The sequence below is a fragment of the bacterium genome (assembly GCA_021108215.1).
Lineage (GTDB): Bacteria > Oederibacteriota > JAAXVQ01 > JAAXVQ01 > JAUVAV01 > JAIORK01.
This window is the reverse complement of the sequence record JAIORK010000039.1, coordinates 1-57671: the sequence shown is the minus strand read 5'-3', so window position 1 is coordinate 57671 and position 57671 is coordinate 1. Positions and strand designations below refer to the sequence as shown.

36 protein-coding genes (1 of these 36 running past the window's edge) are annotated in these 57671 nt (G+C 44.3%); 32 read left to right on the top strand and 4 right to left on the bottom strand.

From position 1 onward, the window contains the following. Positions 1–73: the final stretch of a tRNA (adenosine(37)-N6)-dimethylallyltransferase MiaA gene (gene miaA / locus K8S19_09420; protein MCD4813894.1), read on the top strand. Its footprint begins 857 nt before the window's first position; 73 of the gene's 930 nt are visible here — the last part of the coding sequence; its start codon lies off the left edge, out of view; it ends in the stop codon at positions 71–73. Positions 74–360: 287 nt separating this feature from the next. Next, on the top strand, positions 361–1935 hold the full coding sequence (locus K8S19_09415) for a hypothetical protein (protein ID MCD4813893.1): 1575 nt from the start codon (positions 361–363) through the stop codon (positions 1933–1935). Positions 1936–1938: 3 nt separating this feature from the next. Here K8S19_09415 and K8S19_09410 read toward each other — a convergent pair whose 3' ends face one another. Both K8S19_09410 and K8S19_09405 read right to left on the bottom strand, forming a co-directional pair. After that, complete coding sequence (locus K8S19_09410; protein ID MCD4813892.1) at positions 1939–2679, bottom strand: rRNA pseudouridine synthase; 741 nt, start codon at positions 2677–2679, stop codon at positions 1939–1941. A 30-nt stretch (positions 2680–2709) separates the two neighbouring features. Continuing rightward, a complete protein-coding gene (locus tag K8S19_09405) occupies positions 2710–4551 on the bottom strand; it encodes an EAL domain-containing protein (protein MCD4813891.1) in 1842 nt (613 codons plus the stop codon). 163 nt (positions 4552–4714) lie between these two features. On the opposite strand from K8S19_09405, the gene K8S19_09400 reads away from it, so the two are divergent. Continuing rightward, positions 4715–5092: a CrcB family protein gene (locus K8S19_09400; protein MCD4813890.1), complete on the top strand. Its 378-nt coding sequence runs from the start codon at positions 4715–4717 to the stop codon at positions 5090–5092. A 15-nt stretch (positions 5093–5107) separates the two neighbouring features. After that, a complete protein-coding gene (locus tag K8S19_09395) occupies positions 5108–5443 on the top strand; it encodes a DUF190 domain-containing protein (GenBank protein ID MCD4813889.1) in 336 nt (111 codons plus the stop codon). A 194-nt stretch (positions 5444–5637) separates the two neighbouring features. On the opposite strand, the gene K8S19_09390 is transcribed toward K8S19_09395, so the two are convergent. Further along, positions 5638–10200 carry a response regulator gene (locus tag K8S19_09390; protein ID MCD4813888.1) on the bottom strand — a complete coding sequence of 1521 codons (4563 nt, stop codon included), beginning with the start codon at positions 10198–10200 and terminating at the stop codon, positions 5638–5640. Between the two features lie 235 nt (positions 10201–10435). Between K8S19_09390 and K8S19_09385 the strand changes: the two genes are divergently transcribed. From K8S19_09385 to K8S19_09360, 6 genes are all read left to right on the top strand, one after another. Beyond that, entirely contained in the window at positions 10436–10981 is a 546-nt protein-coding gene (locus K8S19_09385; GenBank protein MCD4813887.1) for a DUF2378 family protein, read from the top strand. 3 nt (positions 10982–10984) lie between these two features. Continuing rightward, positions 10985–11746 (top strand): HesA/MoeB/ThiF family protein, encoded by a 762-nt coding sequence (locus tag K8S19_09380; GenBank protein MCD4813886.1) that lies wholly within the window; start codon positions 10985–10987, stop codon positions 11744–11746. Positions 11747–11917: 171 nt separating this feature from the next. After that, on the top strand, positions 11918–12559 hold the full coding sequence (locus K8S19_09375) for a DUF488 domain-containing protein (GenBank protein ID MCD4813885.1): 642 nt from the start codon (positions 11918–11920) through the stop codon (positions 12557–12559). A gap of 14 nt (positions 12560–12573) precedes the next feature. Next, entirely contained in the window at positions 12574–13950 is a 1377-nt protein-coding gene (gene mgtE, locus K8S19_09370; GenBank protein ID MCD4813884.1) for a magnesium transporter, read from the top strand. A 36-nt stretch (positions 13951–13986) separates the two neighbouring features. Beyond that, on the top strand, positions 13987–14568 hold the full coding sequence (locus K8S19_09365) for a cation diffusion facilitator family transporter (GenBank protein MCD4813883.1): 582 nt from the start codon (positions 13987–13989) through the stop codon (positions 14566–14568). Continuing rightward, the gene (locus tag K8S19_09360; protein ID MCD4813882.1) at positions 14523–14873 is read left to right on the top strand and encodes a hypothetical protein; all 351 of its coding nucleotides are present in this window, start codon (positions 14523–14525) and stop codon (positions 14871–14873) included. The genes K8S19_09365 and K8S19_09360 overlap by 46 nt, the downstream gene beginning before the upstream one ends. A 6-nt stretch (positions 14874–14879) precedes the next feature. On the opposite strand, the gene K8S19_09355 is transcribed toward K8S19_09360, so the two are convergent. Further along, positions 14880–16685 carry a phosphatase PAP2 family protein gene (locus tag K8S19_09355; protein ID MCD4813881.1) on the bottom strand — a complete coding sequence of 602 codons (1806 nt, stop codon included), beginning with the start codon at positions 16683–16685 and terminating at the stop codon, positions 14880–14882. Positions 16686–17053: 368 nt separating this feature from the next. Between K8S19_09355 and K8S19_09350 the strand changes: the two genes are divergently transcribed. The 22 genes from K8S19_09350 to K8S19_09245 all read left to right on the top strand — a co-directional run bounded on the left by K8S19_09350 (position 17054) and on the right by K8S19_09245 (position 57551). Then, positions 17054–18073: a DUF1573 domain-containing protein gene (locus K8S19_09350; protein ID MCD4813880.1), complete on the top strand. Its 1020-nt coding sequence runs from the start codon at positions 17054–17056 to the stop codon at positions 18071–18073. Next, positions 18070–18579: a rhodanese-like domain-containing protein gene (locus K8S19_09345; protein MCD4813879.1), complete on the top strand. Its 510-nt coding sequence runs from the start codon at positions 18070–18072 to the stop codon at positions 18577–18579. Before K8S19_09350 ends, K8S19_09345 begins: the two co-directional genes overlap by 4 nt. Beyond that, positions 18569–18994 carry a DoxX family membrane protein gene (locus K8S19_09340; protein ID MCD4813878.1) on the top strand — a complete coding sequence of 142 codons (426 nt, stop codon included), beginning with the start codon at positions 18569–18571 and terminating at the stop codon, positions 18992–18994. The genes K8S19_09345 and K8S19_09340 overlap by 11 nt, the downstream gene beginning before the upstream one ends. Positions 18995–19186: 192 nt before the next feature. Beyond that, positions 19187–19837 carry an RNA polymerase sigma factor gene (locus K8S19_09335; GenBank protein ID MCD4813877.1) on the top strand — a complete coding sequence of 217 codons (651 nt, stop codon included), beginning with the start codon at positions 19187–19189 and terminating at the stop codon, positions 19835–19837. Positions 19838–20056: 219 nt separating this feature from the next. Beyond that, positions 20057–20560, top strand: a complete 504-nt coding sequence (locus K8S19_09330) for a hypothetical protein (GenBank protein MCD4813876.1) — start codon at positions 20057–20059, stop codon at positions 20558–20560. Between the two features lie 41 nt (positions 20561–20601). After that, positions 20602–20943, top strand: a complete 342-nt coding sequence (locus K8S19_09325; protein ID MCD4813875.1) for a hypothetical protein — start codon at positions 20602–20604, stop codon at positions 20941–20943. Positions 20944–21035: 92 nt separating this feature from the next. Then, positions 21036–21476: a hypothetical protein gene (locus K8S19_09320; GenBank protein MCD4813874.1), complete on the top strand. Its 441-nt coding sequence runs from the start codon at positions 21036–21038 to the stop codon at positions 21474–21476. 76 nt (positions 21477–21552) lie between these two features. Continuing rightward, a complete protein-coding gene (locus K8S19_09315) occupies positions 21553–32823 on the top strand; it encodes a hypothetical protein (protein MCD4813873.1) in 11271 nt (3756 codons plus the stop codon). Between the two features lie 84 nt (positions 32824–32907). Then, positions 32908–40158, top strand: a complete 7251-nt coding sequence (locus tag K8S19_09310) for a toxin (protein ID MCD4813872.1) — start codon at positions 32908–32910, stop codon at positions 40156–40158. Positions 40159–40632: 474 nt separating this feature from the next. Continuing rightward, a complete protein-coding gene (locus K8S19_09305; GenBank protein MCD4813871.1) occupies positions 40633–42060 on the top strand; it encodes a T9SS type A sorting domain-containing protein in 1428 nt (475 codons plus the stop codon). Positions 42061–42407: 347 nt separating this feature from the next. Next, entirely contained in the window at positions 42408–43367 is a 960-nt protein-coding gene (locus K8S19_09300) for a transposase (protein ID MCD4813870.1), read from the top strand. A gap of 167 nt (positions 43368–43534) precedes the next feature. Next, on the top strand, positions 43535–44695 hold the full coding sequence (locus K8S19_09295; GenBank protein MCD4813869.1) for an ATP-binding protein: 1161 nt from the start codon (positions 43535–43537) through the stop codon (positions 44693–44695). A gap of 125 nt (positions 44696–44820) precedes the next feature. After that, on the top strand, positions 44821–46188 hold the full coding sequence (locus K8S19_09290) for a hypothetical protein (GenBank protein MCD4813868.1): 1368 nt from the start codon (positions 44821–44823) through the stop codon (positions 46186–46188). A gap of 190 nt (positions 46189–46378) precedes the next feature. Continuing rightward, positions 46379–46921: a M15 family metallopeptidase gene (locus K8S19_09285; protein ID MCD4813867.1), complete on the top strand. Its 543-nt coding sequence runs from the start codon at positions 46379–46381 to the stop codon at positions 46919–46921. Between the two features lie 71 nt (positions 46922–46992). Beyond that, positions 46993–47772, top strand: coding sequence for a hypothetical protein (locus K8S19_09280; GenBank protein ID MCD4813866.1), 780 nt, complete (start codon positions 46993–46995; stop codon positions 47770–47772). Positions 47773–47828: 56 nt separating this feature from the next. After that, positions 47829–48614 (top strand): response regulator, encoded by a 786-nt coding sequence (locus tag K8S19_09275; protein ID MCD4813865.1) that lies wholly within the window; start codon positions 47829–47831, stop codon positions 48612–48614. Positions 48615–48707: 93 nt separating this feature from the next. Beyond that, positions 48708–50075: a hypothetical protein gene (locus tag K8S19_09270; protein MCD4813864.1), complete on the top strand. Its 1368-nt coding sequence runs from the start codon at positions 48708–48710 to the stop codon at positions 50073–50075. Between the two features lie 28 nt (positions 50076–50103). Then, on the top strand, positions 50104–50907 hold the full coding sequence (locus K8S19_09265; GenBank protein MCD4813863.1) for a hypothetical protein: 804 nt from the start codon (positions 50104–50106) through the stop codon (positions 50905–50907). A gap of 134 nt (positions 50908–51041) precedes the next feature. Beyond that, on the top strand, positions 51042–52559 hold the full coding sequence (locus tag K8S19_09260; protein ID MCD4813862.1) for a hypothetical protein: 1518 nt from the start codon (positions 51042–51044) through the stop codon (positions 52557–52559). Between the two features lie 122 nt (positions 52560–52681). Next, a complete protein-coding gene (locus K8S19_09255) occupies positions 52682–54862 on the top strand; it encodes a PhnD/SsuA/transferrin family substrate-binding protein (protein MCD4813861.1) in 2181 nt (726 codons plus the stop codon). Between the two features lie 15 nt (positions 54863–54877). Continuing rightward, positions 54878–56131: a HAMP domain-containing histidine kinase gene (locus K8S19_09250; GenBank protein ID MCD4813860.1), complete on the top strand. Its 1254-nt coding sequence runs from the start codon at positions 54878–54880 to the stop codon at positions 56129–56131. A gap of 22 nt (positions 56132–56153) precedes the next feature. Then, on the top strand, positions 56154–57551 hold the full coding sequence (locus K8S19_09245) for a sigma-54 dependent transcriptional regulator (protein MCD4813859.1): 1398 nt from the start codon (positions 56154–56156) through the stop codon (positions 57549–57551). The last annotated feature ends 120 nt before the right edge of the window (positions 57552–57671 follow it).

Sequence of the window (57671 nt, the reverse complement as noted above, 5' to 3'; positions counted from 1 at the left end):
TCATTGGATCCGTCAGGGTAATTGGAATGAGGTTTGTCAGCTTTTAAAGGATAATCAGCTGATGGTTGCGTAACCACCGTTGCGCGGGCAGGAATCGTTTTGCCGCTATTTTATATTTTGTTTATTGCCCCGGATCGCGTAAGATGGAACGTAACGGGCAACCAAAGGAAGTTCCCTGTTTCCATGATTTTTTTGGTTGGGGCAAGCCCGTGGCATTCCTTTTGACCTTGCGTCACACGCCGGTTTGGCAGGCGACATCCCGCGAAGCGTCAAAACGCATTTATTCCCGGATTACCCGGCGTATGCTTCGGAGCGGGATTAAAAGAACCCTCATAATTTCGGAAAGGTTAGAAAAGTATTATGCGAAAAGAACCGGAAAAACCAGACAAACAGGCTTTGCCGAATGGGAAAAAGCCGATAAAAAATATAGGCGCGGGTGATAAAAAAAGTGTGCCGCGCGTACCGGTTGGCAACAGCATATCAGCGCGGTCAAAATCCCCTGCGGAACGGAAGCCGGTGTCTGAAATCAAGGTCACCATACGAAAATCGCCGCCCAATGGAAAAAATGCTGCTGATGGCGTTGCCAAAAGAAAAATACAGGTTTCTCTGTTTCAGAACCAGACGGCGGATGAAAAAAAATCAATACCTGTACCGGAAAAACAAGTTGGGAAATCCAATGATTTTGAGAGTGCCATCGCAGGACAAAAACCGGGCACACCCATGGATGACCAACCGGGAAAAATTTCCAGTATGTTACAAAAAATTTCCGCCATGTCACACACACTGCATGAAGAAAATCAGCATTATGCCGGAGATCAAAGGAAAAAGGCTGTAGATGCTGCGGAGGCCGGTGTTTCCAAACAAAGGGACCCGGGGAGCGATGCAGCGAAACAGCCGGCCGGCGCATCCGGAGCTGCGGCGCCGGTTTTTGGAAAACAACCGGTTCCCGGGAGTGCGCAGAAAGAACCTGATGCCGTCATTCCGGAAAAAGTTGAACAAGCTTTTGGGGGGATGGGTTTGTCGGTGAAAAACACTGAAAAACAAAACTTGGCAGAATTACCCAAAATTCAAAAAAGCATAACACCGGCAGTGCCGGAAGCGGGACCTGAAACACCTACCGCGCCGTCTTCGCCGTCCCCCGGCCAAACCAATCCATTGCCCGAAAGACAGCAACCCCATCAGGATAGGCATCCCAACCATCGTCCGGAGGTAACGGTATCGCAATCGACGGTAAACAGAGAAGCCCGGCCTTTAAGTTCAAAAACGAGTCCCGCTGCATCCGCCCCGGTTCAGCCGATTCTGGCGGAAACGAAGCAGAAAATCACGCCAAGTGCAACTGTCGGGAGTCCGCCGACTGTGCCGCTTCAGAAAACCGGGAACCGTCGGGTCATGCCGGAAAAAAAGCGCCGGCATCCGGTGTGGCTGATTGGCAGTGTCGTTCTTTTGGGGATGCTCGTCGGTGCGGGTTTGGGCGGGTGGTTCACCTATCGCTGGTATGATGCAAATAATGCGTATAAAAAAGAGATTGTTGCATTGAAAGCGCAGTTGGCTCTGGCAAAGGATGAAGAACAAAAATTGATCCTGCAATTGGATGAGAGTTACATTCGATTGAACAATGTGCAAGCGGGACTCAATCAAATGAATAAACTTTTCGTGGATATAAATGTTGTGCCTGACAAACCACGGTATCAAAAGACCAAGCAGGGTCTGATTATTTTTTGGGTGGATGGGATGTTGTGGCGGCGGTATCATCTCTATCAGGCGCGCGGGAAAAACGGAAAATTTAAAAAAATAAATAAACGCTCTACAAAAAAAACGCATCTCTATATGCGTGATTTAAAGCCGGGTCTTTGGCGGTATGCGTTAACTGCTTTGGATCGTGAGGGTCAGGAAACTGAGATGAGCGATGTTTTGGATATTAAAGTAGCGCCCTGAGGGTCAAAAACGTTCGTGCGGGGCCAATTGCCGCCATTTGCCCACAGGCAACCCGCCTAACACAATCCTGCCAATTCTGACACGTTTGAGTCCGGTAACTTGTAGATCAATTTTTTCACACATCCGCCGTATTTGGCGTTTTCGTCCTTCATGAAGAATAAATTGCAGCAGATTCGCATGGCGCTGGGTAATGACCGCCGGTTTAAGTTTTTTGCCATCCAGGGAAAGTCCGTGACGCAGGCGGTTTAAGATTCCGGGTGTGATGATGCCGGTGACACGGACCAGGTACTCTTTTTCAATGGGTGAGTCGGCACCGATCAATTGCCGGGCGATTCTGCCGTCTTGGGTATAAACCAGCAGTCCTTGGGAGTCGATGTCCAGCCGGCCGGCCGGTGCGAGGTTTTTGATGGGGAAGGAGCTGGTATTGATATTTGTTAGCGGATGATGACAGCGGTCCGGCGTGATCAGGGAGAGCGCATGTTTGTAACCTTTTTCAGGTTGGCCGGAGACAAATTCAATCGGTTTATTCAAGAGGATCGTCATCAGCTGTTGGCTGTGTGCTTGGGCTGCCGGGGAAAGCGTTATGGTTTGGCAGGGTGAGATTTTGGTTCCCAATACAGTGATTTTAACATTGTCGACAAAGACCCAGCCCTTTTGAATAAAGGCATCCGCTTCGCGGCGTGAACACAAACCACGCGCAGCCATTAGTTTGGAGATTCTTTCGGTTTTTTCGGAGGAGGTCATAAAGCCAACCTTGGTATGCAAAAGTTGGGGCTAAAAAAGAGAGCCATACAAGGAGCGTCCTTCCAGCAACAGGGTGGTGAATTCCTGCGCGGGCAGGGGTTTGGAAAAAAAGTAGCCCTGGAAATCATGGCATCCCAAATCACGCAGGAAAGTAAGCTGGGGTTCTTCCTCGACACCTTCGGCGGTGATTTTCATATGAAGGTTTTTGGCAATGGAGGTAATGGTGGTGACGAGCGCGGCGTCATCGGCATTGGTCAGGCAGTCTTTGACAAAAGACCGATCGATTTTCAATGTATGGATGGGAAGTTGTTTTAAATAGGTCAATGATGAATAGCCGGTGCCGAAATCATCAATCGCAATGGTGATCCCTTTTTTACTGAGCCACTGTAAAATCATATTGGTGATGTTAAGATCATTCATAAAGATACTTTCTGTGATTTCCAGTTCGAGAAACTTCGGGTCAAGTTTGGTTTGCTTGCAGATTTCAAGCACCGCTTCGACCAATTCAGGTTCCTGGAATTGCCGGGCCGAAAGATTGACCGCGATGCGCAGCGAGGAAAAACCCTGTGCGTGCCATTGGGTGACTTGATTGCAAGCGGTTTTTAGAATCCATTTCCCCATGGGGACAATCAGTCCGGTTTTCTCAGCCAGAGGGATGAATTTGTCTGGGGGGATCAAGCCGCGTTGCGGGTGTTTCCATCGGACCAATGCTTCCATGCCGATAATCTTTCCGGTGGCGAAACTGACCTGCGGCTGATAATGTAAAATAAGTTCTTCATGTTCCAGGGCCCGGCGCAGTGCAGTTTCGAGGGTGAGCTCTCCTGTCGCGGTCGCATCAAGCTTGGCAGTATAAAATTTAAAAAGATTGCGGCCTGACCGTTTGGCTTCATTGAGGGCGGCATCGGCATTTTTCAGAAGCAGTTGATGGCCGGTGCCGTCTTCCGGGAAAAGGCTGATTCCCATACTGGCTTTGATAAATATTTCCTGATTTTCAAATTGGAATGATTTACTGAATAATGCAAGAATTCGATGAGCTTTGCGGGACGTTTCCTGATAGGAAAGGACCTCCGGGAATAACAGTAAAAATTCATCACCCCCCATTCGAGCAAGCGTGTCTTTGGGATCGAGGTTTTTCAACAAGCGTTTTCCCACGTCCTGGATGAGTTGATCGCCAACCGAATGTCCCAGTGTATTGTTGATAACTTTAAAACGATCAAGTCCCAATAAAATGACTGCAAGCTGATGCCTGTTTTTACAGGCAGCTGTCACAGCCAGTGTAAGGCGCTGGTTGAAAAGGCTGCGATTAGGCAGGTCGGTGAGCGCATCGTAATTAGTCATATAAGAGATTAATTTTTCTGAACGTTTTTGTCCGGAGTTATCTTTGAAGGTAATACTGAAGTAACGCGGTTTTCCCCGGCTGCCTGCCAGGGGTGTGATTGTTGCATGATTGCCAAAGGTACGACAGAGACCAGAGGAAAAAGACAGTGATTGAGGGGTTTCAAATCCCTGTTGGAATTGTTTAAGGAGTTGTTTGAAAAAAGTACCGGATTTGAGCCGGCGGTCCAGTAGGGTGATGCTTTTTCCTAAAAATGTTTGTGTTTTCGCGTGGCAGCTTTGGGAAAATTGATCATTGACAAATTTGATGGTGCCTTTTTTATCCGTAATGATAATTGCCATCCGGCTCAAGGTGAGAATTTCGGTTAAAAGACCGGCATAGGAATCCGGATGGGTGTTTTTTAAAAATGTTTTAAAAAAATTTATGAAATCCGGTTGATTTTGTTTGCTTTTTTTTAGGGGCATACGTTTGTCAACGGCTTTTAATTTTGAAGCTGTTTTTAACTTTGTTGCATTGTTTTTTGGAAGGTATGCCATAAACACTCCGGTAAAAGAAAACTATTGGGTATTTTTCGATGGAGTAATAATGTACTATAATACCAAAAAATAACATGAATGTAATGATTTATTTGAAAAAACAGGCGGCAAAGGCGACCGGGATGCTTAAAATATCAAGGTGCCTAAAAAAAGGAGCGGACGCATGATAATGAAACTTCTCTTGGTGGCATTGGCCGGTGGATTGGGAACACTTAGCCGATATGGGTTGTCGGGAATCGTACAGCGGAGCAGCAGCGGTAGTTTTCCCTGGGGAACTTTGGTGGTGAATATCACCGGATGTTTGATGTTTGGCGTGGTCTGGGCGATTGTGGAGAATCGGTTTCAGATATCCAGCGATATCCGGACCATCGTGTTGGTCGGTTTTATGGGGGCGTTTACAACTTTTTCAACATTTGTGTTTGAGACCCAGGCTTTACTTCAGGACTCAGAGTGGCTGCTGGCGGCAACCAATATGCTGGCCCAAAATATTTCCGGGGTTTTATTTCTTATAGCCGGCCTCATGATCGGGAAACTTGTTTGAAAAGGAGAACGGGGAATGATTAAACAGGAGATGACTTTATTGCGGATTTTTTTCGGTGAAAAGGAGAAGCACAAGGGGAAACCGCTTTTTGAAGCAATTGTGCAGGCGGCACGGAAACAGAAATTGGCCGGTGCGACGGTACTCAAGGGGGTGCTGGGGTTTGGTGCTCAAAGCCACATGCATTCCGCAAAAATATTGCGTATTTCCGAAGACCTTCCGATGATTGTGGAAATGGTGGACACATCCGGAAAAATTGAAGCGTTTTTACCTGAGCTGGATGGCATGATGCACGAAGGGATGGTAACACTAGAAGATGTTCGGGTGATCGCCTATCCTCAAGCAACGGTTTGATGGTACGGATTTTGCCGGATTTGCGGCATAGGAGTGAAATAATGCGTACAGGTATCAACCGATAGTAGGGAATGGTAGTAGGGAATGGTCGCGACCATTCCCTACTATCGCCTGCTCAATTGGTTGACCGGGTTTCATTGAGAAATGAGTTCCAATTTGACTTTTTCAGGATCGACTAAAAAGTTTTCAAAGAATTAGCTCGGTGGCGTCTCGGCATGTCTGTAAGTTGGCGGGACCAGGGTAAGGCGGACTGCTTCAAAGGCATTTTGCAGGGTGCTGAAAAGCGGGGCGGTATTTAGAAAAGTATTTTCCATGACCAGCCGTTCCAGACGGCTGGCCGGTTCGGCGATGGTATGCAAGCGCAAAGACAAAGCACTGCTTTTAATGGAATGGGCGGCATCACGGGATTTTTTACTGTCTTTAGCATCCAAAGCGATTTTTAAGTTTTTTATTTTATCCGGTGTGTTCTTAAGAAATATTTTTAAAATATCATAGTAATCTTCGCAGCTAATTCCCAAATCACAACTGATGGATTCGACCAGAGAAACATCCGTGGCAGCCTCCATGGTGTGCATGGAATAGGCATTGGAGAAAAGCTGCTTGGCCAGTGAGATTAAATTGGCGGTATTGACGTTTTGGGTGAGGACGACCGCGACCCCCATATTGCGCAGGGTTTGGATGGAGGTCGTGTTCATGCTTTGGGCATTGTAGGCAATGATGTGCGTGTTGGCATAACGCGTCTCCGATTTAATAAAGTTGATCATGGCGAAGGCATTAAATTGTTTCATGTATAAGTCAATCACCAGCAAATTGGGGAAAAAGCTTCCGAACAAGACACTTGCTTCAATACCATTGGTGGTTTTTCGGCTGGTTGCCATGGGGAATGCTTTGTGGAATGCCTCATGAAATTTATGGATAATCGAATCATCTTCACCTACGAACAGGATGCGGAGTATTTCCGGGATGTCGGTAAATGATTGTAAATTTGTGTAGCTGTTGAGCATATCAATAATGGTATCGCGTTTGACAGGTTTGCTGATATAGTCGTTCATGCCGGATATAATACATTTTTCCCGGTCCCCAATCATCGCATTTGCAGTCAAAGCGATGATTGGGATGGCCGCGCCTTTTTGCCGCAAAATATAGGCTGCTTCCAGACCACCCATTTTTGGCATTTGCATATCCATGAAAATGAGATCATAGTGATTGGTTTCAACCAACTGTAAAACCTGTTGACCGTTTGCGGCAACATCGACTTTATGCCCCATGTGTTCAAGCATTTTTTGCATAATTTCTTGATTGGATTTATTGTCCTCGGCCACAAGAATGGTGACACGGCTGTGTTTGTCCCGCTGGAGCAGTGACCTACCCATCGCAGCGTTATCCTGCTCAGGGTGGATGAGCGTAAAAATTAAGGACGCCAAAGTGGATTTTCTGACCGGCTTCACCAGAATGCCGTCATAATCAGCATACTGGGTTTTTTCATGATACGGATGGGTCGCCAGGGCAATAATATGGGCGGCGGGTTGGTCCGGGTGCGCGGATAGCTGCTTGCGGATAAGTGAAACATCCAAGTGCGGTAAATGAAGGTCCACCAGGATGATATGAAAATGTTCGCGCTGCAACCGGTCAATCCCCTGTTCAAATGATTGTACTGTGGCATAGGTCATTTGGAGTTTTTTAGCCAGTGTATTGAAAATGGAAAGGGAGGTGGCACTGTCATCGATGACCAGGAGTTTAAGTCCGGGAAGCACGGTCATGTCTGCCGCCGATGTCGCTGCCGAATCTGCCTTGTCGGGCCGGTCCAGCCAGACATCTAAATGGAAGGCTGATCCTTTGCCGGTTTTTGTGTTGACCGTAAGTTTGCCCTGCATGAGTTGGACGATTTTTTGACTGATGGCCAATCCCAATCCTGTTCCGCCATAGAGGCGTGACGTGGAACCATCCGCTTGTGTAAAAGGTTCGAAAATGGAGTTGAGTTTATCCTCGGTAATGCCAATGCCGGTGTCTTCAACCGTGAGGCGTATATTCACCAATTTGTTTTTTCGGCCGATAACCTGAACTTTCGTCAGGACTTCTCCCTGGTGGGTGAATTTGACGGCGTTGCCGAGTAGATTTATCAGGATTTGCCGAATCCGGTTGGGATCACCCAATAAGCCGTCGGGCAGGTCGTCGATGTGGCAGAGAATTTCAATGGGTTTTCGATTGGCTTTGCCCCGGACCATTTCACATGTCTCGAAAATAATACTTTCAAGATCAACCGGGATTTTTTCAAGTTCAATTTGACCGGCCTCGACTTTGGAAAGATCAAGGATATCATTGATGAGTGTCATGAGGGTCTCTGTGCTGGTAACAATGGTTTCGATTGAGCTGCGCTGTTCCAAAGAAAGCTCGCTGTCCAGGAGCATTTCAGCGAAGCCGAGAATACTGTTCATGGGGGTGCGTATTTCATGGCTGACATTTGCCAGAAATTGGCTTTTGGCTGCATCGGCAATGGCAGCCTGGCGGGCCAGATCGCTGACATTCACGAGGGTTTGCTCCAGCTCCAGATTGGTCTCTTCCGTCAGGTCCCGGGATAACCGCAATTCATCCTCGGCGGCCTTGCGTGCCGTAATATCGACACCCATACAAAAAACCTCGACAACCCGGCCTTCAAAGAAAATGGGGAACGTACTGCTGTAAATCCAGATGATGTTGCCGTTTTTTTTAGTGATTTGCCATTCTTCGGGAGGGAGGGAGTGACCTTTCCGGAAAATTTGTGCCAGTTTATTTTCGAATGCAGTACCGGCTTCGCCGGGTAAAAAAGAGTTTTTAAAATGTTTTCCTAAAATTTCTTGGGAAGTAAAACCATAGAATGATTCCGAAGCTTTGTTCCAATGGCAAAGAATACCCTCGCGGCTAAACCCCTGGACCGCGATTTCGGGGGTGTTTTGAATAACAGCTTCAAAGCGGAATTTTGCTTCCTGGAGGGCGGTCTCGGCTGTTTTTTGATCTGTAATGTCCCTGCAGCCGCCAATCCATTTTATAGGACATCCATTTTCATTCAAAACCGGAGCACCCCGGTCCGCCCAGATACGCCAGTGGCCGTCTTTGGTCCGGACACGGTATTCATCATTGATTTCCCCGGTTGCGATTCGATGTTCTTCAACAGAACGGCTGAGCTGTCGGACATCTTCCGGATGGATCAATTTGGCCCGACCGGCAATGGTTCGGGGGATTTCCATCGGGCTGTAGCCAAGCGTTTTATCAAATTCACCGAACCAGGTCAAGTGATCGGTGGCAATATCCCATTCGTAAATAAAATCAGATGTCACTTCGGCAGCGATTCGGAAACGTTCCTCGTTTTGCTTGAGTGCTTCTTGGGCTGCAATTCTTTCCGTGATATCCTGGATTTGAACGAAATAACCACTGGCGTGTTCAGGCGGTGTTGTACCGAAATAAGTAACCTGGATATCAAAATAATTGTTCCCGGCGGCGGGTTCATTGATCCGGCGTTTTTTTTTCCGGTGAAAGTGCGTGGTATATATCCAATGGGCGGATTTTTTTTGGATCAGCGTCCGTTTGATGTCTTGGGGTAATTCCGGGTTTTTTAAAAGATTGTGTTGAATAAATTTACGTTTGCCTTGGATGCCGAAAAAAGCATCGGCAGCTTGGTTTGCCCGAATGAAATGACCCTCGCTGTTATATACTGCAATTCCCAGCGGAGATTGTTCGTGCATAACACGATATTGCGCTTCGCTTTGAGCAAGCGCGCTTAGGGTTTGAAGCCGGAGCAGGGTATTCCCCAGCTGGACCGCAAAGGTGCATAAATTATCAATGAGTTGTGTGGAAAAATGATCGTGAACATGGGAAGCCAGTGCAAAGCATCCCAGGATGCTTTTTTGCTGCATAATCGGCAGGCGCATGAGAAATTTAAGTCTTTCTTTACTATAAGTGTTTTTTTTGGAGGGCGTCAGGGCATCACGGTAAAATTTTTGAAAGATGGGTATCCCCTGGGAAATCTGTTTGACTTCAGGTGAATTCGGCGCATGATAGCGTGAAGCTTTTACAAATGCCGGGGTAAGCCCGTGGTGGCCCTGGAGGGCCAATCCGCCTTTTGCGTCCGAAAGATAGAGCCCGCAAGCATCAATGCCGGGAAATTTGAGTGAGAATTTAATCCCTGATTGGACAGCTTCCGCAGCGTTATTACAAGCACTGAGCGAGACCGCAATATTTTTTTGCAAATCATCGAGATACTCGGTCATTTTTTGTTGGGTGATATTTTGGCAGGTCCCCGTAATGTGCAGCGGTTTTTTAGTCTGACCGCTTTTTACCACGCAGCCATGCAAGGCAATCCATTGCCAGCGTTTTTTTTGGTCCAGAATTCGGGTTTCCAGCTTAAATTGATCTGTTTTTCTTTTAAGATGATCAGAAATGATAAGCTGGGTGGTTTCCCGGTCGTCAGGGTGAAGAAGTTTTATTAGAGATAACAACGTGGTGGTTTGAGCGGATTTGTTCGGATGTCCAAGTAAAGAGAAAAAATCAGCACTCACTCTGATGTTGTTTTTTTTGTGCCATTCCCAAAAACCAATTGGAACAGAATCAAGCGTCATGCGCAATTGTGTTTCATTGTTGAAAATCAGCGGTGGTTGGTTTTTTTTGTTTTTTCCAGGGTCTGTCTGTTGGGAAACACGCTGGGGGCATTTCTGTACGGCAGATGCTTTTTTGGCCGGAGGGGCGGTTGTTTTCTTGGAGGGTGTCTTTTTTTTATTACCCATTTTGCTTCCTTCCGGGAGATCGGTATCAGGAATGGCGATGATTTTTAGAACTGTATGAATGCATATTATTCCAGCTTGGTTGGGAATGGGTCAAGAGAAATATTTTGGGTCATATTGATTTTTTAGAAAAATCGGAAAAGAAAAAAAGATTGTTCATTTAAAATAAAATAGGTATAAACTATGTATGCAGCCTATGGAATGAAAAAGCCGCCAGATCATCGGAAAGGAAACACCTGTGGACCATTACCGTGGTGTGGGAATTGTGTTTTTGAGAAATTTTATTAAAGCACATGGAAGCACCATTGAGGAAAAATTTATTCAGGGATTGAATGAGGAACAAAACAGTATTTTTTTAGATGCTTCCAATAATAACTGGGTCCCGGTCCCGGCCACGGAGAAATTGTTTGAGCAGGCGGCACGACTGCTTTACCCCGGAGATCAAAATGCTTACCGTCATTTGGGACGCGAAAGAGCAAAAGAGAATTTTTCCGGGATATATAAGTCCCTGCTCAAAATTACAACCATTGCCTTTATCATAAAACGGGCAGCCAAGGTCTGGGAGGCTTCCTATGAAAAAGGCCATGCCAGAGTGGAAAAGAATAAAGATGAAAACCGGGCAATTTTTATTGTCGAGGATTATCCTGAATTTTCTCCGGTGATGATGGAGGTTGGGTGTGGTTATATCGAGGGGGTTGTTGGGTTGAGCAGTGCGGAAAATATACAGGTTAACAAAGACGTGAGTGATCCTCAGGCCTGGAAGTGGCATATTACATGGGACTAAGTCATGCACACATTGTCGGATAAGCCGGCGCGGTATTTGCGTCAAATTGCACTTGATGAAATCGGGGAGGCAGGCCAGGCCCGTCTGGCGAAGCAATCGGTCTTGATTATCGGCGCCGGGGGGTTGGGTTCTGCAAGTATTTACTATTTGGCGGCAGCCGGCATCGGTACCCTGGGATTGGTTGACCCGGACCAGGTAGAGATGTCGAATCTTAACCGTCAGATTCTGCATGCGACCCGGGATATCGGCAGACGGAAAGTGGATTCAGCAGTTGAAAAGGTCCGGCGATTGAATCCGGAGATCACGCTGAAGACCTACCCGCAAAAAGCGGATGCCAAGACGTTGGTCACACTGATTGCGGACTATGATTTTATCATTGATGCCACGGATAATTTTACAGCCAGATATTTGATTTCAGATACCTGTGTGAAAGCCCGCAAGGCATTCAGTCATGCGGGTGTTTCGGGATTTTGTGGACAGACATTTACCTATGTCCCGGGAAAAGCCGCCGGGTGTTATCGCTGTCTTTTTTTTGATCGACCGTCCGAGGAGGTGTTGCCGGATAAGGCGGCCGGGGGTATCCTGGGTGCGGTTGCCGGGACCTTGGGAACCATTCAGGCAACCGAGGCGGTGAAATTTCTCACTACTGCCGGAGACCTGTTGGTGAATCGCTTATGGGTCTATGACGGGAAGCGGATGACGGTTCGTTTGATTGCTTTTAAAAAGCGTGATGCCTGTTCGGTTTGTTCCTCGGTGGATGTTTAAGCTTTTTTGGAGCGGTAGATTTTTCAAGACACATCCTGTATAATTCTAAGGATTTCACTGTAATGCGGTGCCAAAGTACGAGGCTGACAAACTAGATTGAATAAGCAGCCCGGAAAGACCGGTTGGCAGTTTGGACTGTCAACGTTTGCCAGGGACGGTTGGGAAATGAACGTGTCTACATCCAAAATGGGTTGGCGGCAGCGCATACCGGGTCATCGGAAACCATTTTTCAGAAAAGTAGAGGGGATTATGCCGGAACCGGGGAAACGAACCAAACAAACCATTTATACCCTGGGTCATTCAGACCTTACCTTTGAAACGTTCTTGGCGCGATTGCGTAAGTCGACGATTCAAATTCTTGCTGATATTCGCACAATTCCAAAATCAAAATATGTTCCTCAATTTGACCAAGCGGCCTTAAAGGAACGCTTGCCGTCCTTTGGCATTACCTATCACCATTTGAAGGAAGTGGGCGGGAAAGGCCGGAAACCTTTGCGGCGGTCTCCCAATAAAGGACTTCCCAAAGCCTGGCAGGCTTATGCTGATTACATGCAGTCCGAGGAATTTGAACGCGGACTGATGCAATTGTTGGCGCTGGTTTCCATTGGGACGGTGGTGCTACTTTGTTCGGAAAAGCAATGGGACAAATGTCATCGCAAACTATTGGCGGATGCTTTGCTGGTGCGGGGATATACAGTTGTCCATCTGGATGCCGAGGGGAATCGCGTACGCCATACCTTGACCCCGGGTATGGAAATTAAAAAAAATAAAATTACTTACCCGGCCATGGGAGAACAACTAACCTTGTTTTAAATAAGGGGCGGCGGATGCAACCACTGGAACTGGATCACAAAAAAATTACGCAGATAAAAAAAGAGCTGTCCCGACTGTTGGACAGGGGACAGGCGCGTGAGGCCAAGCGCATGGTGGCGGGGCTTCATCCGGTTGATGCCGCCCGTGTGACCGCATTGCTGGCAGACGGGGAACGGCTGGCTTTGTTTCAGACGCTTAACAGCGATATCGCCGCTGATATTGTGGAACGGATGAGCGAGAACGAGCAGGTGGATGTGGTGAGTTCGCTGAATCCGGAGGTGGCTTCGGATATTATTGAACAAATGGATTCAGATGATGCGGCGGATGTTTTGGGCGACCTGCCCAAAGAAAAAACCGATGCTATTTTAGCCGCCATGCCCCGGACACGCGCCACCAAGACCCGTCAATTGATCGCCTATGACGAAGACAGCGCCGGCGGCATCATGGCCACCGAATATGTGGCATTGAAAGACTCTCTCACCGTGAGCCAGGCAGTGAAGCTCTTGCGGGAAAAATATTCCCGCCATGGAGATGAGCGGGCAACCTACGTGTATACAGTCACTCTGAAAGGGGAATTGAGCGGGGTGCTGCAAATGCGTGACTTGGTCACCCGGCAGCCCAATCAGATTATCCAAGATATTAAAATTCATGATGTCGCGTGTCTGCATGTTGATTCAAGCAAATATGAGACAGCCCAGATGTTCCGGCGTAACCGCTATTTGGCACTGCCGGTGGTGGATGGGACACAACGCCTGGTGGGTGTGATTACTGCGGATGATGTGGTTGATTTGATACAAGAGATCACGACTGAAGAGATGATGAAAATGCAGGGGGTTTCCGCAGATGAGACGCGCTCCATGCCTGTGATGTCAATGGTGAAACGGAGAGTCTCCTGGCTTTCAATCAATATTTTTTTAAATATGATTGCAGCGTCCGTGATTGTTTTATATACGGATACCATTAAAGCGGTGATTGCATTGGCGGTGTTTCTTCCTATTATTTCAGATATGAGCGGGGTCTCCGGGATGCAGGCGGTTGCCGTCTCTATCCGGGATCTGGCATTGGGAAAGACCAGTCCGAAGGAACTATGGAAGGTCCTGTGGAAGGAATCAAGGATCGGTTTTTTAAACGGCCTTATCTTGGGAACTGAGATTGGTTTTGTGGCGTATTTGTGGAAAGGTATGCCGCTTTTGGGTGTGGTGGTGGCGGTTAGTTTATGGCTGAATACTATTTTATCCGTTTGTTTAGGAAGTATTTTACCGTTGATCCTGAAACGTTTCAATTTTGATCCTGCCATTGCTTCCGGTCCTTTATTAACCACGGTGACAGATTTGATGGGTTTCTTAATTGTACTTTCCACGGCAACCATCATGCTTCCTTATCTTACGTAGGGGATGCGTCGTTTTTAAAAAGGATGTGTATCACAGATGAATGATGAATTGAAAATCCACAAAATAACCCTGGCAGGATTGGTGGTGAACCTTGTCCTGGCCCTGGTGAAGGCCCTGGTGGGGATGGTATCCGGCTCGATTGCTTTGATCGCGGATGCCATTCATTCGCTCTCCGATCTTGCCACAGATGGCGTTGTATTCATCGGGGTTAAATTTGGCGCCAAACCTGCGGATGACACCCACCCTTATGGACATGGTAAAATTGAGACCATGGCGGCCCTGGTGATTGCCGGGATATTGGTAAGCGCCGGTGCTGCGATTGCCTGGAAAGCCGGGCAGGCATTTATTGCTGCTTCGAGTGTGACGATTTCCTGGGCGGTTTTGGCAACTGCGGGGTTGTCTGTGGGTCTCAAAGAATGGCTTTTTAGGAAGACGCTCAAAGTCGCCCGGCAGACGCATAGCTCGGCATTGAAGGCCAATGCCTGGCATCACCGTACCGATGCCTTGTCATCCTTGGTGGTATTCATCGGTGCGGTCGCGGTGATGTGCTGGGCTGGCCTTATGGGGACCAAGTGGCCGGTATTTTTGTGGGGTTCATGGTGGCGTATGCCGGTTTGAAAATTGCGCTTGAGTGTTTTAATGAATTGGGTGAAGGTGCTGTGGACAAGGGCACTGAGGAACATTTGCAGAAAATTATTGGAAAACAAGCCGGGGTCGCTGCCTGGCACCAATTAAGAGCGCGCTGGGTCGGCCGGGGGATTGTCATGGATGTGCATATTTTGGTGAATCCCAAGTTGACGGTGGTGGAGGGTCATGCCATTGCAGAGCAAGTTGAAAAAGCAATCTGTACGGGTATGCAACGAGCTGTAAATGTCACGGTACATGTTGAACCCAACCTGCCGGAGGAAAGGGTCCGTCTGTAAACTGTTTTACGGCGATGTTTCAGGCGACGGGGTGGTTTCCAAAGGGGAGCGCGGTTTAAAATAGTTTTCATTTGAGATGTCAACCAATTCCGTATTGATCCATGCCGGCGGTTCGGGTGTCGGGGTGGGTGCCAGCATGATTTCCGAAAAAGCCTCATGTTCATCAGCCCAGCGCGTCGGTTTGGCAGTCGGCGTAGGCAAAGCAACCAAGGGCGCACCCTCGCCTTGATGCAGCTCCATACCGATTAGACTGCTGGAGGTTGCCAAAAATATTTCAAAATGCGGTTTCGCCATACCCAGCGGGCCGAAAACCCGGTTGCCGTCTTGCTTCCAGGCGCCTTTGGCACTTAATCCTGAACGGCCGTCGCCTTCATTCCAGACAAGATTGAGACCGCACGCCGGGCTGATGGTGCCTGTAAAGGCCACATCACCGAAACGAGACCAGCACCGTATTTTTAGTTTTTGCTTCGGCGCGTTTTTTTGTTTTGCTTCAAGAAAAACCATTCCCCGGTCATTTCCAATTTCCCAAACAGAGGCACCCGGATCAGCGATTTCTTCCAGAATAATGCGGATATCGCCTTTTTTAGAGAGTGTTTGGATGGGACCGGAAATCCGGGAACCCTCCCGGGCAGCCAAAAGGATGCCGCCTTTATTTGAGAGAATTTTAATCTCGCCCAAGCGTGACTTTTGGATCGTTTCATTGATGCGGATATCCCCGTCAGCTTGATCGCTGAAAATAGAGAGCCTAAGATTCTGGCGTACGGAAATGGAGATCCTGCCGGTCCGTTCTGTGGTCAGACGGTTAAAATGCAGATCGAGCCGGGCATTCAAGGTTGTACCCGCACGGTCTGTCAGGATTGCGCCTTTGAGATCCAGATCAGGAAATCCGAATCCGCTTAATTCAGCCTTGATCTTGATGGGCGCCGGCTGTTGGATTTGAATAATACGGATTTCTTCTTTGCCTCCCGGCAAAAAGAGGCGGAGCGAGGTTAAGCCTTCCATGGGTGTTGCTGTGCCGGTCCAGGTTTTATAATAGGGTGTTGCCAGCATAAAAAACACGGTTAACAGCGAGAGTGAAACACCCAGGAGAGTCCAGGCCAGAGCTTTTCTTTTTCCGGGAGGGGTATTTGGATCAGGCGCAGCTAAAAGCGAGGGTGAGAGCGGGAGCAGGACGTGATGCAGCATGGCGGCGCTTAAATAGGTAAGACCGCCTGACCATAAAATATCAGAAGCAAAATGTGCGCCTTGCGTCATCCGTCCGATACCCATCATCATACCGTAACCCAGACCGACACCCAGCCAGGTCATACGGACCTTTTTTCTTTGGGCGATAAAGTAAAGCGAGACAAGAAGAAATCCAACCGATGCATGTCCGCAGGGAAAAGATTTACCCCTCCCGGGAACACCGGGCTGAGAGACGCGCTGGAAAGCTCGTGAACCGTTGAATTCAACCACGTCGCGCGGACGGGGGCGTCCCCAATATTCTTTGCCCAGTGCGTTGACCAGCAGACCCGGTCCCAGCAGTAAGGTGAGCACAATTAAAGCTGCGCTGCGCCGCCAATTTAAAAACCGGGGCCAAAGCCAGGCGCCGATCAGGACAACGAGCGCACCGCCGGAAAGCAGCAGCCCGGGAAACGTGCCGCCCTTGTATAAAAATGCCCAGGGCTGTTTGTCGCCCAGAAACCAACCGGATTGATAAAAAAGCTTCTGCAGTGTCAGATCAAGATCAGTTACGAGAAACGGAATTGTCAGCACCCCAAGGATAATCATGGGGACCCAAATTTCCGGATGGAGCAGTTTTTTTAAGCGCATAGGGTTTCCTTTTAAAAAGCGTGTGGGGATTTTAACGTAAATCCAGGCGGCGGGCAATGGGAAAGTTGTTTTGAGAAACTTGCGAAAAAATTCAGTAACACTGTTGTCTGAGTTATAAAACATACGGTGTTCTATTCGCCCTAGGTGCTGATTTTTAAAGGAAAAAACGCATCACGCATTTTTCGGTGGATCAGCAGAGGGCGATATCGTCAAATCCGGCTCTAGCGTATGAATACAGTATCAGTTTTTCTTTAAAAATTAGCACCTAGGACGCTCCGGTTAGCTGCAGCATTTTTTAATTTGGACAAGAATGTCTCAATAAATGTAAGATGGAGCTGTTGACTGACTGATTGCAAAAGGAAGTGACTATGCGAAAAATAAGCAGCAATCGGATTTACCGTATACTTTTGATCGGGTGGCTGACAGGGATGGTTTGTCCGGCAGCTTCTGCCGATGATGCGCTGCCGTTTTTTTTAAAACAGCCGCTTTTTGAGTTTGGAGATGTTCAAGCCGGTGCGGTCATAGATCATGTTTTTGAAATTGAAAATCAATCCCGCCGGACGATCGTTGTTACGAAAGTAAAACCTGCTTGTGGGTGTACCACAATGGGTCAATGGGATGAAACTATTGCGCCGGGGCAAACCGGGAAGGTGCCGGTCAAGCTGGATACTGCGTATATGCACGGCAAACTCAATAAATCCATTTACATCTATCTGGCAGCGTCTCCGTCCGCCCCCCTGGTTGCCCAAATGGTAGGGTCGGTTTTTCTGGCCATTGCTGTCCGACCGGCGCAACTGCGGTTTTTGCCGGTGCGGGATAGAAAAAGTTTACAGATACTGAAGGTGCGCTTGACATCCAATCTGGAAAAACCGCTGCACGTGGCATTGGCGCAAAAAGGGCAGGGAATATTCCGGACAAAATTGAAAACGGTTCGGAAGGGCAAGGAATTTGAACTGACGGTTAAAACCAGACCTGATTTAAAGTTTGGTTGGAATAAGGAAGCGCTCTATTTGACAACCAATATTTCGGAACAGCCGCGTATAGAGATTCCGGTGTATTGTTATGTGCACAAACCGCTGGAGTGCAGACCGGGTGTGCTGACCTTGCCGCCGGGTAAGTTGAGGCATGATATTCAAAAAAGGGTTGTGGTATTAAATAATATACCCGGGAAATTTAAAGATCCCAAAATAGTTTCTTCGCTGCCGGCGGTTGCCATTCGCTGGGAAGCCACTCAACGGGAAAAAGAATACCGGCTCTTTGTCCGGTTCCCGCAAGGGATGATTCTGGAAAACGCAGGCCAAGCAGTCATTACGATAGAATTTCAACAGCGGGACGGGAGCTTGTATACCATGGAACTGCCAATAGAACAAATTCAGGGACAACGATGATCAACAGCCTCAAACGTTTTTCAACCACAGTGCGATCGGAATTGTTTAAAATAATTGTGCTGGTTGGGTTGGCGGGTGTACTGGCGGTTACGGCCAATGCTTTACGGACGGACCGGTTGGCCTGGTTTGGATATCAAACAGTTGCACGTACAAATCCGGCAATACTGACGGTCGCGGATGTGGTGCATGCCTACTATGCGGACAATGCTTATCTGGTTGATGTTCGCGCTTCAGATGCTTTTTATAAAGCGCACCTTGCTGCGTCGATTCATTTACCATCCAATGATTTTCAAACAAATTTTGAAATGGTTTTTGAAAAATTACCTGCCGAAGGGATGCTTATTCTCTATGGCGATGATCATGATTTGGAGGCCCCGGAAAAAGTGAGGCAGTTGTTGCTGGCACGCGGATTCCGGGCTGAAGATGTTGCGGTTTTTGAAGCCGGTTGGGAAGCATTGTCAAAACAGAAGGAAATTTCTGTTATCTCAGGAGCGGATGATGAATAAGCGTGTCAGGTCTGTTCTGCACGTGCTCATATCATTGGGGCTTGGGGCGGTGTTTATTTATTCCGGCAGCTTAAAAATACTTGATCCAACCGGATTTGCCCAGGCCATTGCCAATTACAAAATCCTGCCGGACAGTTTTATTCATGTCACGGCCCTTTACCTGCCTTGGTTGGAAGTGCTGTGCGGGTTGAGCATCCTGATTCCGCGCTGGCAAAAAGCCGCCATCCTCCTCATCAGCAGCATGGCTTTGGTTTTCATGCTTGCCGTAACATCTGCCATGCTGCGCGGTCTGGATATTTCATGCGGGTGTTTTGGCCAGGGAAGCGCAGCAGTTGGCATCCACACCCTTTTGATTGATACTGTAGTATTATCCACTTGTTTTCTGCTGGTGCTCCTCCGGAAAAAATCCATCTAAAATAAATCAGACACACCATATTTTATCCATAGTGCGTACTATCGATTGATAGTTAATCCTATCGTTTTTTTCTTTTTTTAAAAACGGCCATCCTGGAAAAACCTTTGAAAACAATGATTCCCAAAAACACAAAATTTGGCATGAAAATGGCATATATACCTGGCAGGAAATAAATACTGCCGGGGGTGGATCATGCGTACATGGGAATCTTATTCAGATCAAGAGCTTATTGAGCACTATCAGCACGGGATCACAGAAGCAGGAGCGGAAATTTATACCCGCTATCATCCGCGAGTCGTAAAACTCTGCACCCGGTGTTTGAAATCACGTGATGACGGTGAGGATGCAGCTCAGGAAGTTTTTTTTAAAGCCATTATGCAAGAAAAGATACTTACCTACCGTGGGGAAGCGCAGTTATGGTCCTGGATCAGGAAAATCGCAGTGAATGAATGTATGGCGATATACCGTAAAAAGAAACGAACCCGTGAAATAAAATTTTTAAATGATGAACAATTTGACTGGTTGGATCAATGCATCCCCTGTGATCAACCGGATCCAGAGCAAGTTTTTTTCAAGTGTGAAAAAACCGATCAATTACTTGCCATGGTTGGGCAACTACCGGAAAAATATCATGCTGTCATCAAAACGTCCTGTCTGGAAGAACATTCTTATAAAGAGACCGCCAGGGTACTGGGTATTCCGGTCAGGATCGTCGGGGTACATTTACATCGCGCAAAAAAAATACTGGCAAAATTGTTTGAAGAAAACGTTAATCACTCCCGGCAGACATTGCAGGTGAACATGAAGCAACCCGGGAACTTGACATACCGGATTGCCTGGTAGCTTTGTGATATCTGTTGGCAGTTGAATCAACCTCGGGGGGGGATCAAGATGCTATTGGAATATGTCAACTATGCGGTTTCCATTGAGATTGTTTGTTGCCTGTTCTTTATGACCTTCATGGTGCTGATCGGGCGCTGATTGCCAATTGCCGTAAAACACAAAATCGGTCCGGTCGGCAAAACATTTGGGAAAGGGATTTTACAGAAGGGATGTGCTGGGATGGATATTCGAAAATTGGCAACAAAATTTTTGGCAAAAGAAATTCTGTTTCAGAAGGAATTTGAAAACCTATTCAATTTTATCCATGACCGGCTTCCGGCATGGATGCGTCCTTATTATGCAGATGCATTTCAAATCGTGGCGTTGCGTCTTATGTCGAAAACCGTACAGATGCCATTGCGTGATTCAATGGCCTACCTAATGACTGCGGTGAAAAATGAATGTGTTAACCAGAAACGGCTTGAAGAAAAACATGCCGGATTGCCGGAAAGAGATGTTCCGGATGTGTGGTGTGAAGAGGAAAAAACGGAGATGTCGGTAATAGATCGCCTGCATGAAAATCTTGCCGAACTTCAAGAAAAAGATTTGCAATTACTTGCCCAGGTGTACTGGTTAGCTGGTTCCCGTCGGAAAATATCAAACTATTTGGATATTTCATTGAATACTCTGCGGCAACGATTGTTCAGGGTCGTGGCCGGATTGAGGCTCAGTATGGCGCAGTAGCCGGGAATAATCGAATGCTTGGAAAAAAAGGGGGGGCAATCATGAAATTGTGCAAACAACTGTTCACCAAAACCACCGAAGGTAAGCTCCTGATATCTGAGATCAAGGAAATTATACGGCTGGGGAGAAAGGACAACGATGATTTAGTTGCCAAAATGTTTTTGAGATTGTTCGAAGTACTCGAAGCGCTCATCAAAAGTGAAATGACCGGCAGCGAAGGCTTGGGCAGTGTCCTGAGCATCCGGTTGGCATTGGAAAAACGGGTAAAAGAAACATGCGGCGAGGACGCAGTGCGAATCCGAAAACTGGCGGATAAGGTTGATCAGTTTGTTATTGATGGATTGTTACTGCCGGAAGTGTCGTTATCTTCTGAAAGTGTGTAACGCCCAGGGCAGTTGCGCGTCTTACCTATAGGAACCAATAATTTTTTCAAACGTCGTGACATGAGAACATCAAATCATTTAAGGAGACAGCCATGAATCTACCGGAAAAATTCACTGAAAATGAGATCACGCAATTGGAGGCGCTGGTGCAGTCCAATGTGGGGCTTGATTTTGCCGCGCTTCCGCTGACCGGCCGGGCTCTGCCGAAAACAATTGATAAAAATAGCTGTACCCTCAAACAGGGAAGACTGGTGGAACTACTCAAGGCGTACCAGCGCCTCGTGCGCGTGCTGCCCGAGCCAAACCGGGATCTGGCCATCCCCATGCTCAGGCTGGGCCTGCATTCCGCGCTCCAGATCGCGGCCATGAAAGAGAAAGAATTCTGCACACTGGTTGAGCCGATCACTTCGGAAGATCCTGCAATTGCGCCCCGGATTCATAAAAAAGCCCTGCTCAAGCGCAGCCGGATGGTGGTCCAGTACATGGATGTCATGCAGAACAACGAACCACACGTCAAAGCGGCACGGGTTTAAGAATAATGAATTGTAGGGGCGCGATTCATCTCGCCCTCAACTGAAGGTATTTACCCAATCTTAGGAGGACAATATCATGAAAAATGATCAGGGATCAGCCAGCTATGATGAAATGTTTGGAGATATTGAACGCCATGAGGTAGATGAGGCCAGATCCGTTCTTTCACCGGCCGCTTATTTTACGGACTTGATGCTGCTCAAAGAGAAGACCAACCAGAAAAGCGAAGAGGATATTGACAAACGGCGTCCCGACATTAGCGCCATCCCGCTGGATTGGGAAAACACCTTTGATGAAACACCCTACCTGGATATTGTCAATGAAGTCATGGCCAGTAGGCTGGAAAAAGAGCTCAAAGAGGATCCTGTTCTTAAAGATAAAGACGCTTTTGACGTTTTGAAGGATCCAAATACAGTTTATCCCATGGCATCAATTTTTGACAAAGACTACACTGTGCTTCACCACATCCTGAAGTTTCATAAGACTGATGTTGTGGAACTCTACAAGAAAATGATCAACGCTCCGGATCCGGGACGGGTAGCGCGTGATTATTTGGCCATCAACCAGGTGGTCCAGAATCTCCTTATTGACAAAAATAGCACCAAGTCATCCTTGCAAGCCAGATGGGGAATCGATTCAACCAAGGAACCGCCCGAAGATGAACCAGTGGAAGTGTTAAAAGACGTCAAAACCATGCTTAATAAAACGGGTTTGGATTTCAAGGGTCTCCAAAAACTGCTCTATCAAAACCTTAGCCAGGATGAACTCAAAGCCGGCAAAGCTGGGGACTTTTTCATTAATGATGTCATCATGCAGGGCAATCCCCGTGCTGAAAAGATGGAAATCATTTATGAGAATACGTGTAAAAAAATATGGGAAAAGATGAAAAATCAGACTGCGGATTATCCAGTAGCTGACATGCTGATCACGAGTCCTGATGAAGAATACGACGGGTTAAGCGAGGATGAAATCCAGTCCCTGGCAGATGAATTTGACGTGTGCAATGATGAAAAATATGATCCGATGGAATTGGATATTAGTCAGGTTGATACAACTCTGACACGCCGTGCATATCGTATCAAGTTTCACTCATATAGAAATATCTTAGACTGGGCTTTGAAAAACCCAGTGACTATTTTATCGGATGAGCAACGAGACGATTATGTGGCCATGCTGGAAAAAGTCTATCAGACCAAGAAAATTATGGAATTGATGGATGTGACCACGGATTCATCCGGATTTTCGGCAGAAGTTAGTAGTATTTGGAATTCTTTCAGAGATGATATGGAAACCTCATTGGTTCGGGACAATTTGGTGGAGGAACTTCGCAGAGGACTGACAATTGATGAAATTACAACATTGGCAGCGGAATACGGATTGTTGAACAATCCGGTATTGTCAATGACCACAGTAGCACCCGAAGGAACAGAGACGGATATCGAGAAATGGCATGCAAAGAATATAACGCTTTCAGAATTACGGCTTAGATTCAGATTGCGCCAACTAATACTGTCTTTAATACATGCAACAAATTACACAGGAATCACTTTGACCACCCAAACTGAACTTGATGATTATATGCAACCCATTGAAAATTTGTTTTTTTATTCGTCTGCTGACTATGCTATGGCATGTTATGACCTCTATCAAAAAAAGTATAACAGTATTTTAGTGGCAATGGGTGGGACTGCCGGAACGATGGGTCCATATGATGCGTTGCCAGTAATTGACTCGGAGTTTTATTATTTAAAGGAAGATAATGATGTTGTGAAATTGATGAATGATTATAGGCTTACTGAATATTTTGATAAACAAACACTCTCCAGTAACCATGGAGCGGCAGTTCAATACTGGACTTCTTTGAAGAACAAGCTTACGAAAATGGAATACAGTATTATGTTTCATTCCAGACGAGTAGTTATGGATTTTGCCATAGGGACTGGCTATGAGTTTTCAAGTGACCAGGAATATTCACGCTTTTCTGCCATGCTTGAAAGTATATATGGTTTTGAACCAAGTAATATTGAAATGCTTCCGTTGCAGACTAATCTTCTACTTGATCAAAAATATAAAAATATTTGGGTGGAGCTGGGTGTTCAAAGAAATTTTCCGAGTGTTGAATTGCCTGAGACTTCTGTGGATGAAAATGAATTGATATTGGATACGGCCGTAGAAGTAGAGGCATTTGCCAATGAATATGATCTTTGTAATCAGGATAAATACGGCGCACTGTATTTGACAAATACGGAAATAGGTGATCTGGTCGGCTCAACGAAAACCCAACTGCGTGTCAAGTTTGCCTATCGTGCTCAAATCTTAAATGATTCAATTAAAAAAAACATAACCATTTCATCAACTGCGGAATTGGTGGTGTTGGTTGGAAAAATGGAAACAGCATACGGTGAAAAGCATAACTCTGACAACACCTTAAAAAGCGCGTTTGCGAATATCTATTCTCCGATCTGGAATGTGGCGACCGCTGTCAATGATCCGCTGTCTGATCAGATACTCACAATAGATCCTGATGAAAATTATAAAGGCTTGACTGTTCATGATATTAAGCGTGTGGCGGATGAATATGCACTACAGGACTGGCTGCTCTATCCTCTGGATGCGTATGACATGATGAAGTACTACGCTATGGATTTAACGAAAACAGAAATGAGAATCAAATTAAGCTGCCAAAATATCATCACAAAATATGCTGATATAACCGGATATAAGATCTCAACAAAAGAGACGATGGACTATTATGCAGGGTCGTTAGAAAACTACTATTCAGTTACTTTCAAAGATCCCAATAGTTTTGAAACGCTGGAAAATATGTTCAATCAGGCATATAGGTTAGTGTTGGAAAACTTGGTATCGCCAGACCCGCTACCAGATCCGCTAGCAACCGCTGAAATGGCAGTGTTGGACATGGCGGAAGATTTCTGTGGATATGATGAAACTGCTATTAATGGATTATTGAGTGACTATACGCTAACAGAAGCGTCTCCAAACCATAGCAAAGCGTATTGGCTGGATCAACCGCTAACTCTGACAGAATTGCGCATAAAGCTTCATTCGCGAAAACTGATATTAGAGTATGTTGAAAATAATAGTTTGGCCGTTCCAACCACGGAACAATTGGATGTCTTATCCGAAAAGTTGGAGAATGTATACGATTATGGCAAATATGGATTGACCACCCAGACAGATGATATACCGGAAAAATTCAATGAAAAACATCGCCGACTCTGGATGAGTATGGGTGGCGGTTATAATCAACATGCAACGGCTGTAATGCAGGAAATCTCCCGTGATGAACAGTATACACGATTAACAAAAACTGAAATTCGAGCATTGGCAGATGAATATGGATTTGAAAAAGACGCTATGGACGGCGCTATCTCAGATGATTTAGTTACACAATGGTATGAAGAGGGAATAACAGGGGCTTTATTGCACATCAGACTTTATTCGCGGGATATGATTGCGAATTTAGCAAGCGATAGCTTATTTGGAGAAAGTGTGCATCAAAATCTCATTCGATATATTGATGAATACATGGAATTGCTGGAAAGTTCCTATCAAAACCAAGAGGAGTCCTATATTTGTATAAATAATTATCGGAAAGATATTATCGCGAGTATTCATCTCGATTTATTAAATAGATTTATTTTGCTAAACAAAATTAGCAAGTGGAGTCCTGAAGAAAGCGACTTGATATTGCGGACAGCTTTCCAAAAAACACTTGATGATGAACTGGTTGTTAAGCATTTGGCTGTCATTCGATATTTGCAAAATAAGTTAGAACAACCAGTGGACGTGGTGTGCGCTTTCTGGGCGGACATGAAAGACTGGGGAGAAGGTTCGAAGTCCAAACCGGAACATCTATTTTACCAGGTCTATGACAAAGGACACGATCTGTCCATCCGGGAAGAACCAGATAAAAGCCTTGCGAATCTGCATATCCGCAACCGAATTCAAGGCAGTTTGGGGATGAAGGCTGAGGAACTTAACGTTTTAACTACAGCCTTAAATCTCTCGGCGGATGTTGATCTTTCAAAACTGACTTTGCTTTATCGGTATGCCACGCTTGCCAAAATCTATAAACTGGATATGGAGGAGCTCCTGGTATTGTTGGGTGTGCTGGACCAGATCTGGGCCTATGAAGCGGAAAATCCCATCAAGCCCTACTTGCCCATGGATTGGCAGGTAACCACCCTGGATTGCCATGAAATCCTTTGCCAAACAGGGACAGTAGATGTGGCATCCGTACTATGGCTGCTCCAGATTATTGTTAGCACTATGGATTGGTTGAAAAATATGGGATTGTCTGTGGGCCAGCTGGCCGCCTTGCACTCCAAAACCGTAATCTTGGGTGAGGAGGGATTCTTGTCTTCCAAGGATATCAAGGACATGATCGCAGAAGTCAAGACTCAATTGGTTTCACAAAAGGTCACTGCAACCCAGTTTGAGACTTCGCGCATGGACGCTGAATTTGCTGGGAAACTTTTTGAGGATTTACAAAACAGTGCTAATGATTGTTTGGATACAAACGGACTTATGCTGGATGTACCTGGCGAATTTGTTTTGGAAGGTATTGTCCGAGCGAAGTTGGAAAAGAAAATTATATTGACCCCCATGAATTTCACAGAAATGGGGGATGAAACTCGGTACGAGGAAATGCTCATTCAGTTGGAAACACTTCAATATACTGGTGAATCCTATGAGGAAGATATTGACGGTGATTCAGACCCGGAGCAGCTGGCGGAATTGATGGAAGCCGGTAGGAACTTTTTTAGCGATGCGGATAACCGCGATGGATTTACTTTAACTGGTTTCAACGCGGCGGAATGTCTGATGATCTTTGATGCAATTGCAGAGATGACAGCGAAGCTTAAGCAAGAACTAAAAGAATATGTGGAAGAAATCCAGGCGATTCTGACCGAGATGAGGGAACAGCAGGAACAGGCTTTGTTCAGTGTCCTGGAAAGTTATTTGGATCTGGATATTGCCCGACTTCGGTTGCTGAGCCAAGAAGTATATTTAGCTCAGGGAGAGAAAAACAGTCATGTTCTCCATGAAGTGGCGACGCCTATTTTAAACATGGCGGATGATGCGGAAATTATACCGGATGAAATTAAAAATTATCTGTTTTGCTTACAACAGTTTGTATTATTGGGGAATAAAACATCTTTGAATACGAACCAAATGGAATTGTTGATTGTCAAGCAAAATTACCGTGCCATTGATCCCATGGATGGGAATCCCAATATTTTAATCAATGATATTGTGACATTTGAAAATTTTAGTGAATTAGTCAACACCTTTAATTCCAAAGAGTATTCCATTCTTGATTTTTATAAGGATGCGGAACAGACAGATGCCTTGTTGAGCCGGGCGACTGGATGGGAAGAGATGCAAATTAAAAAACTGTTTTGGGCGCATGTGCCCGATGATTACAATTCCGATCCCAGTGCGCCGGATTACGATCCAGATTATGACCCGGCGGTGAATGTGGCTACACTCAGCGATCCTCCGCTAATTGGTTCCGTGAAAACAATCAAAGAAATGAAGGATATTATCGAATATTGTCAAAAAATCGGTATTACTGATTTCACCATGATCGATAATGTGTGGCCTGAAGTTTATGGGGAGCATCCCAATATTCAAGCGGCCAACAATATTCTTTTAGACAGCTTGAAATCAAAAATCTCGGATAAGGATTGGGAACTCGCGTCCAGCGAATTACACAATGCTATGAACAAGATCAAACGGGATGCCTTGATGCCTTATTTGATCTACAAACTGGGATATGAAAACAGCCGCGATCTCTATGCAGAACTCTTAATTGATGTGGAAATGGGTGATGAAGCCGCGACTTCCCGGCTCAAAGAAGCTATTGCATGTGCCCAGCTCTATTACCATCGTACGTTAAACAATCTCGAGACGTGGGAAGCTAGCGAAGCTAAACTGAATGACTTGAAACGCTGGTGGGGATGGATGAAAAATTACCGGGTCTGGGAAGCCAACCGCAAAGTCTTCCTGTATCCGGAAAATTACATTCGCCCCGAGTTACGCAATAGCAAAAGTCCGGCTTTTAAGGCTTTGGAAGAGGAATTATTACAAACCGATATCACCGATACGGCTGTGCAGACAGCATATACGAATTATCTGGAAGGATATGCTACTGTATCCAGCCTAATTATTTCCGGAGGAAGCGTTTTTACCAAAGGTGATGGAACGCATGTTGTCATGCTCGGGTATGCTCGTACTGATCCTATCCAATATTTCTATCGCATCGGCAAAGTTCCTTCCAATTCTGTTGATCCCATTGCATGGGAGCCGTGGCAGGAAATCAGTATTTTGATTAATTCTGAAAAAGTATATCCAGTTTATGCATTCAATCGGTTGTTTGTATTTTGGTTGGAGCATCGGGACATAAATGATACTAAATTTGGATTAGGGGACGATGAAAATCCGGAAAATCAGGATAATGAAACGAAGATTAATTACAATCCAGTAATTCAATATACTTATTACAATATGAATAAAGAATGGAAAGCGCCACAAAAACTGATTGAAGTCGCCCAAGTTATGGATAAAGAGAAGGGCTATGAGAAAATTACGGTGGATAATGCCAAATTCTATGTTGCCAATCCTTCTGAGAGTGATGAATATGATACGGAAGAATATATTTATATAAAATACCAAGGGGACGAGGAGCTTGATTTGTTCGGACGAGTAACATCGGAATTGGTCTATGAGAAAAGTACTCAAACAGATAATGATAAATTCACTACTGTTGCATTTCCTTCCGATGTTTTGGGTTTTGAACCGGATAATCCGATTCAATGGCAAGCGAAATTTGATAACTATCTATCGCCGCCATGGTTTAGTTTTGATATGAAGGGCGGGAACTTTTTGTGCAAGACAGATAAAACGTCCTCAGATGAATTGGTGATTGAATCAGGGACGCCGTTTACTGAAGTTGCGGAAATAGATGCAGCCTTCAGAAGCCTGAATAGGAATGAAAACAAATATATTACCCATGTCATTTCCGGAGATCAATACTATCAGTTCAATGACGATAAGTCGCTACGATCTCAAGAGAATGTCAATGCAAAATGGGGAAATATCAATATTCTTGAAGAATCTTCTGAACAATTCGAAACGGCATTTATCTTGGATGAAAAGATCAATATAGTTTCAACAAATTATCAGATGTCTTATGAATCATTTGCAAACGGCAATGATGAAATATATGAAGACGCACAACTCAAGTCTCAATATGATGTGCCAACAATATTAGGCGATAATTACGATAGTATCATATGGGAAAATTTTATCGGAGTTATTGTTGCCGAAAAAGCATTCGTATTTAAAGGGAAAATATATTTAATTAATGAAACTGATAAACAATATACAGGAAAGTTTGTTGATAATAATTTGCTTAACGAACTGCCATTTGATGGAGTAGATGGAGCGCTTGTGAAGGATGGATTGTTATATTTAGCCTATGCAGGACAATATTGTACTTATCAAAACCCGGGATGGGGTTCGCCAGTGAACCTCAGTTTAGGGGATCTATGTGGCACAGCATTATCGACAGTCAAAGCTGCGATTCAAATTGGCACGGTTTGGTACTTTTTTGATGGAGTAAATTATGCTAGATCTGATAATAGTTATACCGCTGAAACTATTGCTGTAAAATGGGGTAAAAACGATAACTTATTAGCCGGCAACGATATAACTGCTGCCTTTGTGGATGGGTCAAACGGACTCTATGTTTTTCAGGGAAATAAATACCTATTCTATCGTGATGTCAATAACCGTTTTCCTGATGAGTTTCAATTACTAAGCACACCTGATGGATGGATGGAAAAAGGTATTTCTGTGACGGCCGCCATTCGTATACCCGGGGACCAAAACGCCAGAATATATTTGTTTAGCGGAAATAAATATTATGCCTATTTGGAAAATGAAACAGGTGATATTGCCATTGACGGTGATGCGGCAACTTGGCCTCGTAAACTTGAGAAACGCTGGGGTAACTTACCAACGAGCTTCAATGATTCTATTCAATCTGCGTTTTATGTCGGGGAAGATCTATATATTTATAGAAAAAAAGATGCGACCCAACAATATATTTGTTATGCCTATGACAATAACTTTTCGTTTGATGAACAGAATTGGCCCTTTGAATTACGGAATGCAAAATATCAAATTATCCGCCTGACTTCAAATACAGCCCAAAAGTTAAGCCAGAAATTGTTAGCCAATGGTATCGATGGCTTGCTGGCACTGAGTTCCCAAGAGTTGGATGAATTGCCGCGATTTACGTCTGATGCGAGCCAGGGCAGTGCTGTTGATACGATTTATTATAATCCTGATAATGTGGCCAGTGTGCCAGTAAGTGATCAATTGGATTTCCTGAGTGCCAATGGTATTTACTACTGGGAAATCTTTTTTCATACCCCCTATTTAATCTCGCAAACACTGAATACAGCACAGAAACATGATGAAGCCCAGAAATGGTATCACTATGTCTATGATCCTACACATAAAACGGTTTCAGTTCCTTTCGAGAATATTAGTGTGTTGGGTACCTTGGATGAAAAATATGGATACAACGAAAGCACCGGTAAACTGAGTCTGACCGGTATCATGGGAGTGGAAGAAAGAGATGTATTTATCACTTTGTGCGAAGAAGCAAGTATCACGGAAAGCAAGAAAGAACAAGCCATAGCCGCTATTGTGGAATTGTATAAACGTTCCAACATTTACTATTTCTGGAAATTTCTGCCATTTCACCAGGATCCGGTAGCGTATACATTCCAGTCGCAATATGAAAGCTATCAGGAAGATCCCTTTGACCCGCATGCCATTGCAGCCCTGCGACGGATCGCCTATCGTAAATCGATTGTTATGGCCTATATTGATAACCTCATGGACTGGGGTGATAAGCTTTTCACCCAATACACCCGGGAAACCATCAACGAAGCGCGTATGCTTTACATCCTGGCTTATGATTTATTAGGCGCCCGGCCGGACTATACTGCTGAGAAAGCGACCATGCCCACACAAAATTATTACCAACTCTATACAGAGCTTTATCCTGACAATTGGCAGGCCACTTTACTGGCGTTGGAAAATTCACCGGTGAACAATAGCCTGCCGGATAAGATGGTTGCGATTCCTGGATTGCCGAATGATGATTTTGTAGCACGCGGTTACTTTGTGATCCCGGAAAACGATTTGTTTATACAATATTGGGACCGCGTCGAGGATCGGTTGTATAAAATTCGGCAATGCCTCAATATCGAGGGTGTCAAGCAACCTTTGCCTTTGTTCCAGCCACCCATTGATCCCATGGCTTTGGTTCAGGCCGCTGCCGGCGGTGGTGGGTTTGCCGCTGCATTGGCTGATCTCGGCGCGCCGGTTCCGCATTACCGGTTCAATGTGATCCTGAACAAATCCCGGGAATTCGCAAGCCGGGTGATCCAGCTTGGCGGATCGCTTTTAAGTGCCTTGGAGAAAAAAGATGTTGAGGAAATGAGCCTGTTGCGCAATACGCAGGAAGGTAAGATATTGGATATGACCTTGGATATTAAAAATGATCAACTAGGAAATGCAGAACAAACAAAGCTTTCATTAGAAAAAAGTCTGGAAAATGCGAAAGAGCGAGAAGTCCATTATTTGGGACTTATCGATGAAGGGCTTTCGAATTATGAAACAGCTCAATTGATTTTTATGACTCTATCGAAAGGGTATTCAATAGTAGCGCAAATAATGGATATTGTAACATCAATAGGTGGTTATATGCCTCAGGTAGGCTCGCCATTTGCGATGACATATGGAGGAGAACAACTAGGGCGGGGATTGACGGGTATGAGTAGTTCATATAAAACCTTATCCAGCATGATGGAATTTGGGAATGCGTTAAGTTCCATGTTGGGGGGATGGTATAGAAGATCACAGGAATGGGAACTTCAGGGGAAATTGGCAAGTCATGATATAAATCAAATTGAGCATCAAATTGAGGCTGCTGACAAACAGGTGGAAATTGCTCGGAAAGAAATTAATGTCCAGGAAAAGCAGATCAAGAACAATGAGGACATTGACAGTTTCCTGAAATCCAAATTCACCAACAAACAGCTCTACCAATGGATGATCAGCAAGATCACAGGCATTTATTTCCAATCCTACCAGATGGCCCTGGGTCTGGCCAAGGCTGCTCAGAAGTCCTTCCAATTTGAGATGGGATTCAAAGCCAGTGAGGTCGATTATATCAAGCCGGTCTATTGGGACGGACTGCGCAAGGGATTGCTGGCAGGCGAGCAGCTCCAATATGACCTGGATCGCATGGAAAAGGCCTATCTTGAGAAAAACAAGCGTCGTTTTGAGATTTCTAAGACCGTCTCCCTGGCAGCGCTTGATCCTTTGGCTCTGGTCAAACTCAAGCAGAATCGGGTCTGTGAATTCGATCTCACAGAGCGTTTGTTTGCCCAGGATTTTCCGGGCCACTATTGCCGCCAGATCAAGACCATCTCCATCTCTTTCCCAGCCATCGTGGGGCAGTACAAGAACCTCAATGCCACGTTAACCCAATTGACGCATCGGACATTGATCGAGCCTGACCATGTCGATGGATTGCCATACCTGATTACGCCCGGCGAAGGCCAATCCATGCCGCTTTCCATTCGTGCGGATTGGCGGCCCAATCAGCAGGTTGCGCTCTCGCGCGGGGAAAATGACAGCGGTTTGTTCCAGCTCAATTTCCAGGATGAACGCTATCTGCCTTTTGAGGGCACGGGAGCCATCTCCACCTGGCGGCTGGAGCTCAATGGCGCGCTGGGGGTCATTGATTATTCCAAGATTCAGGACGTGATTATCAAAGTGGAATACTCAGCCTTGCAGGGTGGTGGTGATTTTGCGACTGCAGTGAAAGGATTTTTGGAGACTGGAGTTGACGAAGGTTATGGCCTTATTTTGCTCAAACAAGCCTACAGTGACGCATGGAACCAGTTTATGCTCGATCGTGAGCAAGGCATTACCTTTACCATTGATCCCAAATATTGTGCGAATCTTAATGGCAATAAAGAAATATCAAGCATTTATCTCCAATATGATCAGCCGGATGAACCCGCAAATGATTTGAGTAGTGTGACCATGACACTTGAATCAAATGCAAATTATGTTTTGGAACATGGCAAAACAATCGAAACGCCAAGTTTGACTGTTAATGCAGATGAAACATGGACACTAAAGCCGCAGGATGGACATGAAGATGATTTTGCGCCGGAAAACATCCGCAACATTGCTTTGATTGTGTTTTACGAAACAGAGGTTTCCTTTTAGCTATATCGTACGGGCGGGGTCGTCCCGTCCTGTAGGGGCGAATAATTATTCGCCCCTACAATAATTCAAAAAAGGAGGCCTGTCATGGCAAAGGAAACACAAAAACAAAATCAACCTGATCAACAGGAAGATAAAAATAAAATCAAACACCATGCGATCAACTTGCCCAAAGGCGGCGGTGCGATCAGTGGTATGGGTGAGAAATTCCAGGCCAATGCCGTAACCGGTACCGGGAGTTTCTCGATCCCTTTGCCGCTCACACCCGGGCGCAATGGTTTTGCACCTGAGTTGTCCCTCAGCTACAACTCTGGGTCCGGCAACAGCCCATTCGGCCTGGGCTGGGATGTGGGTGTGCCCACCATTACCCGCAAGACTGATAAACATTTGCCTACCTATAATGACGCCGAAGATGCGGATACATTTATTCTCTCCGGTGCCGAGGATTTGGTGCCGGTATTGGAAAAAAACGGGGAGGAATGGGAACGGGTTGTGCGGGTGGGTTTGGAACCCACCCCTACGGGAGGACAGGCGAATTACAAAATTACATCTTATCGTCCTCGCATTGAGGGTCTTTTTGCGCGTATTGAAAAATGGCGCAATCTGGATAATGGAGAAGTTCATTGGCAGGCCACGACCAAGGAAAATATTACCTCTTATTACGGTCTGACTTCCCAGGCGCGTATCGCGGCACATGACAATCCGCAGAAAGTCTTTTCCTGGCTCCTGGAAAAAACCACCAATGCCAAAGGCAGTACGATTGATTATGTGTATAAACAGGAAAATAGCGACAATGTACCCAATGATGTGACTGAATGGCAGCGGATAAAAGATGGGTTTGCCTTTAACCAAAAATATTTGAAGCGCGTCAAATATTCGCCTATGGCGAATGATCCGGCCAATCACCATATGCAACTGGTTCTGGATTATGGGGAACATACCACGGATGCGCCAAGTGAAGAAACGAACTGGCCGGTCCGTCAAGATCCCTTCTCAAGTTACAAGTCCGGTTTTGAGGTCCGCACCTATCGCTTGTGCCAACGTGTGCTGATGTTCCATAATTTCCCGGAAACGCCTGGGACGGATGACTGGCAATTGGTCAAATCTTTAGAACTCAATTATCAGCAGCAATCCACCATGACATACCTGACTTCTGTTCAACAAAAGGGCTATAAGCGCAATGCTTCGGGTTATGAGACCAAGACCCTGCCTGCCATGGAATATTCTTATACCCAGCCGGAGATTGATACCACCATACATACAGTAGATGAAGAGAGTAAACGTAATCTGCCGATTGGTTTAGATAATGCAAGCTATCAGTGGGTAGACCTCAAAGGTGAGGGGCTTTCCGGCATTATGACTTTCCAGTCCGGGGGCATGTATTTCAAGGATAATCTTGGGGACGGCCAATTCGGAGATTTGCGTTCCATCACACCTGTGCCGCAACCGGTTTTGGCAGGCAGCCAGTCCATGCAGATCACAGATGTGAACAGCGACGGTGTCCAGGAACTGGTGGTGCGCAGTGATACGGTCAATGGCTATTATGAGTACAAGGATGAAGTTTGGGAGCAATTCATCCCTTTTGAGAACAAACCCACCTTTGACATCAACGATCCCAATGCCAAGATGATTGATCTGACCGGTGACGGTCTGCCGGATATTCTTATCACCCAGGATGATCAATTGGTATGGTATGAATCAAAGGGTAAAGAAGGATACGATATTCCAGACGTTGGGACCGGGTATGGCGTAGGGAACAGGCATGCCTGTTCCCTACAGGGTGTGGTTTTCGCTGATTCCACCCAATCCATCCATTTGTCCGACATGTCAGGCGACGGATTGACCGATATTGTACGCATCCAAAATGGATCCGTGTGTTATTGGCCCAACCTGGGTTATGGCAAATTTGGTCCCAAGGTAGAGATGAAAAATGCTCCGCGATTCTCAAGCAATCAACAAGACTTCAATCCCCGCAATATCCAGTTGAGTGATCTGGACGGCAGTGGTACGCCGGATATTTTTTATTTTGGCAATGATCAGGTGGAGTATTGGCTCAATGAATCAGGCAATGGTTTTTCTGATAAACAGATTCTGGATTTCCCGCTGCCTTTTGATTCCTTATCTACGATCTCTTTTATTGATTTCACGAGTAAAGGTACGATGTCATTGGTCTGGTCGACCAAACGGCCTGATCAGGATCAGTATCAATTAAGTTATATGGAACTGATGCAGCGCAAACCGCATCTGTTGAGTGAGATCAACAACAATCTGGGGAAATTGGTCAAACTGACTTATGCACCTTCTTCCAAGTATTATCTGGCAGATAAACAGCAGGGGAACCACTGGATCACCAAACTGGCATTCCCGGTCCAGGTTTTGGATGAAGTGGAGACCATAGACCAGATATCCGGCAGCCGGTTGAAGAGTAAAAGCATTTATCATCATGGATTTTATGACACCTTTGAGCGTGAGTTTCGGGGATTTGGCATGGTCGAGACGCTGGACACGGAAACCTTTGAGGAATATTCCGGTGATCCTCAGCACTATGTCAAACCCATCCTGACCAAGACCTGGTTCCACAATGGTGCATATATCCGTCAGGAAAAAATCTCAACACAATATAAAGAAGAGTATTATGCCGGTGATCCGGACGCATTTTATCTTGAAGATACCATCATTGAAAATAAGCAAGATCTGGATGTAGTTGCTTTGCGTGAGGCCTATCGTGCATTGAAGGGCAGTGCTTTGCGTAAAGAAGTGTATGAGCAAGGCGTGGATGTTCCGTATCAGGTCACAGAAGCAAATTTCAATATCAAGCCCCTCCAACCCGTTGCAGCAGGCAATAAACATGCTGTGTTTTTTCCTCATGCGCATGAAACTTTAACTTATCATTATGAACAAAATCTTGCAGATCCGCGGATCAGTCATGAGTTTAATCTGGAAGTGGATGCGTATGGAAATACACTGAAGACATGTAGTGTTGTTTATCCGCGTAGACCAGGCGTTGAAACAACCCCGGAGCAGCAACAAGCCTATGCCACCCTATCAATGAATGAAGTGATTAATGTTGATGATACATATTATCTTGTGGGTGTCCCAAAAGAAACCAAAGCCTATGAACTGGGTGGCCTTGCCATATCCCACGCCAATGCCAAGGAATTTAATGATCTGAAAACAGATGTTGAAACCGCACTGGCCAATACCATTGCTTATGACCAGGCATTTATTCCGGGAAGTCTGCAAACAAGAATGCTCCAATGGACGCGGAATTATTTTTGGAACCCAGCGCAGGATGCTGCCTTGCTCCTGGGTGAGATCACGGACAAGGCCTTGCTGCATCATACAGAATTGGCTTGTTTCACTCCGGATATTTTGACAGATGTCTATAACAGTCAACTCACAGGAGCGCAAGTCGAAGCAGCTGGTTATATGCTGCAAGAGGGTTACTACTGGAATCCGGGATTCGTCCAGCATTACAAAGTTGGCGATTTCTATCTGCCAAGCAAGACGGTTGATCCTTTTGGCGGAGAAGTACTGGTAACTTATGATGATTATGTATTTGTGCCTATTCAGACACAAGATGCTTTAGGTAATACTAGTCAGGCCAAAATAGATTACCGCACTTTGCAGCCCTGGCAGCTTATTGATCCGAATGAGAATAAAAGTGAGGCTATTACCGATCCCATGGGCATGGTCATTGCGACCAGTACTTATGGTGATGAACTTGGTGTGCCCGAGGGTGATACTCCCTTGTTTGATGCCTTGGGTGATCCTGTCTATCTCATACAGACCGACGCAACAATAGATAATGTCCTGGCTGATCCTGGGAAGTACCTACAAGAGGCAACCATCTTTTTTTATTATGATCTCGAAGCCTGGCAGGATAGGCAGGAACCACCACAGTCTATCTTGATTGCCAGGGAGACGCATGTTTCGGAATTGGTTGCGCCGGATGAAACGTTGTATCAACGTACCATTGCCTATTCCGATGGATTCGGCAGAGAATTGCAGAGCAAGCTCATGGTCGAGCCAGGCCCGGCATGGGTACGTCAGGCGGATGACACGTATGCAGAGGAAGATGTCATAGAGCGCTGGCTGTCCAGTGGACGCACGGTTTATAACAATAAAGAAAAACCCATCAAGCAGTACGAACCTTTTTATGTGGGCACGCATCAGTATTCATCGGAAGAATTCTTTGCTGAATATGGTGTCACACCTATTATCCACTATGATCCTTTGCTGCGCGTGATCCGGACAGATACACCCAAAGGATTTTTCAGTAAAGTAGAGTTCACGCCCTGGAAGATCAGCAAGTTTGATGAAAACGATACAGTCATGGATTCTGATTATTATCAACTCAAAGATACCTTGCCCACAGATGAGCAGGATGCTTTGACCAAAGCAGAAGCGCATTACAACACACCGCAGGTGAGTCTGCTCGATACCCTGGGCAGGGAGTACTTGAGCTTTGAATATTTGACAGATATAGGAACAGCCACAGCAGATGATGTGCTGAATACCTATAGCACTTTCAATATCAAAGGCAAACCTAAGACCATCACAGATCCCCGGCAATATGCTGAACAGACAGGTGTTCAGACCTTTCAGTATATTTATGACATGAATGACCAGGTCATACGCACCATCAATATTGATGCGGGTGATGATCGGATTATCAACAATGTGCTGGGTAATCCTGTGCATGCCTTTGACAGCCAAGGACATCATATCAGCATGACCTATGATGCTTTGCAGCGGCCTGTGAAAACACATGTGCTGGGTAATGGTCTGGACAACACCACGGAGCAATTGATCTATGGCGAGGATGTGACTGATGCAGTGGGCCGCAACCTGCGCGGGCAATTGTTCAAACATTGGGACCAGGCTGGATTGAATAAAATATCGCGTTACACCTTCAAAGGTGAACCGGCCAAAATTCGCCGTGCCATCCGATCGGACTACAAGCAGGAGGCCAATTGGATTGATGGTGATGATTGGGGTTCATTGTTGGTTATGGAGGCAGGCGGCAGTTCGCCTCTTTTCTATACAACCAAGACACAATACGACGCGCTGGGGCGGGTTGTCAAACAAACCAATCCGGATGATAGCAAAGTAAAACCACAGTACCACCCATCGGGCAAGCTCGATCAAGTGAAAGTGAAGTTCAAAGGTGAGTCGGGTTACGCGAAGGTCGTAAAAAACATCACTTACAATCCCAAGGGGCAACGGGAGAAAATCAAGTACGGCAATGATACAAAAACAGTCTATGAATACGAACCGGAGACTTTCCGGTTGATCAGCCTAAAGACCATCCGCCAAAGTGATGATCAAAAGTTGCAAAATATTGAATATACCTATGATCCGGTGGGGAATATTACCAAACTCAATGATAAATCCCATAAACAGGTATTTCAAAACAACCAGAATGTTAAATCAAAACATGACTACACCTATGATGCTTTGTATCGGTTAGAGAAAGCAAAAGGCAGGGAACACACAGGTCTGGAAGTGCCGGATTATTATAAAAATATTAACAGCTTTAAGCAGAGCCAATTTATCTCTTTGGCCAATCCCAATGATGACAACAAGCTGGACAATTATACCCGGAAATACTCTTATGACCTGGCCGGCAATCTCCACAAAATCAAGCACACTGCGGCTGACAGCAGCCGGTCCTTTACCAGAAAAATCAAGGTGGATGACCTCACCAACCGTGCCGTATTAAAACCTGAAACCGGCCCGGTTCATTTTGATGACTTCTTTGATGACAATGGCAATTGCACTCAGTTGGAAAACATCGCAGCATTGGCCTGGAACTACCGCGACAACATCAGCAAAGCTGTGGTCATTGAGAGGCCCACAGATCCGGATGATGCCGAGTACTATGTCTATGATTCAGGTGGTAACCGCGTGCGTAAAGTCAAAGAAACCTGGCAAGGCGCTGGTGTCACAGAGGTAGAAGAAAAAATTTACTTAGGCAGTGTGGAGATCAAACGTATCTACCAGAACACCACAGCTCTTTTGGAACGAACATCTTTGCATGTCATGGATGACCAAAAACGCGTTGCCATTAGCCATAACTGGTCGCAGGACGATCAATTGAGGGAACTTGAAAATGCCTCGGAACTCAATACCAACAAAACCCGCTATCAATTTGAAAACCACCTCGGCAGCGCATCCCTCGAAATCGATCCCCAGGGCCTGGTCATTAGTTACGAAGAATATTTTCCCTATGGCGGCACATCCTTCATCGCAGGGACTAATCAGAAAGAAGTCAAACTCAAAGAATATCGCTACTCGGGAAAAGAGCGCGACGACACCACCGGACTCTACTACTACGGCGCACGCTACTATGCACCGTGGTTGGGGAGGTGGATGAGTGCAGATCCGATAAGAGAAGAAGGTGGATCGCTGGATTTGTATGAGTTTTGTAGTGGGAATCCAATTGTGAGGTTTGATAAGGATGGAATGGAGGATGAAAACTCGTTCTTCATTTTTGAGTTTTCCGGCACTTGGCACAACAAAGAAAGATACGGCGGTGGGCCATTGAAAAACATGCACAATCCTATGCCAAGATATTATGGCACTGGACATACAAATAATATATTAGATGTATTAAATAAACACTTCAATTCAGAATCAAATTACAAATATGGATTTCCATCTCTATGGACAGGAGCAAATAAAGACGAAAGCTCTGCGTGGACACAAAAGATGATAAAAAAACATGGCATAGGCCCCGGGCGTCATTATGGCAGGGTTGATGAAATTGTACTTCAAAGTTCGACAGACGAGTATTTAGCTGGTCAAGGAAGCGGACGCGGGCTTATGGTAGGATTCAGTCATGGGAATCAAGTGGCGAAAGGAGTACTTAAAAGATTAACAGAAGATCAGTTGGAACGAACTGTATTCGTAGCATATTCTCAACCGAATAGAGATGATCACCAGATTTCGACAACAATAACGGATAAATTGGAAGCCTATTTAAACATCTATAATATTCACGATCAGGTAGCTAATAAAAATGGTTGTGCTGCATTTGATGCATTTTCTCTTGAGGCGGACGGTAAAATCATTAATAAATTGAATGATATTTATCAAGAGGGTGCAGTGAATTTTGCAATCGATGGACAAAAAAAATTATTAGTGCGAGAACATTCAGAACCGATTTCTAATGAACAAATAGTCGATAAAGTTTTGGAATTTTATAAAAAATATGATGATGTTTTAAAACGAGGTGATGTTGTGAATGTTAAAATTGATAAAAATGGCGATGTTTCACTCGATGAGGAAAGATTTAAAGAAAGAAGAACCGCGGAAAGGTCAGGGCGCCCCTGAGTCAACTTTGTGTGAAAGTGAAAGGGGACGTGTGTGTCTTAGGTGCCGGAGTTCGAATAATCGAATAAGTCCCTGTGGTAGGGGACGTATTTGAAATAAGGAAATAAGGGGATGGAAAAAAGTCGAGAAAGTTTGGAGAAACCCAGGAGTTAACTTAATAACTTAAGTGACGGGAGACGGAGTTAGGATATCAGGTTAATCTTTGCCTGATTTTGTCTGAACTGGAACTTCTGAAAACCCATCCTGAAATGGGAGGGGTTTTTCTTTTACAGGAAAAAAATGCTGGATTTGTGAATATTTTAGAATTAATCATGAAATGCCAAAAATAGTTTGCAATAAAAGTTGGTTGAGAGGCATCTTATATGATGGGATAGCTTTGCTGACTGTATCTACACTTGAGTGTTAAATTTATTGGATTTGGAAGTCAAGGGTATTTAAAACTGAGTAAGTAAAATAATAAAGATGGAGAATTGAATGCGATTATTTATTGCTGGTGTTATTATGTTTATTGGCATTTTTATTCCTGCTCCATCATATTCGGATGTGTTGGAGGAACTATCTAATTATCCGATGATATATAATACAAGCGCTCAAGATGTTTGTGTGAATAATGAAAAAATATATGTGGCTGATGGCGATGCCGGTATAAAAATATTTGATATATCTGATCCTGAATATCCTATAGTAGTAGGTTCGTACTACAATTCCAAACGGGCACGAAGCGTGGTTGTGCTGGATGATAAATTGATAGCAGCATTTAATTATCCTTCTAGTTTGGAAATAATTGATGTTTCAAATATTGGACAACCTCAATATTATAGTAGTTGTACATTTACTAGCTCTCATCATATTAATGGAATGTCCATTAGCAATGGGAAAGGAATATTAACCCATGGCTACGGAATCGATACAGTTGATTTGGCCGATTTGGGGAATCCTATATGGGTTGGGACGATAACGGCTGATCCGATGTTTGGCGCGATGATTGTCGGGGACATTGCATATGTCGCAAATGGTTTGCAGGGTTTGAGGATATACAATATTTCTGAATTGGCGGTTCCTCAATTTTTGGGGTGCTATATCAATTATAGGACTTTTAAAAATGTTGTTGTTGCAAATAACAGGGCTTATTGTTCTTTGCAAAATGCTCCTTCAATAATATTGAATGTAGCTAATCCGGAAAATCCTCGTGATCAATTACCTTTCAAAAATACTGTTTCACAGGATAATGTTGTAAGTGCAGGGAAAGTATATAGCATTGGTATTGGATTGAGAGTATTTGACCTTGCTGATCCTGATGAACCTAAAATGATTGCAAATAATGATGATGCAATTGTGATTGGGACTTACGGTAGCGCAATAGATATCGAAAATGAGAATATCGTAACGGTATGTGTGAATAAAGGGATGGCGATATGGAGACTATCTCCCCCTACAGTAACTATTACACCTGTTGATAGTCAAACATCAACGATGACCACAACAATGACTAATACAAAGACGATTACTGTTACGTTGACACCGACTATATCTAAAACAAATACGCCAACCAAAATAGTTCCGCCAACACTGACCAAAACACCAACAGTGACTAGGACGCAATCCGTTACTGAAACACCTACATCAATGCCACTTTTTCCTCGTGGCGGTTACGCTATTCCAAATCCCTTTGTTCCGCATGTTGGAAAGCAGGTTACATTTATTTTTGAAATGGGAAACCCTCTAGCATCCTATTCAATAAGCATCATGGATCTTAAAGGCCGAATTGTGAAAAGGCTGGAGAACAAGAAAACATGGGACGGCCGGTCGGATAATGGCCACCTCTGCGAGGGCGGTGTGTACATCTACCAGATCGAAGCGGAAGGCAAGCGTGTGACAGGGAAAGTGGTGCTGGTAAAATGAGACTCACCCAGGGGCATAATCAGACTGTTCGTCCGGAACTCCGCCTACACCAGGTGTTACGCTTGATTCTTACAGCCAGTGGAAGGGGACGTATTTGAAATAAGGAAATAAGGAGATGAAAAAAAGTTGAGAAAGTTTGCAAGAAATCCGCAGGAAATTGGTCAAAAGAAATATGCCGAGACAACCGCGAATCAACATCCCTGGAGAGATGTATCACATGGGTAGGGGACGTATTTGAAATAAGGAAATAAGGCGATGAAAAAAGTTGAGAAAGTTTGCAAGAAATCTGCGGGAAATTGGTCAAAAGAAATATGCCGAGACAACCGCGAATCAATATCCCTGGAGAGATGTATCACGTTATTGCGAGAGGAATCGAGCGCCGGAAGATCTTTCACGACAATAAAGACCGAAAGCTATTTTTGCAGCGATTGATTGCATTGCTGGGCGAGTGTGAAGTCGTTTGTTATGCATGGGCTATGCTGGATAACCATATTCATTTACTGGGCATGCCACGGAATGGCCACCTCTCGACATTTATGCACCGATTACTGACCGGTTATGCAGTTAATTTTAATGTCCGACACAAGCGATGTGGACATTTATTTCAGAACCGATACAAATCAATACTATGTCAGAAGGAAACCTACTTCTTAGAATTAATTCGCTACATTCATCTCAATCCAATTCGTGCCGGAATGGTTAAAGATTTGACTGAGCTGTCAAAATATCCCTGGTGCGGCCATTCGACGCTGGTCGGTAAAATCAGGAGATCATGGCAAGAAACCAAAGAAGTCTATCTTCGGTTTTCGGCGAAAAAATCATACGCGATAAAAAAGTATTTGGAATTCGTCAACGCTGCAAAAGACAATGGGCGTGATGATATGCTCCGAGGTGGTGGACTCAGAAGGAGCGCCGGCGGATGGGATGTGGTAAGGGGGATGATGAAAAATAAGGAAATGTGGCAAAGTGATGAACGGATATTGGGGGATGGGGAGTATGTCGGTGGGATTTTGAAGAAGGCTAATAAATCTGTAGAAGGAAAAATTAAGGTCAACTGGACTGTGAAAGATCTTTTTTCATATATTCATAAAAAATCAGGGATCAAGGGTAATGAATTGCTGGAGCGGAAACGCGGTAATCGAGAATCGATGGCAAGAGCGGTTTTTGCCTGCATGGCCAAAGATAAGGCGGGTATGAAAACATCAGAAATTTCCGGATATTTGGGCGTATCTGAATCTGCGATATGCAAAATGATTCAAAGAGGCAGACGATATTCCCGTAAATGGACGATTGTGGGACGGGAATGAGCGATTTCTTAATTCCTTAATTCAAATACGTCCCCTTACCCATCTGCACTCATTGAAGGGGATATATTTGGTTTTCAACCAAAGGTTGGGCATGTCCATTCGACATTGGTGTATTTACATATTGATGATTGTATTGACAATATGTAAAAGTGCGATATACTTTGACTATGATAAAGCGAACTGTGGAAGAAAAAGTAATAAGCTATGCTAGGCAGTATCCGGTTGTCACCATTACCGGCCCAAGGCAATCAGGCAAAACAACACTGTGCAAAAAACTGTTCAAATCACTTAAATACCTTTCTCTCGAAAATTTAACTACTCGCCAATACGCTCAGGATGATCCTGTCGGATTTCTGGCGGAATGTACTAAAACCGGGGCGATTATCGATGAGATTCAACGTGCACCGGACTTGCCGTCGTATATTCAGGGGGCTGTTGATCAGGAAAAGAGAAACGGCCTTTTTGTTCTTACGGGCAGCCAAAATTTCGAATTGATGACCAGTGTTTCTCAGTCATTGGCCGGAAGAACAGCGTTGGTAACGCTTTTGCCGTTTTCATATAATGAACTGTATAAAAATAAATCCGCCGATATATTTGAAATGCTTTATCAAGGTTTTTATCCCAGGATATTTGATCAAAAACTGAATCCTACAGAAGCAATGTCTTTTTATGTGAGTACCTATTTAGAGAGGGATATAAGAACGATTTTAAATGTTAAAGACTTGTCAACGTTTGAAGTGTTTCTGAAACTGTGTGCTGCACGCAATGGTCAAATTTTGAATTTTTCAGCGATAGCCAATGATTGCGGGATCAATCACAATACAGCGAAACAATGGATATCAGTTTTGGAAGCCAGTCATATTATATATTTGCTTAAACCGCACTATAAAAATTTTAATAAACGATTGATAAAAGCCCCGAAGCTTTACTTTCTGGATGTTGGATTGGCAGCTTATTTACTGGAAATAGAGAATTCCAAACATTTTACCAATCATCCATTGCGGGGCGCGTTGTTTGAAGCATTTGTTGTTTCGGAATTGCTGAAAAAACGGTTTAATTCCGGGAAAAAGAGTAATTTGTATTACTTCAGGGACAATATTGGAAATGAAGTGGATGTTATTGCCGATAAGGGTACAATACAGATCCCTATTGAGATTAAGTCAGGTAAAACAATTAATGAAGGTTATTTCAAGGGGATTGAATATTACTATCGATTAAACAAATCAGCGGATAACAATGGCCTGTTGGTTTATGGTGGGGAAGAGAAGCAGAAACGTACAAAGTATAGAGTGATTCCCTATAAAAGCATTCATCAAATTGAAATTTAAAACGAAACGTCCTCCAGGTTGTCTCCGGTTGTAGTGGGCATTGTTCGATGATGCGGTTCGTGAAAGAAAACGTGTTTTTTGTGAAATAAAATGCTCGCCAGGCGCATCTTTATTGTAGGTGCATTATGAATCTTACGCACAAACAAGAACAGACAATCAAACATGAACTCCGTCTCCACCAAGTGGTGCGGTTGATCCTTACAGCCAGGATCATGCAGCTTCCGAATCAGGATTTGAAAAAGAGCCTGGACGAAGAAGCGAGTGTTAATCCTTTGCTCCAGGTCCATGATCCGGAAAAACAGCCTCAAGAAAAGGACGAGCAGAACTATACGGAAAATTGGGAAGCTTGGTTTCGTCAGGATGATATTCCCAAACAAGACCGGGAGATCATCCCGGAGCATTGGCAGCCGGACAGGATGGCGGAGGATTCGCCGGATAGCCGGTTTCTCAATGCCATGAATCTGGAAATGACGGATGATGAACTTTCTGTTGCGGAAGTTCTTTTCGAATTCCTGGACCAGCATTATTTTTTTGCCGGGGATACTCAGGAATTTGCCGACAAGCTGGGGGTGCGGGATTATTTTATCGAGGATGTGTTTTTCAAGATGCAGCGTATTGAACCCTATGGCATTGGTTCACGAAATGCCGGGGAGTACTGCCTGATTCAACTCCAAATGCTGGAAAAAAGGAACCAACTGGCGGAGTTGGTTGCCAAACAATTCTACAAAGACAGCATTAAGGGCATTTATAAAAACATCTATAAACACACCAAGGCCGATATTGTGGAAGTCAAGGAAGCGGTCAGGCTTATCCGCGCCATGCACCGCTATCCTTCCGTGAATATGGAATATACCCGGGATATCCGCTATGTGAAACCGGATGCAAAGATCGAAAAAGAGGGCGAAATATACAAAGTAGTTCTTTTGAACAATGATATCCCTGATATTCGCGTTAATACGGCATTGTTCAAGCATCTTCGCAGAAACGGTAAACTTCCTCCGGATATCAAAAAGCATCTGGAAAAACTCAAATATAGGGCTGAGCAGATCACCAAGGCATTGGTGTTGAGGCGTGAAAGACTGCAAAAGGCCTTGGAAACAATGGTTGAAAAACAGCGTGATTTTCTGGAACAGGGTGAATTTTATCTCAAACCGCTGATAGCCAAAAAACTTGCGGCTCTGGTTGGTTGTGAACATTCGGTGATGTGCCGGTTGTTGAAGCAAAAATATATCCTGACACATCAAGGCAAGACACTGGCATGTAAGGATTTTTTATGTCGTGGCTTTTTCGGTCGAAATGGTGAAGAGCTTTCGCCTCCCAAGATGAAAAAAATGCTGGCTGATTTGATTGCGCAAGAAAATAAACAGCGCCCTTGGTCAGATCGGATTTTGTCAGAAAAGCTTGGAAAACTGGAATTGGTCATTGGATTGCGGACAGTCAATAAATACCGTGAAGAATTACACATTCCCAACAGCAGGGACAGAAAAGAATGACAAAAATGTAGGAAAAAATCAGAATAGTGGAAATTCCGTAAAAATCGAAGAAAATCCTTAATTCCTTAATTCAAATACGTCCCCTCAGGCTTAAAAATTCGCTTTTTATCTCAATTTTGCCGTAACGTTTGCACTGTTTCTCCGTCTTTATAGTAAGAACGATATTATGTTCAAAAGGAGGGTGATTCATATGGCATCCCGCGATTTAGATGATTTGATTCCCGAGGTAAAGGAAAAGGCTCTGGTTGTGCAGAAAGTCTGCCAGGAAGCCGGGCATTTCGATCTGCTCATCTATTGCTCTTTGCGGCCGCTGGAGGAACAGGCCCGTTTGTTTCGGCAGTCGCGCTCGCGCAAGGAAATCAATGTCAAAATTAACAAGTTCAATGAACGTGGTCTGGGATTTCTGGCGGAAGTGATCGAGAATGTCGGTCCCTGTTACGGTAGGCACGTGACCAATGCCGCACCGGGCGAGTCTTGGCATAATTACGGTCAGGCCTGGGATGCGGTGCCCATGATTAATAGTAAACCGTGCTGGAATTATTTCCAGGCCAAGGCTTATTGGGATGCCTATGGTGAAGCGGTGCGTAAGGTTGGCATGTATTGGGCTGGAGACTGGACACGGTTTCGTGAATATCCGCATGCGCAATTATCTGTTGGTGGTAATCCCTTGAAAACCATGACTGCGGAGCAGGTGCGCGAAGCATTGGCGGCACATGATTTACTTGTCGCATAACTGCCGAATTTTTAAAGGCGGTGTAAGTGAATTATTTGTGGAAAAATATTGCAAACGAAGGAGGGTGTATCATGCTTCAACTTTTGGCAGCAATCCCGGGAATTATTTCAGCGATTGGCAAGGTAACAGATCTTTTTAATAAAGGCAAGGAGACGGTCAAAGATGTGTCCGGCAATATAGCACAGGCATCAACTCCTGAAGAATTGGCAACCGAGATCACCAAATTGCCGCTGGACCAGCAGAATCGCTGGGCTGAGATCATGTCAAAGGAAGTGGAGAAATACGCTGCCCAAAACGAGCGCCTGGCTATCGAAATCGGTTTGGTGGATAAGAGCAGTGTGGAGAAAATATCCACAGAAGCAGCAGACAAGGTTGCATTGCTGCGTATGACCACCCGGCCCTGGGCTGTGCGCTGGATGGTGTATTATGTCTTGTTTCCGTTTTTTTTGGTGGTTGCGGATGTGATCCAGAACATTTTGCTTCATTGGCTGCCGTTTTTAAAAACCCGGTTGGGCATTGAAGCCTATGGGACATTCAAACACTTTTTCGGTGTGCTGGAGCTGCCGGCTGCAATGGATACATCGGTGATCGAGAAGTTTGCAGCTTTTTTTTCCAGTCAGGCCGGTCCCACCACGTTTGCCGGTCAGCTCTATCTCCAGTCCGTTCCCTGGGTGGTCTCGGTTATTTTGGCCTATATGGGACTGCGCGAGGTGGGTAAATGGAAAGGGTATAATAATGTTGAGCAAGCATCTGCGGTGCTGGGGCCGCCTGCGCCGTCAACCATGGCAGGTAAAGTATTGCAGCAGGGGATGGATCTAATTCCTAAGATACGCCAATGGTTTAAAAAGTAATCGCCAGGTAATGGGTGCGTATACTTTTATAAATAATCAACAGGGATGTGAGTATCATGACCCATACCATAGACCATTTCGGGGCCACGGCAAGAGGGCTGGCCAAGAATCCGTTGCGCATTATTGCTTTGTTCATTGTCCTGATCTATGGGTTTGCCGCATTTGTGACTGCGTTTTCGCGCACGTTGTCCTTGGATGAGCGGCTGCCGTTGATTTATTTTATGGTGTTTTTTCCTGTTCTGGTCCTGATTGTCTTTACCTGGCTGGTGATCCGGCATGCGGGGAAGCTATACGGTCCGGAAGATTTCAGGGATGAAGATAATTATGTGCGTACCCAACTGGCTGCAGCTGCATCGCTGGGTGCGGCCACCGCCCGGTCTCAAAAAGCCAATACCAATGAGGATGATTTTTCACAACTGGTGGATCTCATTCGGTTGTTTCCCAAGTCTTCAAAAAAATGTGGTAAACCAAAATGCAACCGGCTTTTATGGGTGGATGACCAACCGGAGCTGCATATCTATATCCGTAAGGCCTTTGAGGCAGTGGGCATATCATTCAAACTGGCCCATTCTTTAAATGAAGCACTTCAATTACTTCGCACTGAGACTTTTTCTGCAATCATTGCCGATATTGGGAATGACAAGGAAGGACCTCGCGAAGGCTATATCCTTTTGGATGCGGTCAGGCGTCAGGGTGACAAGACGCCCATTTTCATGTATACCGGCGAGGAACACCGGCCTGAAGAGCAGCAGGAAGCGGTCCAGCGCGGTGCACAGGCCAGTGCCAATAATCCTAAGGAATTATTTAAAATAGTCATGGATTCATTGATCAAGCGAGACTAGATATCAGGATATTGGATTCAAATCATTAAGGAAATAAAATGCAGCCTGTATCAAAAATCATGCAATAATTTGATTGCGGAAGTCATCTAGGTTATGTGGCGTATTCAGCATTATGTTTTATTTGTGTACATGACAAAACCGGATTATGAAGGGAAAATGATGAATATTCGCGTTTGGAGTGTCATTTTAATCATTGCATGTACGGCCGGTCAGGCAATTGCTTCGGATATATTCTGGCAGGATACCTTTGATGGTTTGCCCGGACAACAACCGGCAAAGTGGCAAGATGCAACGGATATTCAGCAGCCAAACATGGCGTCTATTGTTTATCATCAGGATGGTTCTCATGCCATGATTACACCTGCCGGAATCACGACTTCAGCAAAAATTTATTCTGAGAAAATCTATCAATGCAATGTGGATATTTACAATACACTGCAAATTAATGTAAGTGATATATCTTATACAGCAACACAGCAATGGAATATATGCCTGGAAGATCTCGGGAATCCTGGCCGGGAATTTCCTTTGTATCCGCTAAGCGGTGCAGTGGGTATTTTTTCATTCAATTTTGCTCATGCGCTGCAATGGCAGGGCTACAAGGATTTTCGTATTCGGATTGTGATTAGTGATTCGCCGGGAGCCTATCTGGTCGTGGATGAGGTTAAAATATTCCGCAATACCACGGAAGAGCAGGTTTTATGGCGTGATGATCTAATTGGCGATGCAGGCGTTAGTGTGAAGAACTGGTGGGATCGTGAAGATGATACGAACATGGGTGCGAGAATTGAGTATACAGCAGAAAGTTCGTGGGCGGTGGTTACGTTTGTGGAGAATAAAGGGAGCCATGAAGATCCTTGGGCAGAAGTGTATACACCCGGGATTTATTGGGATTTTGATGAGTGCCGTTATATGGAAGTGAAAGTCTCCGGTTTTACGGAAAATACAGCCTGTCCAATCAGCCTGAAGGAAATCCCGACTTGGGATTCCATTGGTGTTGCGACGATTACGCAACCGGGTATTTATTTGATTGATCTGTTGACTCAGCCGGAACGACTATGGACCGGTACAGCATTGCTGACGATTGCATTTGGAATTGAGGCGCCTGCAGAAGGGGCGTCATACACAATTGATTATGTGAAAATTTATAAAGATAATACTCAGCAGGACAACTCGAAAACGAGTATTACATCTCCTGAAAATGCTGTTTTCGCTGTACCCAATCCGTTTATTCCGGGCAATGGTAAGATGGCCAACATTTTATTCAAACTGGTTGCGGGCTATGACAGCTATACGATAAAGATTATGGATGTGCGGGGAAGGTTGATCCGTACATTGGAAAATGAGTATCGATGGGATGGGAGAAGCAGTCAGGGACATTTATGTGAAGGCGGGATTTATTTATTTCAGGTCAAATCAGGCAATCAGCGCGTTCATGGATCGATTGTTGTTATAAAATAAAAAGAATGTTTTCAAAAATGAGGCACACATGATGCTGCGGGTGAGATGTATTTATTGGATGTGTGGATTGCTTGTTTGTGTGCTGATTGCAAGTGTTCTGCCGGTATATGCTGCGGATTATGTCGAAAATTTTAAGTGGTCGATCAATCGCACAGAGGACGCCTGGCAATCAGGATATAACAATGCCACAATTAGTGGTGATGGTCAGGGCTATGCCGTTATTCGTCTGGAACAAAATGCAGATAAGGAGTATGGCGATGTGATGTCTCCGGTTATTTCAAGCCTGATATTGGATCATGATAATATATTTGAGATTAAAATTGAAAGTATGTCTCCTGATACAACATTGGATGTTCAAATTCAGGATGTTTATAATGATAAAAATAATTTTCTGGTTTTTGACAATCTTGTGTCAGAACGCATTGAATATGCCCGGATTGAGCATCAACCCGGTTGGGACTATTCCGTAATTAAACTGTGGATTGATGGCATTCCCGGGCAGAGTGAAGTGAAAATTGATTATATTAGAATTTATTCTAGGCCGGATAATCATTCGGATGAAGATCTTTTCTGCGATGCTTATGCAGATCCCGATCCTTTTACACCCACAACCGGGATGTTTACCCGGATAGGGAAAATATCTGATTTTTTAATCAAAGATTACAGTATAAAAATCATGAATCTACGCGGGAGGCATGTGAGGTCCTTGAACAACACGAATACCTGGGACGGCAGAAATGAACAAGGCGGTTTTTGTGAGGGCGGCGTCTACATCTACCAGATTGAGACGGAGGGGGAGCGCGCAAGCGGGAAGGTTGTGCTGGTTAAATAACCATTTCTTATTTACAAGCACTTGTTGAATAATTGCTAATTCCTAATCACATAAAAAATAATGCAATAAAAACTATGTTGGAAGCATCTTATAATTAAATAGATATTTATAATAAAGGAAGTCGGGTGGTTTTTATGTTTAGAAATATTTTTTTATTAATTATGATTTGTCTTTTATTTTCAACTCATGTTGTTTTTGGTGCGTGGGAACAACTTGGAGATTACTTAAATACAAATGTTGATCATGCGGCACGTTTTACCAGTGTGGATTGTGCACCGGATGGCACTCCTTATATTGCGTTTTATGAAACAACATCCCGATATGCAACAGATGATAAGGTATATGTAAAAAAATGGAATGGTACAGACTGGGAACAAATTGGCAGTGTTTTTGGACAGCATTCTTATCCTGACATCAAAGTGGTTTCGCAAAATAAAATCTATTTAGCATGCGCAGGAGCAAATGTTGACCAAGATTTGACAGCATATTTATGGAATGGGAGTTCATGGGCCAATATTGGAAGCAGCTTCAGAGTGAATGCTACTGCAGATATGTATCCACCCAAGCTGGCTGTTGATAGCACTGAAATGCCATATATGACCTGGTATGAATCCGACATCACACCAATTACTGTTTATGTCAAAAAATGGAATGGAACAGATTGGTCATTGGTGGGGAACCATGTAAATGATGATGGGGAATCTGGTATAGAACCATTTATTGAAGTATACGAAGATGTTCCTTATGTGGCCTATAAACAGGGGTTTGGCACCGCGCCAGTCTATTTGAAATTTTTTAATGGAACTACCTGGGAACGGAAAATAAATTCTGCAGTTTATGCAGCAGATTCATATACCATGGGGGTTTCAGAAGATGGGACATTCTATATCGTTAGATCAAGCGGTCCGAATAATTACTGGCCTCAAGTTGTTTCGGTTTTTTATTCTGATAATGGTGCGTGGACCCAGCTGGGGGATTCTTTGAATCTTGTGGAGAGCATACCGCAAATGAATTACTGCACAGTGTCAGGGATTGCTTTTTTTGAAAATACCCCGTTGGTTTCTGTGGAGCATTATTATGGTCAGGATGTCTTTATAAAATACTGGAATGGTTTTTCCTGGGAGATGCTGGACACGAAATTGAGCGATAATAGCAGAATTACAGATGCTTCCGGTATCTCTCAATCTGGTGGTGTTGTCTACGTTGGATGGGATGAGCGGGATGGATCATCTTGGGACGCAAAACAAGTCTATATTGCCAAAGAAGTATTTGTGCCGCCTACTCCGACGCCAACCAGCACGCCAACATCTACCATTACACCGACGATTACACAGACAACGACGAGTACGCCAATTGCAACTGCAACTCCAACCGCGCTTCCATGTTTCTCTAATGGTGGCTATGCCGTCCCGAATCCTTATGTTCCGCACAATGGGAAATTAGTTGAGTTTGTTTTTGGGATGGATAATCCTATGATGCCGTATTCGGTAAGCATCATGAACTTGAAGGGGAAAATCGTGAAGAAGTTGGAAAACAAACGGATTTGGGACGGGCGCTCGGATGCCGGGCATCTCTGCGAGGGCGGGGTGTATATTTACCAGATTGAGGCAGAGGGAAAACGGGTGACCGGGAAAGTTGTGTTGATTAAGTGAAAATGCACAAAAAACAATATACAAGTTATGATAACTTTAAATACGCTTGCACAGGAAAATATAAAAAAAATAGTGTGAAATATTATGGTGTTGAATGACATCTAGTTACTAGGAGCGGAAAAATGGGGAAAATGAAATTGTATTGGTTACAATTTTTAGCATGCGAATGCAGCGCCAGATTGGTTCTTTGTCTGCGCCGGAGTATTCAAATCATAGCTTTGATGGGTTTGATACTATCGAGTGCGGCCCCCGGACATACTTATTTTATGGATTTTATTGATGGCGCAAGGCCTGCGGGTATGGGAGAAGCTTTTGTGGCTGTGGCGGATGATGCCAATGCAGTGCTTTTCAATCCGGCCGGATTGAGCCGGTTGACTGCTATGGAATTGATTGGTATGTATGCGGATCTTTATTCTAACCTCAATGTGCGGTTATACAATAATGCTGATGACCGGTTTGGATATAATTTCCTTTCTCTGGCAGTTCCGATTTCCGGGATTTATGGAACCATGGGAATTAGCTGGACTCAGTTTGATACAGTTTTATATAAAGAAAATACATTTACAATGTCATATGGAAAAAATCTTTGGAAACCCTACACGCTTGACAGCGGTTTGACGATTGATTTCGGCATGACCGCGAAAGTCTTGCATTGGATTGTTGATGTAGGGGATGAATTCAGGGATGATTTTCCCTCGGACGACCGGCAGCGTTATGGGTTTACCGTAGACGCCGGAATCTTGGTTACGCTGCTGGAGAATTTAAATATTGGTTTTGCGGTTGATAATATCATTCCTGCAAATGTAGGTTTGGTCTGTGACGAATATGTTCCGGCAATATACCGGCTCGGGGCTGCTTACACGCTTCATCTGAATAAGAATATTGCTATGCTTGATTCAGTGCTGGCGACAGGGGAACTCTCGATGCGCAATAATGTTTATCTCCCTAAATTTGGGGTTGAATCATGGTGGCTTGAAAATATTGCTGCTATTCGTCTGGGGATCAATACTGATCGTGCGACTGCCGGAATGAGTATTAAAAATTGGTGGAATACCGGTTCCGTGGATATGCAGTTGGATTATGCTTTTTCATATCCATTTCAAATACAAGGTTCTTTGGGGTCTCATCGCGTTGGTATGATCTTGCGGTGGGGAAGTCTATTGAACCGGACTGATTCAGATTGGAGAAAATACAAGGACAAAATTTTGCGAATAACGGAAGTGACCCTTATGGCTAATATGGCCATAGAGACATCAGAAAATACTAAAGATGAAGTGGCGAAGGCCTGGGAAGGGTTGACTGGCAAAGATCCGGAGACTGCGATTCGAATGAAAGAAGTGCTGGATCGCCAACAGGGTTTACTTGGGAAAGCCAGGCTTCAAGCCACTGTGGCAGTCTATAAGGCGGAAAGTGGTTCGCAAAATCTGAAAGAAAAGGCAGGAAGAGCTGAGCAGTCAGTAGAGGAAGCTTGGCAAGTGTTTGCTGAACTGAATGAAAAGTTTGATCAATTGGTTAGGGAATTAGAAATGAAAAATGTACAAATTGAAACGCAAAAAAATATTATCCCTGTTATTCCTGAGAAGTATATTGATAGGATTATTATCGGGATCGAGACGAAAATTGGGGAAGATTTTCTCGGTCGTTCAGACTTTTTACAAAAAATACAATATATCAAGGACTATTTAGAAAAACAATGCGGGATGCCTGTTGAATTGGATTATGCAGGTGCAGCCGAGCTTCAATTGAATTATACGGACGGTAAGATTGATATTATTGCATCCTACAACGCGGAGTTGGATCAATACATAGAGCATCAACTTCTTTTGCCGGTATTAACCGTTGTGACTGATGGCAAGAAAGATCAGGCGTGCTGTCTGGTAACACTACCGGACAGTCGGATAAACGTATTGGAGGATTTAAAAGGAAAACGGATTGGATGTGCCAATGTCAAAGTTGTGAAACAATTGAAAAAGCAATTTGCAGATGATGACTATTTCACTATTATCGAGGTTCAACGAAATATCAGGGATAGTCTGCGTGCCTTGCAGGTGAAAGCGGTTGACGCTATCATTGAGTATGAATTCATTTACAAGATTGCTGGATTTATGGCGGATTTTCCTAAATTGAAAGAGATTGCCAGGTTTGAGTCAAAACCCAATATATCAATTTATTTGCGAACATCAATGAGCAATGTAAAAAACCAAGCAATTCAAAATCTTATGAATAGTGCAGTAGAAATGCATCAGGAACCGGAAATTCGCAGAATACTGAAATATTTTGGTATTGAACGTTTGGAAAGATAGAAAGTGCGGTGTGAGATGAATAAAAGAACTGGTTTGAATAAATACTGGATCATGATTGCCGGATTTTGTGTTATTTGTATTTCATTGTTAGCGATTACGAGGATTTGGTCTAATCTTGTGCGTTTTGAGGAAGTTCGTCAGGCTGAACATGAAAACTTTTCCATGCATATTTCCAAAACTGCGGAAAATTTTATTGCCAACAAGGAATATGGCTATTTTTCGGATATTATCCAGCTCTTGAGTAAGATCGATTTTATCCGATTTTTATCAGTTCATGTTGAAGGAAAGGAGGTCAGGAAGGCAGGCGATCGGCAGGGATTGGATGATGCATGGTTGGATAAGTCTGGGATTGGATCACAAGCATCATATTTTGATGAGGAAAAGAGAGATTTATACGTTAATCAGAAACTGAATTATCAGGATAAACCGACAAATATAAAAATGGTTTTTTCACTAAGCGAATATGAGAAACCCAAGCAAAGCATTGTTCAGGCGTTCATCTTGATTATTGTATTATTGTTTATTCTTGCCGGTTTGGGATTTTTTCTTTTTCGGATACATCATAAATTGGAAATTGCAGAAAAAACCAAGGAAGATATGATTTACAGCATCACACATGATGCCAAGCAGGATTTGACTGTGATTCAGGGAAAAATGAATTCATTGTTGAAAAAAACAAAGGGAAAGACAGCAATTCCAGATATAGAAAATGATTTGAAAAATACGAAAGAGAGTGCCGACTCAATTGATCGATTTCTAAATAATTTAAACGATCAGCAACATTTACAAAGTGGGGCGGTTGAAACTTTTTTTGAAAAAACTAACTTGATAAAACTGTTGATATCGGTTTTAGAAGGCGTAGAGGAACAAGTATCTAGTCTCGGTATAAAAATACTGTTTAATCAACAGAAAGAATCCCACCTGGTGAGTGTTGATCAACAAATTACATGCCGGATAATAAAAAATATAGTTCATAATGCAATAAAATTTTCCCCGGTGAACAGCACGATAACCGTTGATGTGAAGAAAGAAGCGGAGAGCGTGAAGATATTTGTTGAGGATCAAGGGCCGGGGATTGCTCGGGAAAATTGGCGGAAAATATTCCTGCCATATATTCAATTGCATCCGAAAAAAGCCGGTATGGGTTTAGGCCTGGCAAATGCCAAAAAGCTTGTTGGGATCATGGGCGGCGAGATGGGGATTACTAAAAGTCTTGTAGGAAAAGGAACGACATTTTATATTGTTTTGCCACTGTTAAAAACAAAATAGTGGAAAGAGAGGAACTCTGTTGGTGAGAATTCTTGTTTTGGAAGATCAAATTAAAGTTGTCCAGACACTGAAAACCATTTTTGAAGATGAAGGTTACACAGTTGACTATCTATTGAGTCCTGAAGGTGTGCTGGAAAAAATTGAGATGTTTGCGCCGAATCTTATTACGCTGGATTTAAGTTTTGGCGATGAAAGGGATGTTCGTGGTATTGATATCTTAAAAGACATTCGGGAATCATATCCAAATATTGATGAATTGCCGGTATTTGTAATAAGCGGCACGATGAATGCTGAAAAAATGAAGCGGCTGCGAATATTGGGGATTAATGGATATTTTTTAAAACCAATTTCTGATGAAAACTTGCTTTTGGAAAAAATCAGAAAGTGTCTCGAACCAAGAACAAAAAGCAGGGATTCGGAAGATTATGATGCGAATGAGAATGTGATTATTGGGAAAACACCTGAAATTATCGAAATAACCGATAAAATTTGTGATGCGGCGTTTGCGCAGAGTAATGTGTTGTTTGTTGGCGAAAATGGGACCGGGAAAGAAGAACTTGCGAAATATTACCATCAAGTGAGTCCGCGTAAAGAAGCACCACTTGCCATTATTGATTGCACAACGATTTCAAAGGAATTATTTGAAAGTGAATTGTTTGGACATGAAAAAAATGCTTTTAATGGGGCGGTTGCTAAAAAAGGTAAAATTGAAGAAGCAGATGGTGGTGTCGTCTTTTTTGACGAAATCGGTGAATTGTCAAATTATCATCAGTGTAAAATATTGCGGTTGATTCAACATAAGACATTTACCAGGATCGGGGCTCCGGCAAAACCGATACATGTTGACGTTGTTTTTATTTTTGCAACAAATAAAGTGTTGCCTAAGTGTGTCAACGATGGTGGTTTTAGAATGGACCTGTATCAAAGGATTAAAACAAATAAAATGAAAGTGCCTCCTTTATACGAAAGAAAGCCTGATATTCCGCTCTTGGTAGATTACTTTGTTCGTAAATATAATAATGGATTTAAGAAACAAATTGCAGGTGTTAGTGATGATCTGATGGAGATTTTTTTAAAGAATCGTTGGAATGGAAATGTTCGCGAATTGGCATTGTGTATCGAGACGGGAATGGTTCGGTGCAAAGGAAATATTATCGGGAAGGATGATGTTGAAGAATTTTTAAAAGATGCAGAGCAATTCGATGGAAATATATCTGACTCTAGTGAAAATATTGATTGCTCTTATTTGATGTTTAAACAAGGGTTGGATAAAAAAAGAAAAGAAATAGAAAAAGAATACTACCTCTACCATCTCCAAAAACACAACTGGAACAAAGCCAAAACAGCCAGGGAAATCGGGATGGCGGTTACATTCTTAAATCAGACATTGAAACGTCTTGATATTAAGAAAGCGAGTTGAACTTTTAAGTGTTAGGTATTCCTTCGGAAGCTTCGTTTGATTATCAAACCTGTGAATTGTAATTACAAGTGCGACAAATTGGGATAAAAAAGAGTCCCTCGACTCAAGAAAACTGATAAT

Coding starts and splice junctions, on each gene's coding strand:
- K8S19_09415 (MCD4813893.1), top strand. CDS start 361: ATGCGAAAAGAACCGGAAAAACCAGACAAACAGGCTTTGCCGAATGGG.
- K8S19_09410 (MCD4813892.1), bottom strand. CDS start 2,679: ATGACCTCCTCCGAAAAAACCGAAAGAATCTCCAAACTAATGGCTGCG.
- K8S19_09405 (MCD4813891.1), bottom strand. CDS start 4,551: ATGGCATACCTTCCAAAAAACAATGCAACAAAGTTAAAAACAGCTTCA.
- K8S19_09400 (MCD4813890.1), top strand. CDS start 4,715: ATGATAATGAAACTTCTCTTGGTGGCATTGGCCGGTGGATTGGGAACA.
- K8S19_09395 (MCD4813889.1), top strand. CDS start 5,108: ATGATTAAACAGGAGATGACTTTATTGCGGATTTTTTTCGGTGAAAAG.
- K8S19_09390 (MCD4813888.1), bottom strand. CDS start 10,200: ATGGGTAATAAAAAAAAGACACCCTCCAAGAAAACAACCGCCCCTCCG.
- K8S19_09380 (MCD4813886.1), top strand. CDS start 10,985: ATGCACACATTGTCGGATAAGCCGGCGCGGTATTTGCGTCAAATTGCA.
- mgtE (MCD4813884.1), top strand. CDS start 12,574: ATGCAACCACTGGAACTGGATCACAAAAAAATTACGCAGATAAAAAAA.
- K8S19_09365 (MCD4813883.1), top strand. CDS start 13,987: ATGAATGATGAATTGAAAATCCACAAAATAACCCTGGCAGGATTGGTG.
- K8S19_09355 (MCD4813881.1), bottom strand. CDS start 16,685: ATGCGCTTAAAAAAACTGCTCCATCCGGAAATTTGGGTCCCCATGATT.
- K8S19_09350 (MCD4813880.1), top strand. CDS start 17,054: ATGCGAAAAATAAGCAGCAATCGGATTTACCGTATACTTTTGATCGGG.
- K8S19_09345 (MCD4813879.1), top strand. CDS start 18,070: ATGATCAACAGCCTCAAACGTTTTTCAACCACAGTGCGATCGGAATTG.
- K8S19_09340 (MCD4813878.1), top strand. CDS start 18,569: ATGATGAATAAGCGTGTCAGGTCTGTTCTGCACGTGCTCATATCATTG.
- K8S19_09335 (MCD4813877.1), top strand. CDS start 19,187: ATGCGTACATGGGAATCTTATTCAGATCAAGAGCTTATTGAGCACTAT.
- K8S19_09330 (MCD4813876.1), top strand. CDS start 20,057: ATGGATATTCGAAAATTGGCAACAAAATTTTTGGCAAAAGAAATTCTG.
- K8S19_09325 (MCD4813875.1), top strand. CDS start 20,602: ATGAAATTGTGCAAACAACTGTTCACCAAAACCACCGAAGGTAAGCTC.
- K8S19_09320 (MCD4813874.1), top strand. CDS start 21,036: ATGAATCTACCGGAAAAATTCACTGAAAATGAGATCACGCAATTGGAG.
- K8S19_09315 (MCD4813873.1), top strand. CDS start 21,553: ATGAAAAATGATCAGGGATCAGCCAGCTATGATGAAATGTTTGGAGAT.
- K8S19_09310 (MCD4813872.1), top strand. CDS start 32,908: ATGGCAAAGGAAACACAAAAACAAAATCAACCTGATCAACAGGAAGAT.
- K8S19_09305 (MCD4813871.1), top strand. CDS start 40,633: ATGCGATTATTTATTGCTGGTGTTATTATGTTTATTGGCATTTTTATT.
- K8S19_09300 (MCD4813870.1), top strand. CDS start 42,408: ATGTATCACGTTATTGCGAGAGGAATCGAGCGCCGGAAGATCTTTCAC.
- K8S19_09295 (MCD4813869.1), top strand. CDS start 43,535: ATGATAAAGCGAACTGTGGAAGAAAAAGTAATAAGCTATGCTAGGCAG.
- K8S19_09290 (MCD4813868.1), top strand. CDS start 44,821: ATGAATCTTACGCACAAACAAGAACAGACAATCAAACATGAACTCCGT.
- K8S19_09285 (MCD4813867.1), top strand. CDS start 46,379: ATGGCATCCCGCGATTTAGATGATTTGATTCCCGAGGTAAAGGAAAAG.
- K8S19_09280 (MCD4813866.1), top strand. CDS start 46,993: ATGCTTCAACTTTTGGCAGCAATCCCGGGAATTATTTCAGCGATTGGC.
- K8S19_09275 (MCD4813865.1), top strand. CDS start 47,829: ATGACCCATACCATAGACCATTTCGGGGCCACGGCAAGAGGGCTGGCC.
- K8S19_09270 (MCD4813864.1), top strand. CDS start 48,708: ATGTGGCGTATTCAGCATTATGTTTTATTTGTGTACATGACAAAACCG.
- K8S19_09265 (MCD4813863.1), top strand. CDS start 50,104: ATGATGCTGCGGGTGAGATGTATTTATTGGATGTGTGGATTGCTTGTT.
- K8S19_09260 (MCD4813862.1), top strand. CDS start 51,042: ATGTTTAGAAATATTTTTTTATTAATTATGATTTGTCTTTTATTTTCA.
- K8S19_09255 (MCD4813861.1), top strand. CDS start 52,682: ATGGGGAAAATGAAATTGTATTGGTTACAATTTTTAGCATGCGAATGC.
- K8S19_09250 (MCD4813860.1), top strand. CDS start 54,878: ATGAATAAAAGAACTGGTTTGAATAAATACTGGATCATGATTGCCGGA.